Genomic DNA, 57,671 nt, shown 5'->3' on the forward strand with positions numbered 1-57,671 from the left:
TCGTGGCCAAGGCGACGCTGCTGGCGATGCGACGTACGCCGATCGTCAACTCGTGGTGGGACGAGGCCGCCCAGGAGATCGTCTTCAAGGAGTACGTCAACCTCGGCATCGCTGCGGCCACCCCGAGGGGTCTCCAGGTGCCGAACGTGAAGGGCGCCGACCGGATGTCCCTGGTCGAGCTCGGCACCGCGATCAACGAGCTCACCGCCACCGCTCGCACCGGCAAGACTCCGCCGGCCGACCAGACCGGCGGGACGTTCACGATCACCAACATCGGTCCGTTCGGCATCGACGGCGGCGCCCCGATCATCAACCCGGGCGAGTCCGCGATCCTCTCCGTCGGCGCGATCAAGCGTCAGCCGTGGGTCGTCGGCACCGGTGACGAGGAGCGCATCGAGCCCCGCGACGTCTGCACCCTCGCGCTCAGCTTCGACCACCGCCACATCGACGGCGAGGCCGGTTCCCGCTTCCTCGCCGACGTGGCCAGGATCGTCGAAGATCCGAGCACGGCCCTCCTGTTCTGATCCCGCCGAGACGTCAGCAACGCCGGTCGAGTGGGCACCTAGGTGCCCACTCGACCGGCGTATGTGACGCCTCGGCCCCGGCCTGGGTCAGGCGGGGATGTTTCTGCGGCGGAAGCCGACGAAGGCGACCAGCAGCAGCACGAGCGCGACGGCGCTGAGGCCGATCATGTGCGAGGCCTCGATGGGCTCCTGCGGGTAGCGGCCGACCCACCAGAAGGGGGAGATGCCGGCGACCGAGTCCGGGAGGTCGAACAGCGGACCGAACATCCCGGTGATGCACGTGAACGCGAAGAGCGCCCAGATGACCGGCGTGATCTTCGGGACCCAGGCGTACAGCGCCGCGGTGAGGGTCATGAAGACCGCGATGGCCGGCAGGAACGCCGCGCCGCCCTTCAGGAAGGTCCCGAGCTCGACCTCACCGTTGACCAGCGCGCCTGCCCACAGCGCGAGGGCACCCGAGATCATGGTCAGGACGAACGCGCCGACCGCCACGACCGCGAGGTGTGAGCCGAACCAGCGACCGCGTGAGACCGGCTTGGCGAGCGTGATCTCGAGGCGGCCTTCGGTCTCCTCCGTCTTGGCCCGCAGGGTGGTGGCGATCGCGTACCCGGCGGCGGCCAGTGCCGCGTACAGGATCATGATCGCCAGGAACCCGGTGAGCGGGTCGTCGCCGAACATCTCGGTCCCGCCGGGCACGTCCTTCATCATCTCCTCGACACCCTCGCCGAGGTAGGTGCCGGTCGCCCCGAACATCACGAACGTGCCGAGAAACCACCAGAACAGGGCCGTACGCTGCTGGCGCCACGCCATCGCGATCGGGGACGAGAGCGTCCCGGTCGCCTCGGCCCGGCCGGAGCCGCCGGCGAGCAGCGCGCCGTCGAAGTCGCGCTTCGAGGCCAGGAATGCCCCGAGGGCGAGGAGCACCAGGACGGCCACAACGCTCAGCGCCAACGGCCACCAGCGCAGGTCGACGTACGCCCTCATCTGCTGTGTCCACGCGATCGGCGAGAGCCACGAGAGCCAGGTGCCGTGCTCGCCGGGCTCGGCCTGCAGGTCGCCGATGCCGCGCACCAGCACCGCGACGCCGAGCACCGCGAGCGCGAGGCCGGTCGCGCCGCGCCCGTGGGTGGTCAGCTGCGAGGTGACCAGCGCGACGGCGGCGAAGACCAGGCCGCTGACGGCGATCGACGTAGACAGGGCGAAGGTGTCCTCGACCGCCAGGCCGCCAGCGGAGATCAGCAGCGCGCTTCCGAGGACCGCGAAGACGACGTTGGCGATGACCACCGTCAGGAGCGAGGCGGCGACCGCCGCGTGCCGGCCGACCACGCGGGAACGGACCAGCTCTGCCCGCCCGCTCTCCTCCTCGGCGCGGGTGTTGCGGACGACCTCGAACATGTTCATGACCCCGAGCAGAGCGATCATCCACAGGGTCATCTCGTTGGCGAACATGGCGCCGATCGTGTAGTCGTCGAGCCCGTAGTTGGGCCCGCCGAGGAACACCGACGCGGGCTGCTGCATCAGGTCGGCGCGTACCTGCCGGTCTTCGGCTGTCGGGTAGACGGCGCTGAGCGCGGTGACGAAGTAGGCGTACAACGCGAGCAGCGAGACGGTCCAGACGGTCAGTCGCACCCGGTCGCGCCGCAGCATGAACCGGGTCAGGTGCCAGGTGCCGGCGAATGAGGTCAGTGGCGTACGCCGGGGGAGGGCCGGTGCGAGCGTGCTCATCGCGCCTGCTCCGTCTCGATGACGTCGCCGTAGTGCCGCATGAAGAGCTCCTCGAGCGACGGCGGCGTGATGGTCAGGCCGCGTACGTCTAGCTCGGTGAGCGTCTTGAGTACGTCGCCGACGGCGTGGTTGTCCACGTCGAAGGCGACCCGGGTCCCGGCGCCGTTCTGGCTGGTCACCAGGTCGTTGACGGCCTGCAGCCCGCTCAGCGCCGACGGGTCGCCGCCGACGGTGGCGACGACGGAGGAACGGGTCAGGTGGCGCAGCTCGTCGAGCGTGCCGGACTCGACGGCGACCCCGGAACGGATGATCGTGACGGTGTCGCAGACCTTCTCGACCTCGCTGAGGATGTGGCTGGAGAGCAGCACCGAGGAGCCCGCGGCCTTGGCCTCCCGGGCGTACTCGGTGAAGACGGCCTCCATCAACGGGTCGAGACCGGAGGTCGGCTCGTCGAAGATGTACAGGTCGGACTCGTCGAGGAACGCCGCAACCAGGGCGACCTTCTGGCGGTTGCCCTTGGAGTAGGTACGCGCCTTCTTGGTCGGGTCGAGCTGGAACCGCTCCAGCAGGTCGGCCCGACGTGCCTTGCGCTTGGCCCTGTCGCCGCCCGGCTTGAGACGGGTGAGGTAGTCGATGCACTCGCCACCGGTGAGGTTGGGCCACAGCGACACGTCGCCGGGGACGTACGAGATCCGCTTGTGCAGCTCGACCGCGTCGCTCCAGACGTCACCGCCGAACAGCTTTGCGGTGCCGGCGTCGGCGCGCAGCAGCCCGAGCAGGACTTTGATGGTGGTGGACTTGCCGGCGCCGTTGGGGCCGAGGAAGCCGGCCACCTGGCCGTGCTGGACGGTCAGGTCGAGGCCGTCGAGGGCCTTGAAGGAACCGAAGGACTTGTGCAGGCCCGCGATCTCGACCGCGGGAATGTTGTCGGACATGGGAACTCGCTTCCGCGTTGGGAGGATAGGAGGACGTACGCCGACGCGCCTGGCGTCATTCAGACGGGGGCTCCGTGGCGGCGTCCTGCGGCGGGTCCGGTACGTAGAGCAGGTATTCGTCGAGCATCCGGCGGGTGGTGAAGACGCCCTGGGTGTAGAGCTCGATCATCGGCAGGTAGCTCGTGGACAGGAAGCCACGCACCATGCCGCTGATGTCGCTCGGGTCCTCGGGCGGGTTGAGAGTGAGCTCGAGCATGAGCGTGCCGAGGGCGGAGAGGACCAGATAACGGGCCCTGGCTGTCTCGTCGCGGCTGGGTTTGATCAGCCCGGCCTCGATGCCGTGCTTGGTGTAGCCGACCGCGTCCTCGACCATCTGCTCGATGAAGGTGCGGCCGACCGGCCCGCCGTCCTGCAGCGAGCGGAGGACGTAGCCGAGCATCGGTGCGTACTCGTCCGCGGCGGCGAACCTGTGCAGGATGCCCTGGCCCGAGGCCAGCTCGTCGATCGTCTCGTTCTTCGCCGCGCGGATCTCGGCGAGAACCCGCTCGTCACACTCCGCGTGGAGCTCGTCCTTGGAGCCGAAGTGGTGGATCACCAGGGCCGGGCTGACCCCGGCGTCGGTCGCGATCGAGCGGACCGAGGCACCGAAACCGTCACGCGCGAACCGCACCACCGCCGCGTCGCGGATTCGCTCGCGGGTGGTCGGGTCAGGGGCTGAACGCATGTTCAATGCTAAACACGTGTTCAGTCGGAGCGCAAGGGGTAACACGGTGTCCGCTCGGGTAAGAGCGTGCTGCAACCCGCTGCTACCCGAGCGGACACCGTGTTACCCCGCGTGCGCGGCGCCGCCTCAGCCCGCGTAGCGAGCGGCCCGGGCCGTCGGCTCGCTCGGCCCGGAGGCGAGCAGCGCGAGCAGTTCGTCCTCGAGGACCTCTCCGACCCGGCGGCAGAACGTCTCCGGTTCGTCGGCGGCGTCGGGGGACTCCGCGACGATCCGGTCGACCACGCCGATCTGCTGGAGGTCGACGGCGAGGACGCGCTGGGCCTCGGCCATCTCGGCGGCGTGGTCGGAGTCGCCGTACACGATCGCGCTCGCGCCCTCCGGCGGGAGCGGGGAGAGCCAGGCGTGCTGGGCGGCGACCACCCGGTCGGCGGGGAGGAACGCGAGCGCGCCACCGCCGTTGCCCTCGCCCAGCATCAGGCTCAGCGTGGGGGTCTCGACGTTGACGAGCGTGCCCAACGTACGTGCGATCTCGCCGGCGATGCCGCCGTTCTCCGCCTCCGCCGACAGCGCGGCGCCGGGGGTGTCGATGACGGTGACGACGGGGAGCCCGAGCCCAGCGGCGAGCTTCATCCCGCGCTGTGCCTCGCGCAGTCCCTCCGGTCCGAGCGGCTGGTGTGCCTGCTCGCGTCGATCCTGGGCCAGCACCAGGCACGGCGCCGAACCGAACCGCGCCAGCGCGATGATCAGGCCCGGGTCACGCTCGCCCTGCCCGGTGCCGTTGAGCGGTACGACGTCCGAGGCCGCGATCCGAAGCAGCGCCCGTGCACCCGGCCGGTCCGCGCGTCGGGACCGCGTGATCGCATCCCAGGTGTCGACCGCCGAGAAGTCGGCCCCGTCGGCCGAAGCGTCGCCGGCTGACCTCTCGGCCGACGCGAGCGACGTCTCGGCCGACGTGGGTGACTTCTCGGGCCGGAGGTCGAGGATGGTGAGGACACGGTCGACGAGTCCGGCGAGCTCGTCGGGAGGTACGACGCCGTCGACGAGGCCGTGAGCGAAGAGGTTCTCCGCGACCTGGACGCCGGAGGGGAAGGGGCGGCCGTTGAGCACCTCATAGACCTTCGGGCCGAGGAACCCGAGGAGTGCCGCGGGCTCGGCGACGGTGACGTGTCCCAGGGATCCCCACGAGGCCATCACGCCGCCGGTGGTGGGGTGGCGCAGGTAGACGAGGTAGGGGAGACCGGCGGCCTTGTGGCGGGTGACCGCCTCGGCGATACGCACCATCTGCACGAACGCCGGCGTACCCTCCTGCATCCGGGTCCCGCCCGAGGCCGGGCCGGCCAGCAGGGGCAGCCCCTCGCGGGTCGCCCGCTCCACGGCCGCGATCAGCCGCTCGGCCGACGCGCGTCCGATCGACCCGGCCAGGAACCGGAACTCGGAGAGCACCACGGCCACCCGGCGCCCGGCGATCCGGGCCTCGCCGGTGACCACCGACTCGTCGGTCCCGGACCGCTCCCGAGCGCGCACCAGGTCGGCGGCGTACGCCTCGGGGACCTCGCCGGCTTGATTGCCTCGGGCTCCGCTTCGGCCGTGGACGGGCGGGGTGTCCCAGGACGTCCAGGTGCCGGGGTCGAGGACGAGGTCGATCAGCTCAGCGGAGGTCAGGCCCATGGATCGGACGATACCCAGGAATTGGCTCAGTGGCTGAGCCTGTCCCGAGGAGCGACACCAAGTGCGTTAGTCTATTAACTCAATCGACAATTTGAAGGAGTCTGGAATGAGCGCCCCCACCAACCCCGAGCTCCTCTGGTATCTGCCCAACTTCGTCGAGACCGGCCACCGTGGCGACACCGCGGCGCCGGAGGACGGCTACGGCACCCTCGACTACCAGGTCGGCCTCGCCGAGGCGGTCGAGAAGGCCGGCTGGACCGGCGCCCTGCTCGGCACCAGCTGGGGGAGGCCCGACACCTTCACCGTCGCGACGGCCCTGGCCGCGCGCACCACGACCTTCGAGCCGCTCATCGCGATCCGCCCGGGCTACTGGCGCCCGGCCAACTTCGCCACCTCGGCCGCCACCCTCGACCGGCTCAGCCGCGGCCGCGTGCGGGTCAACATCGTCTCCGGCCAGGACGACCTGGCCGCCTACGGCGACCGCGAGGACTCACGCGCGGCCCGCTACGCGCGGACCAAGGAGTTCATGCGACTGGTGCGGCGGCTGTGGACCGAGGAGAACGTCACCTTCGACGGCGACCACTTCCAGGTCGCCGGCTCCACGATCACCCCGCGTCCGTACGCCACTGAGGGCCGCCCGCACCCCAGGCTCTACTTCGGCGGCGCGTCCCCGGAGGCCGAGGCGGTGGCCGCCGCCGAGGCCGACGTACAGCTCTTCTGGGGCGAGCCGCTGGACGGCATCGCCGAACGGGTCGAGCGCCTACGTGGCCTGCAAGGGTCGCTGGACCGCGACCTCGCGCCGCTCGAGTTCGGGCTGAGGATCACCACGCTGATCCGCGACACCCGCGAGGAGGCTTGGCGCGACGCGGAGGAGAAGGTACGCCGGATGGCCGACTCCGTCGGAGACCGCGAGTTCCGCCGCGGTCGGTCAGCGGTCGGGCAGAGCCGGCTCCTCGACCTCGCCGACCGTGGCGACGTGCTCGACGAGTGCCTCTACACCGCTCCTGGGAAGTACGGCGGCGGTGGCGCCGGAACCACCTGGCTGGTCGGCTCCGCGGACGACGTCGCCGCCGCGCTGGGCCGCTACCAGGAGCTCGGCGTGACCCACTTCGTCCTCTCGGACACGCCCTATCGGACCGAGGTCGCTCGGGTCGGCGAGGCGCTGATCCCGAGGCTCCGAGAGGCGGACCGGGTCGCGCTAACGGGCCCAAACGGTGTACGTCGGGCGTAGTTAACCGGAAAGACACGGTCCTGACCTGCGAAAACCGTTGGTAGGTGGAGGGTGTTCGCTCTATTCTGGTAGCACCCGGTTTCGCCGCCGGGTGCCAACACTTGACCTTTTGAAGGGCCCACCATGAGCACGCAGCACTCGACCACCGCCCCGGCGGCCTGGTCGCTGACCGCTGCGCACGAGCGCGACCCTCATGCCCGCGGGAGCCGACAGTGACCTGGGTGCATAGCTGCACCGGATCACTCCGGGCCGCTCCTGCGAGACATGTCTGTCTCGTCGGGGCGGCCCCCTTTTTGTTTCAGCCCAGTGTTTCCACCCGATCTGCACGCGATCTCTATCCGACTCTCCTGGGAGGTAACCGAGTATGACCACGACCATGGGCGCCGTGACCCTGTATAACGCCTCCTTCGAGCCGCTCGGGAGGGTCTCGTTCAAGCACGCCGTGCGGATGCTGTTCCGTGAGGTGGCGGTGGTTCACGAGCAACAGGGCGACAAGATGATCGGGCCACATCCATGGCCCAAGGCGGTGCGGCTGGTCCGCTATATCGCCATGCATTGGATGTACCGGCCGGCCGGCTACTCCCGCGAGGGAGTGCTCAAGCGCGACCAGCATCGTTGTGCCTACTGCGGCGGCCACGCCCGCACCATCGACCACCTGCTGCCACAGTCACGCGGCGGCAGATGGACGTGGATGAACACCGTGGCGGCGTGCGGCAAGTGCAACGGCCGCAAGGGCAACCGCACCCCCGAGGAGGCCCACATGGTCCTCCGCATCGAGCCGTACGTCCCGACCCGTGCCCAGCTTGCAGCCATCATCTGATCGCCGATGTGCCGTTTTCTGCCCGCGAGGCGGGCCAAATCGCCGTGTCGACTTGACGCAGCATTAATAAGTACGATGGACTAACAAACATGTCCAAGGCGAGACGTCGTACGTTGCGGCCGATCGGTAAGTTGCTGCAGGAGGATGCGCGGCGGCATCACCGATCCCTGGTGCTCCAGCACCTCTTCGCGGTGGGTCCGGCGAGTCGTGCCGACCTGGCTCGATCCTCGGGTCTGACCCGGGCGACGGTCTCCGATCTGGTGGGCAGCCTGCTCGAGGACGGGCTCGTCGAAGAGCTCGGCGCGCCGGTGGAGAGCAGGGTCGGGAAGCCGCCGATGCTGGTCGGTCTCGCCGCCGACGCCACCCACATCGTGACCATCGACGTCTCCGGTGACGATCAGGTCGCCGGGGCCGTGCTCAACCTGACCGGCGATGTCGTCCACCGCACCACCAGGTGCCGGGAGGGCCGCACCGGAAGCGAGGCCGTACGCCTCGTGAAGGAGCTGGTCACCGAGCTGATCGCGAGCACCGACCGGCCGATCCTCGGCATCGGGATCGGCAGTCCAGGTGTCGTCGCGGCCGACGGCACCGTCGTCGCCGCGCCCAACCTGGGCTGGACCGATGTCGCTCTGGCCGATCAGGTGCGTCGTGAGACCGGCCGACCGACGTACGTCGCCAACGACGCCAACACCGCAGTGCTGGGGGAGTACACCTTCGGCCAGTCCGGCGACGGCGGGCTGATGCTCGTGCGGGTCGGCACCGGTGTCGGTGCGGGGCTGGTGCTCGAAGGGGCGCTGCTGCACGGGTTCGTCGACGCCGCCGGCGAGGTCGGGCACGTGACCGTCGACCCCGAGGGCCCGCTGTGCGCATGCGGCCGCCAGGGCTGCCTGGAGACCTTCCTCGCGGTGCCGCGCCTGCGGGAGCGCCTCGAGACAGCCCACGACGATGCGCTCGTGGAAGCCGGCGAACATCTTGGAAAGGCATTGGCCCCTGTGGTCGGAACCCTGAATCTTCACGAGCTGGTCCTCTCCGGGCCGGCCGACCTCCTGGACGGACCGCTGCGCGAGACCGCCGACCGGATCATCCGCGAGCGGACGATGCCGGTCAGCGGCGAGCCGCTGGAGTTCCGTACGTCGACGCTCGGCGAGGACGTCGTCATCGTCGGCGCCGCGGTGCTGGTCCTCGCCGGAGAACTGGGGGTGTCGTGATGCCTTCCCCGACCACCGTCGAGACCCTGGCGCTGCGCGTCCAGGTCTCCGCCTTCGCCGGACCCACCCTGCCGCCCGGCTACGCCGAGCTGCTCCGCGACGGCTTGGGCGGAATCTGCCTCTTCGGCCCCAACACCGAGGCCGGTGAGGATTCCGTACGCAGCCTGGCGGCCGAGATCCGGGCCGCATCCGAAGAGGGTGGCTGGTCGCCGGTGATCACCATCGACGAGGAGGGCGGGGACGTGACCCGCCTGGAGGCGCTCACCGGTTCCTCGGTGCTCGGCGCCGCCGCCCTCGGCGCGGCCGACGACCTGGCGTTGACCGAGGAGACCGGCCGGGCGGTGGGGTTGCGGCTGGCGCGAGCCGGCATCAACCTCAACCTGGCACCCGTCGCCGACGTGAACTCCAACCCCGACAACCCGGTGATCGCGACCCGGTCGTTCTCCCACGACGCCGGCGTGGCCGCCAAGCACGTGGCTGCATGGGTGAAGGGCCTGGAGTCGACCGGCGTCGCCGCCTGCGTCAAGCACTTCCCTGGCCACGGCGACACCGGCCAGGACAGCCACGTCGCACTCCCCGTCCTCGACGCGTCCCTGGACACGTTGCGTGACCGTGAGCTGGTCCCGTTCCTGGCGGCCGCCGAGGCCGGTGCCGCCTCGGTGATGACCTCCCACATCATGGTGCCGGCGCTGGACCCCGAGCTGCCCGGCACGCTCTCCGCGCCGGTGCTGGGACTGCTGCGCGAGCTGGGCTACGACGGGCCGATCGTCTCCGACGCCCTCGACATGGCCGGTGCGTCGGCGAGCCGGGGGATCCCCGCCGCTGCGGTGCTCTCGCTCAAGGCAGGCGCCGATCTGCTCCTCCTCGGCCCCGACAAGCCCATCTCGCTGGTCCACGACACGACCGCCGCGATCGTGGCGGCGGTCGACTCCGGTGAGCTGCCGCTGGAGCGGCTCCAGGACGCGGTCGCGCGCATCGACCGGCTGCTCGCCGACCTCACCGACGCGCAGCAGCGACCGGACGGCGCACTCGACCCTCGGTTCGAGGAACGCTCGGTCGAGGGCGCTCGCCGGGCGCTCGCAACGGCCAGCGACGACCTCGCCGCGATCGCCGACCTCGCCGGTGCCCGGGTCGTGACCGTCGACACCGAGGCCAACATCGCTGTGGGCGATGTGCCCTGGGGGCTGCCGCCGGACATCGTCATCCGCCCCGGCGACCCGCTCCCGGATCTCCCCGACGCACCCCTCATCGTGCAGGTGCGTGACGCGCACCGCCGTCCCGAGGTCGGCCGGACCGTCGCCGAGCTCCCGGGCGCCGTGGTGCTGGTGGAGTGGGGGTGGCCCGGGGCGTACGACGGACCGGGGCTGCCGCGGCTGTGTCCGCAGGGGTTCTCCCTGCCGGGCGTGGCCGCCGTGACCGAGGTGCTGCGACGATCGGGCTGGAACCGGTGAACGGCGCACGGGTGGGCCTCGACATCGGCGGCACCAAGATCCACGGCATCGCGATCGGTGCCGACGGGGCGGTGCTGGCCGAGGACCGTGCCGCCACCACCCCCGGCGGTGAGGGCGTCGTGAAGAGTGCGGCCGCGGTGGTCGCGAGCCTGCGTGACGCGCTCGACGGCGGCGAGATCCGCTCGATCGGCGTCGGCATCCCCGGCATCGTCGACACCCGCGCCGGCACCGTGAAGCATGCGGTCAACCTGGGCCTGGACGGCGACGCCTTCCCGCTCGCGGAGCTGCTCGGCGCCCGCACCGGAGCGGTCGTCACCCTCGAGAACGACACCAACGCGGCGACCCTCGGCGCGCACGCGGTCGAGGACGTCGATGACCTGGTCTACCTCTCGCTCGGCACCGGTCTGGCGGCCGGTCTCTACCTCAGCGGTGCGCTCCGCCGAGGCTTCCACGGCGCAGCCGGGGAGGTCGGACACCTCCCGGTCGACCCGGAGGGCCCGGTGTGCGGGTGCGGCCAGCGCGGCTGCCTCGAGCTGGTCGCCTCGGGTGCCGCGCTCGCGGCGGCTTGGCCGACTGCCACCGGCCACCCAGCCGCGGCGCTCTTCGCCGCAGCCGCCTCGGGCGACCCGGCGGCCGTGATCGTGCGGGACCGGTTCGCCGACGGCGTCGCCGCGGCCGTACGCTCCCTCGCTCTCGCCGTCGACCCCGAACGCGTCGTCATCGGCGGGGGTGTCGCGACCGTCGGCGAGCCGCTGCGGGAGGCGATCGCGCTCGCGCTGGTCCGGCAGACCGAGACGTCGCCCTTCCTCGCCTCCCTCGAGCTGGCCTCGCGCCTGCGGGTGGTCTCGGCCGCCCCGGTTGCCGCCATCGGCGCCGCTCTGATCACCCCGACGAAGGACTGACATGGAAGTAGTTGTCCTCGACACCCCCGCCGAGGTGGCATCCCTCGCCGCGGACACGATCGAAGACGTCGTACGCCGCCGGGCGGCCGCCGGCACCCCCGCGGTGCTCGGGCTGGCCACCGGCTCGACGCCGCTGGCGACGTACGAGGAGCTCATCCGGCGCGCCCGGGACGGTCGCGGGCCGTCCTATGACGGTGTGGAGACGTTCAACCTGGACGAGTACGTCGGCCTCGCCGACGGGCACGAGCAGTCCTATCTGGCGACCATCCGGCGCGAGTTCACCGACGCGATCGGCATCCCGCCCGAGCGGGTCCACGGACCCGATCCGACCGAGGAGACGCTGCCGACGGCAGGGGAGCGCTACGAGGCGGCGATCGTGGCCGCGGGCGGGATCGAGGTGCAGATCCTCGGCATCGGCTCCGACGGCCACCTGGCCTTCAACGAGCCCGGCTCGTCGCTGGCCTCGCTGACCCGGATCAAGACGCTCACCGCCACGACGCGCAAGGACAACGCGCGCTTCTTCGGTTCACCCGACGCGGTGCCGCACCACGTGCTCACCCAGGGCCTCGGCACCATCACCCGAGCCGGCCACCTGCTCCTCCTCGCCACCGGCGAGGGCAAGGCCGAGGCGGTCGCCGCCGCGGTCGAGGGCCCGGTCTCGGCGACCTGCCCGGCGTCGGTCCTGCAGCTCCACGGCCACGTCTCGGTCCTCCTGGACGAGGCCGCCGCCTCCCGGCTCGTACGCCGCGACTACTACCGCGAGGTCTACGCCGGGAAGCCGGACTGGCAGGGGCTCTAGAGCCCGGCCTCAGAACGCAGTGCGGAGCCGCTCGGCAGCGGTCTCCGGCGGGATGTCGTTGACCCAGAGCGCGACGCCGGACTCGATGCCGGCCAGGTACTTCAGCCGTCCCGGCGCCCGCCGGATGGTGAAGATCTCGGCGGCCAGGTGCCAGGTGTCCTCGCGGCCGGTCGGAGCCTGCTGCCAGCCGGCGATGTAGGGAACCGGGCCGGCGTCGTCGAGCCCGTCCATCCGCCGCAGGCACTCCTGGTAGAGCGCGGCGAGGTCGTCCATCTCGTCGGCGGTCAGTCCGGGCAGCGAGCCCACGTGGCGCCGCGGCACCACGCGGATCTCGTAGGGCCAGCGGCCGGCGTAGGGGACGTACGCAACGAACGTCCCGTTCTCGGTCACCACCCGCGACCCGTCGGCGATCTCGTCGGCGAGCACCGCACACTGCAGGCACTCGCCGGTCTCGTCGCGATGGGCGTCGGCGGCGTTCACCAGGGACTCGATCCGCGGCGGCAGCACCGGCATGGCGTAGATCTGCCCGTGCGGGTGCTGCAGCGTCACCCCGATCTCCTCGCCGCGGTTCTCGAAGCAGAAGACGTACGCCACCTCCGGCATCGCCGTCAGCTGCTCGGTGCGATGGGCGAGTGCCGCGAGCACCGTCCGCACCCGCTCGGGAGGGAGATCGACGAAGCTCTGCTCGTGGTCGCTGGTGAAGCAGACGACCTCGCACCGGCCGCGCCCCGGCTGGGAGACGAACGGCTCCCCGGTCGCCTCACCGACCGCGACCGTCGAGAGCGCCGGGAACCGGTTCTCGAAGGCCACCACGTCGTAGCTCTCGGCCGGGATCTCGGTCAGCCGCCCGTCCACCGACGGGCACAGCGGGCACTCGTCCGAGGGCGGCTTGAACGTACGCGTCTGCCGGTGCCCCGCCACCGCCGTCCAGGTCGCGGTCAGCCGGTCCCAGCGCAGCTGCGACCCGCCCGCCCGCGGCTCCAGCGGCCGCTCGTCGTGCACCGACCGAAGCGTCGGCTGCTCGTCGAAGAACCAGATCTCGCGTCCGTCCGCCAGCTTCGCTGACGTCGCCACCGGGTTGGTCGGCGCAGGGGTGTTCGGCATGCGCCCAGTATCGCCTGCGCCGGGCTACTTGCTGACGCAGGCCTGGGCTGCGCCCTGGGAGACGTTGCCGTTCTCGCCGAGGGAGCGGACCTGGATGCAGACCTTGGTGGCGCCGTCGAGGCGTACGACCGCCTTGGGACGGTCCACGTTGCCGCTGGTTGAGTTGTCGCCGACCCACTTGTAGCCGGTCGCTCCGGGCACGCCGGACCAGGTGAAGACGGCGCGGTTTCCCTTGAGGGTGCCCTTGACCTTGCCCGGGGCGGCTGGGCCGGTGACACCGGGGAGGTCGGTCTCGACGGGCGGGGGCGGGACCTCGTCGGGCTTCTCGTCCTCGCCGCCGCGGGAGAGCACGATGCCGATGGCGGCTGCGATGAGGAAGAGGACGACGACGCCGATGATCGCCGGGGTCTTGCTGCGGCTCTCCGACGGGCGCGCGCCGGTGAGGACGGACGGGCCCTCCTCCGTCCGCGGGTAGCTGAACCGGGTGCGGTCGGCCGAGGCCGAGCCGGCATCCGCCACCGGCGCCGACGCGAGCGAGGCCGGCGGCTGGGTGATCGGCGCCTGCGCGATCACCTGGGACGGCGGCTTGAGCTCGGTGGCCTTCTCCATCTCCGGGTCGGAGGGCGGAGAGGGGAGACGTGAACGTCCCGAGCCCGTGGTCGGGCCCTCACCCCGCGCCGCCGGAATGTCGGGAACGACCGGGATCGACCCGCTGCCACCGGCATCGCGGTCGAGGACCTGCACCTCGGTGCGTCCCAGCCGCAGCTCCTGCTCGATCCGCTGGAAGTGGCGGGCCAGGTCGAGGACCGTCCGCGGCCGGTAGGTCGGGTCCTTCGCCATCGCCTGCTGCAGCACCCGGTCCAGCGACGGAGGTACGTCGGCCCGGCCCGTGGCCGGCGGAGCGGTGTGCAGGATGCGGGAGAAGACGGCGCGGTCGGAGTTGTTGCCCCGCTCCGCGAACGGCGAGCGGCCCACGAGCAGGTGCCAGACGGTCGCGGCCAGCGAGTAGACGTCGGAGGCGACCGAACCGTTGGAGGCCGAGGTGAGGACCTCGGGCGGCGACCACGGCAGCGAGACCCCGATGTCACCCTCGTCGTCGCGCGGGCGGCCGGCGATGCCGAAGTCGGCCAGGCCGGGCACGTCGTAGCGGGAGAGCAGGATGTTGGACGGCTTGATGTCGCGGTGGATGATCCCGGCGCGGTGCGCGGTCTCGACTGCAGACGCCATCTGGATCCCGAAGCGCAGCGCGTCCTGCACCTTCATCGGGTTGTTGCGTACGCGGGCACCGAGGTCGGCGTTGGGGTAGTAGCCCATCACCAGGTAGGGGCGGCCGTCCGGCGTCTCGCCGGCGCTGTGCACCGGCACGATGAACGGGTGCTCGGCCAGCTCGGCCATGACCGCCGCCTCCGCCGCGAACTGCGCCCGCTGCGTCTCGGCGAGGTCGGAGGACCGCATCAGCTTCACCGCGACCCGGACCTTCGGGTGGTGGCGCTCGTAGAGGTAGACGTCGGCGAAGCCGCCCGAGCCGAGCCGGCCCAGGCAGGTCATCCCCGGCAGCTCGGGACCGAGCTCGGGGTGTGGCGTCTGCGTCACCCGAGGACCTCGTAGTTCAGGTTGATCGATCCGGCGAGACTCACCACGGCGCCCGGCTCCAGGGCGTACTCCTCCATCGGCCGCATCTGCTGCGGACGTCCGCCGGGCAGGGTCAGGTAGGACCCGTTGGCGGAGCCGAGGTCGCGGACGAGCACCTGCCACTCCTCCAGGCGCACCTCGGTGTGCAGCCGGCTGATGTCGGGCAGCATCACCTTCACCAGATGCGGAGGTACGCCACCAGCCCCCGTGTTGCCACTGGCATCAGCGCGCGGCGACCGCCCGAAGACGGCACCCCGGTCCAGGATGACGACTCGGCCGTCGCCCAGCTTGAGCTGGCCCAGCGCGGGGCGCGGGACCGAGACCGGCTGCTGGTGAGGCGGCAGCGCCATCCGGCAGATGCGGCAGGTCGGGGAGTAGGGCGGCGAGGCGTGGCCCTGCGGGCAGTAGACCGCCCACACCGTCGGCCCGCCCGCCGGCGGCACCGGGGTCGGCGTCGCGACGTCGCGGACCCGGGTCGCCATGTCGTTGGGCGGGGTCGGCGCGGGCGCGGGCATCGGGGGAGGCGGCGGGGAGGGCCGCGACGCGGGCGGCGACACGGGCGGGGGTGAGGGCTGCCGGTCCGGCGGACCCCATGCGTTCGGGTCGGGCTTCTTGGCACCCTTCTTGCGCCACGGAAGCCCGTCGATGATGCCCTTCTTGGACTCGGGCGCGGGCTGGGAGGGTGCCACCGGTGGCGGCGGCACCGGCGCCGGGGGAGGACTCTGGAACGACGGGACGCCCGGCATCCCGGGAGGGGGCGAGGCCGGCGGCGGAGAGGCCGCCAGGTCCGAGCGCCGGATGGTGTGGTCCAGCGGCGCCATGGTCGAGTCGACCGGCGCCTGCGCGGAGAAGTCGGGGTCGAAGACGACGTCCAGCGAGCGCGCGTGGGCGGTGTCGACCAGCGGCTGGTCCTCCTCCATCCCGCCCCAGGCCCCGTTGGCGAGCTCGGCCCGCTCGGGGACGGCGGCGAAGTGGCCGTCGGCCCACTTGCCGGAGACGTCGATGCCGTCGATGAAGACCGGCACCTCGTTGACGACGGCGGTCACCTTGGCAGGGGAGCGCACGGCGTACCGCACCCGCGGACCCTCGCGCCCGATCAGCGCGAAGCCGGGGGCTCGCGGCCCGTCGGCGGAGAGCAGCCCGGCGATCGCGTCGACCGGCCGGGGGTCGGCAAGGGCGGCCTGGACGCCGCCGACCCGGGGGTCACCGGGCCCGAGCTGCACCAGCGCCCAGCACCGGTCGCCCTTCAACGCGAGCCAGTGCCCAGCACAGTAGGTAGCGGTATCACTCATGGGACGACGAGACGTCCCCTGCGGATCGTGAGGAGCCTGATGTCGAGACGTCAGTCTCCGCGGGGGCGGCGAAGAGCGAGGGAGGGGGTGTCACGAGTACCACAGTGACATTGTCGCGCCCGCCCGATGCAACCGCAGCGTCCACCAGCCTCTGGGCGAGGTTGTCGATGCTTCCGCCGACACCGAGCGTCTTGGACGCGATCTCATGGATCTCGTGGTCCTCGAGCTCGCCGGTGAGGCCGTCGGAGCAGAGCAGGAAGATGTCGTCGGGCGCCACGGCCATCAGCCAGGTGTCGGCCTCGGGAGACGGGTAGGTGCCGAGCGACCGGGTGATGACGTTGCGCAGCGGGTGGACGCGGGCCTCCGCGGCGGTGATCATCCCCGCCTTGACCATGACGGCGACCTCGGAATGGTCGATGGTCACCTGTGTGACGCCGGCCGGCGAGAGCCGGTAGACGCGCGAGTCGCCGACGTTGAACACCAGCCAGTGGGGAGCGCCCTCGAACTCGACGAGCGCCACGCCGGTCAGGGTCGTACCCATGCCCTGCTTCTCGGAGTTGCGAGCCGCCTCCGAGGTGATCGCGGAGTTGGCGGCGTGGACGGCGTCCTGGATGTCCTCGGGAACCGGGCAGATGGTCGCGAAGCGGCTCTGGAAGGTCTCCACCGCGAGGGCACTGGCGACATCGCCGCTGGCATGACCGCCCATCCCGTCGGCGACGACGGCCACCGCGGGCAGCATGACGAACGAGTCCTCGTTCACTTCGCGGACCCGGCCGACATCAGTCGCCCCCGCGGCACGCAGGGCTGGGTAAGCGGTCATGCTGTTCCTTTGCGGTGCCAATTATCTGGGGCATCCCGGGCAGGATGCGAAAATAGTGGTGCTGGAAGCGGACACTTTAGAACATCCCGTACGGTATCGGTGAGCGTGTTCACTGAGCCGTGTGCCACGTTTGGCTAGTTCGTGTGGCTTCTACCCTGAGGCGCGCCTAGAGTAAGCCAGACTTTTTGTGTCGGCTGGCCATTTGGCATGGAAGGACTTGGGGAGAGTCTTGGTGGCACGTTTCGGGATGGCGCCCGGGTGGATGCGGCGTCATCGGACCTCCATCGCGTCCTGGGCAGCTCTTGCCGTCGTTGCGAGCGGTTTGACCGTCTACGCGATCCAGTCGACGGGCTACCCCGTGCACAAGGCCGACCTCGACGACGGCGGCATCTGGGTGACCAACCAGTCCTGGGGCACCCTGGGCCGCCAGAACCGCCCCGTCGCCCAGCTCGACGGTGTCGTCTGGGCGGGCAACGAGACCGGGTCCAGGTCCGAGCGCGCCGGCCTCGACGTGGTGCAGAACGGCATCGCGGTGGCCTCCGTCGACCGCGACGCCCGCACCATCACGCCGGTCAACACCAAGCTCGCCGAGGGCGTCGACGACGACGCGGTGACCGTGAAGGACAGCCGCGTGGTGATGGGCGGCAACACCATCGGCGTCGCCGAGCAGAAGACCGGCAAGGTCTGGCTCACCTCTGTCGATCCGACGGCCGGCGTCGGCGACCTCTCCGACCTCTCCGGCTCCACGAAGCCCACCGAGACGGTCGGCGCCGACGCGGTGCTCACGATCGGCACCGACGGGACCGCGTACGCCGTCTCCGCCGCAAAGCGGACGCTGACCGCCTTCGCCCCGGACGGTGAGCGGTTCGCCGGTCCCGAGGAGACCAAGCTCCCGAAGGCTCCGGAGTACGCGGAGACCCCGACCTCGGCGACCGTCGTCGGCAACGACGTCATCACCCTCGATCAGGCCGGCTGGTTGCTCGGCGCCTCCAAGGGCTCCGACATCGCCGTGGACTTCGGTGACACCGCGGAGAGCGCGGTTCTCCAGCAGCCCTCCGTCAAGGCCAAGGAGGTGCTCGTCGGCGACGCGACGGGCCTCAAGGCCGTCGCCCTGAGCAACGGCGAGATCCGCCACGTCGCCGAGTCCGCCGGTGACCCGGCCGCCCCGGTCCGGCTCGGCGACTGCGTCTTCGGTGCCTGGGCCAACGGCTCGACCGGCTCGGTGGTGACCCAGTGCGGCGAGGGCGAGCCGATCCTGGGCGAGATCCCGACCCTCGGCCCGGCCGCCGAGCTGGAGTTCCGGATCAACCGTGGCCAGCTGGTGCTCAACGACCTGCGCAACGGTGATGTCTGGGAGATCGATGGAGCCGACATCAAGAAGATCTCCAACTGGGAGGCGTTCCAGCCGCAGACCCAGAAGCAGAACCAGAAGAAGGACAAGCAGCAGCAGCAGACCAAGGCCGCCCAGGCGCCGAAGGCCAAGGACGACCAGCTCGGTGCCCGCGCCGGACGCACCACGGTCCTGCACGTTCTCGACAACGACTCCTCGGCCAAGGACTCGATCCTGAGCGTGGTCTCGGTCGGCGAGGCCTCCGTCAAGGGCGTCGAGGCCACCATCGCCCCCGACCGGCAGTCGGTCCTGGTGACCGCCCCCGAGTCGGCGCAGGGGAAGAAGACCAGCTTCAAATACACCGTCGACGACGGGATGAAGGGCAAGGCCGGCCAGGACGACGCCAGCGTCGAGCTCAGCATCGAGGGCTCGGGCGGCACCGGCAAGCCGACGCTGCGCGAGCACTACACACCGACCGACTACACCGTTGCGGCCGGCGGCACCGTGGAGATCCCGGTGGTCGGCGACTGGCGCGACGAGCGCTACGGCGACCCGGTCACCGCTCAGTCCCCGACCGCGTCCAAGGGCAAGGCGAGCGTGACCCCTGACGGGCTGCTGCGCTACACCGCCGCGACGGACGCCTCGGGCAGCGAGAACCTCGGCTATCAGGTCAGCACCGGCGGCAAGCCGTCGAAGGACAAGGTGCGGGTCAACATCGTCGCCGGAGCGACCACCGCCTCCCCGGAGCCGAAGGACGACGTCGCCGAGGGCACCCAGGGCTCCTGGGTGACGATCCGCCCGCTCGACAACGACATCCCCGGCGCCGACCCGTCCAACCTCGACGCGAGTCTCACCCTCGCCGGCGACGTCCCGCCCAAGGGCGGCCTCGAGGTGAGCACCGACCGGGAGACCGGCGTCGTGCGCGCCCGCGGGAGCTCGCCGGGCACCTACCAGCTGAGCTACAACGCCGGGTTCGGAGCCGCGAAGCCCGCCGCGGCGAAGATCCGCGTCGACGTCAAACCGGCCTCCCAGGCGGCGGACGAGCCGATCGCGACGCCGGACACGACCGCCGTCCTCGGCACCTCGACCCGCACCCTCGACGTCCTCGCCAACGACTACGACTCCCGGGGCCGGCTGCTCGCCGTGACCCATGCCGAGCCGGTCGGCGACAGCGACCTGACGGTCGCGGTGCTCGACGGGCGCTGGCTGCGGATCCAGGCGTCCAAGCCCGACATGGACCCGTCCACCCAGGCGATCCGCTACACGATCAGCAACGGCGCGGCCGAGGCCGAGGGATCGGTGACGGTGAGCCAGCGACCGGCGCTGCGCGGCGCCGAGAACGCCCCCGAGGCGGTCGACGACGAGGCCACGGTCAGGGCCGCCGACTCCGTCTCGATCCCGGTCCTCGACAACGACTCGACGCCCTCGGGTGACCCGGTCGGCCTGGTCGTCGACCAGACCATCGAGACCAAGGGCCAGCTGCAGGTGCTGGGCCAGCCGACGGTCGGTGAGGCCTACATCGACGGCAACCGGGTCCGCTACGTCGCCCCCGAAGACGTGAAGGGGCCGGTCGACGTCGACGTCCGCTACGTCGTGCAGAACACCGGCGACCCGTCCGCGGAGCACTCCTCGGGCAACATCCGCATCCATGTCAAGCCGCTGCCGAAGAAGAAGGCCGACAACTCCGCGCCCGCGCCGAAGGCGCTGGAGTCGCGGGTGGTCCAGGGCGACGAGGTCACGCTGCGGCTGCCCACGGTCGGCACCGACCCCGACGGCGACTCGGTCTCGGTGACCAGGATCAACAGCGCGCCCGCCTACGGCCGCGTCCTGGCCCACGGCGCCAACACGATCACCTACCAGGCCTTCCCCAACGCCGCGGGCACCGACGAGTTCACCTACGAGGTCAGCGACCCGTTCGGTGCCGTCGCGACCGGCACGGTCCGGATCGCCGTCGTCGCGCCCGGCGCGCCCCAGCGCCCGGTCGCCGTCGACGACCTGGTCACGCTCGACCCCGCCAAGAAGCTGACCTACGACGTGCTCGCCAACGACCTGCGTACGCCGGGGACCGAGCTGCACCTGGCCTCGACCGACGCGACCGAGGGCTCCAACGTCAAGCAGCGCTCCGACGGCATCGTCACCGTCCAGGGTGGCTCCGGCGAGCCGTTCCAGCACGTCCCCTACCGAGCCACCACGGGTCTCCACGAGGACACCGGCGAGCTCGCGATCCGCTATCAGGAGGGTTACGACAACCCGCCGATGGCGGGGATCGTGGTCGCCCACCCCGAGGGTGACTCGTCGACCACCACCGTCGACGTGATGACCAAGGTGACCGACATCGACGACTCGCTCGAGGACCTCACCGTCGACGCGGTCAAGGGTCCCTCGGTCGGCGAGGACGAGTCCAAGCCGAAGATCGAGGACGGCAAGGTCACCCTGCCGGTCGGCGACAACACCCGGGTGTGGACCTACCGGGTCACCGACCCCGACGGCGCCCAGGCGGTCGGCTCGATCTACGTCCCCGCCCGCCCCAAGGACGCCCCCTACCTGAAGCCGGGCTCCGAGCTCCAGCTCAACCCGGGCGAGACCAAGAACGTCGACATCACCGACTACGTCGAGGACCCCGAGGGCGACCCGGTCGTGCTGACCACGACCGACAAGATCGTGGCCGCTCCCGAGGGCATGCTCAACACCGGCGACACCACCGCGACGACCGTCAAGGTCACCGCCGGTGAGACCAAGGGTCCGGCGACCCTGACCTTCGAGGTCGCCGACCGCGAGAAGATCACCTCCGCCGACGCTCACCTCTCGGTGATCTCGCTGCCGGTCCAGATCGGCAAGGAGGAGCCGGAGATCAACTGTCCGAGCACCCCGGTCGAGGTCCCGGAGAGCGGCAACGGTGCGCTGGTCGACATCGCCGCCATCTGCCACGTGTGGACCGCCGACCCGGGCGACGCCGACGACCTCGACTTCACCGCCGAGGTCGGCGACGGGCTCGACGGGGTCGAGGTCAAGCCCGAGGACGGCGGTCTACGGCTCACCGCCGAGCACGCCGACGCCGGCGCCCAGGGCGCCCTGGAGATCGGCGTCGAGGGCACGGACGCGACCGGACAGCTCCTGGTCACCGTCATCGCGTTGCCAGCCCCGTCGCTCTCGCCGATCAAGCCGCTGCAGACCGAGGCCGGAAAGACGGTCGCGATCGACATCGCCGACTATCTGCAGACACCGGTGCCGTCGGAGTCTCAGGAGGTGGTGATCACCAAGCTCGACCCGGTCGATGGCGACTCGCCCGACATGGGCAAGGCCAGCGGCTCGAAGATCACCTTCAACACGCCCGAGGAGGGTCACGGCCACTACCGCTACGCGATCGAGGTCAGCGACTCCGGCAAGGACTCCAAGCGCGTCAAGGCCACCGGCGTCATCGAGGTGGACGTCATCGACGTCCCCGGCGCGCCGACGGGGCTGCGTACGACCTCCGACTTCCTCTCCAACGTCGTCGCACTGTCGTGGAACGCGCCGAAGGACAACGGCGACGACCCGATCCAGCGCTACGAGGTCGAGGCCAACGGCGACCACGTCCAGGACTGTCCGTCGACCTCGTGCCGGATCACCGGGCTGAAGAACGGTGTCGTCTACGACTTCCGCGTGCGCGCGGTGAACTCCGTGGGCCCGAGCCGTGAGTGGAGCAACTCGGCCGAGGGCGAGCCCGACGCCTACACCGGTCCGGTGCAGAACCTGCGGGTCACCCGTCAGCGCGACCACAAGGTCGAGCTGAGCTGGAGCAAGCCGGCCCCGTGCGACTGCTCGGATGTGCAGAAATACCGGATCAGCTGGCCGGGCGGCGGCATCAAGGACATCTCCGCAGGTCAGACGAGCTATCCGGCGGCGGTCAGCTCCAACGGCGACCCGGTGCAGTTCACCGTCGTCCCGCTCAACGACAAGGGCGTCAAGACCAACAAGGGTCCGACGGCGACGGTCGAGGGGATGGGTGCCGGCAAGCCGGACACCCCGGCGACCCCGACCTTCGAGTGGGCCAACACGGCCAACAACTCCGGCAAGGCGGTGACCGTCTCGTGGAGCCCGGTCGCGGCCAACGGCCCGGCACCGGTCACCTATGAGGTACGCCGCACCGGCGGCACCGGCGAGAAGATCGTCTGCTCCTGGGTGGCCGAGACCAGCTGTCGCGACGACGTCGCCAACGACGGCACGATCTACACGTACGCCGTCAGGGCACGGAACGCGGAGGCGACCTCGCCGCGCGAGACGGGGTCCGGCGGCTCGCCGGAGGCGCACATCTCCAGCTACTCCGCGGGCGGCAAGGTCGAGGCGGCAGCGACGCCCGAGGCGGTCTCGTTCGCGAGCGCGACCCCGACCGGGGCAAACGGCACGGCCGAGATCGTCTTCACCCCGCAGGCCTCGCACGGCAAGACCAACCGGGTCGAGTGCCTGCGCAACGGCTCCTCCTGCGGGAGCTGGACCTATCCGCCCGACGGCGCCGGCCAGCAGACCAAGACGATCACCGGCTTCACCAACGGCACCTCGACGGCCGTCCAGCTGCGTGCGTGCAACGACTCCTCCGGTGGCACCGGGGCCGGGGCGTCCTGCGGCGCCTGGTCGTCGAAGAACGTGACCACCTACGGCCCGCTGGGCACGCCGTCGATCTCGGCGAGCGTCGACGGCAACAAGGTCAACTGGAACGTCAACTACAACCCCAACGGCAAGGCTGCGACCGTCACCGTCAAGCGTGGTGGCACCGAGGTCGCCCAGTTCGGCACGGGCACCGGCGCGGGCAGCCGCTCGGGCACGGACACCGCGCCCGAATGGAACACGTCCTACACCTACACCGTGACCATCAGTGACTCCCCGCGGGCGAGCAAGTCCGACTCGGTCACGGTGCGGACCGACCCGCCGCCGGACCCGATCCTCGAGGTGAACAAGGCCGGCGAGTGCTCGGGCGCATCCTGCCCCGAGCCGGACGTGGCGTGTGGCGGCACCTGTTGGTACGTCGGCTCGACCATCACCGACCTCGCCTTCCCCGGCAAGACCTGGGAGTGCAGCACCAACTCCACCACCTCGCGTTGGAATGTGAACATCGGGAGCAACGGCAAGGGCACGGGCAGCGGTCGCGGCTGGGTCGGCGCCAACACCCCGTTCCGAGTGACCTGCACGACCTCCGGTCGACCCAATCTTTCGAAGAACGTTACGTGGTAGGAGAGAAGAAATGACCGTCACGACCGAGCAGGCTCGTTGGTTCCACGAGACCTTCGAGAAGCTTGCTGACAACGTCGAGAAGGCGGTGCTGGGCAAGCGCAACGTGATCCGCCTGGTGCTGACCGCGCTGCTCTCCGAGGGCCACCTGCTCCTCGAGGACTACCCCGGCACGGGCAAGACCCAGCTCGCCCGCGCACTGGCCAACACGGTCCAGGGCTCGCACGCCCGCATCCAGTTCACGCCGGACCTGCTCCCGTCCGACGTCACCGGTGTGACCGTCTACGACCAGGGCAAGGGCGCCTTCGAGTTCCACCCGGGCCCGATCTTCCACTCGATCGTGCTTGCGGACGAGATCAACCGCGCCTCCCCGAAGACCCAGTCGGCGCTCCTGGAGGTCATGGAGGAGGGCCGGGTCACCGTCGACGGCGCCACCCGCGACGTCGGCCGCCCGTTCATGGTGATCGCGACCCAGAACCCGATCGAGCAGGCCGGGACCTACCGGCTGCCCGAGGCGCAGCTGGACCGCTTCCTGATGAAGACGTCAGTCGGCTACCCCGACCAGAACGCCACCGTCGAGCTGCTGATGAACTCCTCGGTCCGCGACCGCGCCACCCTGGTCACCCCGATCATCACCGCCCCGACGGTCACCCAGATGGCCGAGATGGCCGACCAGGTCTACATCGACCCCGCGATCGTCGCCTACGTCTCCGCGCTGGTCGACGAGTCGCGTCGCCACAAGCACGTACGCCTCGGGGCCTCCATGCGTGGCTGCCTCGCCCTGGTGCGCACCGCCAAGGTGTGGGCGCTCGCCGAGGGCCGCTCCCAGGTGCTGCCCGACGACGTCAAGTCGCTCGCCGAGCCGGTGCTCTGCCACCGCCTGATCCTCGATCCAGAGGCGATGTTCAACGGCGTCACGGTCGAGGACGTCATCGGCGACCTGCTCACCTCGGTCCCGGCTCCCACTGAGCGTGTCGCCTGAGATGAGCAGGCTCAGTGTCCGCAACATCGTTGCTGACCTGCGGAAACGACTCGCACCGGTAGCGTCCGGGGCGGGTTCGGTCTACTCGTTCGTCGCCGACCGGGTCCGTCCGTGGTTCGGCACGGTGACCTCGATCGGCTGGGGTGTGCTGCTTCTCGGCGCGCTGGCCTGGGTCGCCGCGACCGCGCTCGGCTGGATCGAGGCGTCCGTGGTGGCGATGGCGGCGCTGTTCCTCGTGATCGGTGCGGCCTTCTTCATGATCGGGCGCACCCGGCTCGCGGTGGCGACCGTGGTCGAGCCGCCGCGCGTCGCCGTCGGCCAGGCCCTGACCGGCGAGCTGCGGGCCCGCAACGAGGCGCGCGGTCCGCTCGTCTCGACGAGCCTGGAGTTCCCCATCGGAGCGGGTGGAGTGACGTACGACCTGCCGATGCTGCTTCCCGGCGCCGAGCACACCGAGCTGTTCGTGGTGCCGACCCAGCGCCGCGGCGTGATCGACGTCGGTCCCGTCCGGACCGTGCGTGGCGACCCGCTCGGGCTCTTCCGGCGGGTGCAGGAGTGGACCGACCGCACCGAGGTGTTCGTCCACCCGCGCACCACCCACCTGGAGCCCTTCGGGGTCGGTCTGGTCCGTGACCTCGAGGGGTCCACGGCACAGAACACCTCGATGAGCGACCTCGCCTTCCACGCGCTGCGTGAGTACGTCCCCGGCGACGACCTGCGTCACATCCACTGGCGCTCCTCGGCACGCCACGGGCAGCTGCTGGTGCGCCAGTTCCTCGACACCCGCCGCTCCCACATCGTCGTCATCGTCGACTCCTCGCCGATGTCCTACGACAGCGAGGACGAGTACGAGACCGCGATGTCGATCGCGGGCTCCCTGCTGCGCCGCGGGATCCTGGACGAGTTCGACGTCTCGTTCGCGACCGGCGACGTGCTGATGGTGCGGGCCACCGCGGCGAGCGGGGGAGGGCGTACGGCTCTCGACGCCTGCTCCCGGGCGACCCCGCAGCCGACCAACCTGATCGAGGTCACCGCCGAGGCCGCCCGGCAGGCGCCGGACGCGTCGCTGGTGATGCTGGTGACCGGGCGCTACCCGGAGTTCGTCGCGCTCCAGCGCGCGGCCGGCCAGTTCTCGGTCGATGCCACCACCGTCGCCGTCCGGGTCGACTCCTCGCAGCGCGCCGGCTTCAAGGCCGTCGCCGACCTGCCGATGATCACCCTGCCCGACCTGGACCAGCTGCCGATCGTGCTGTCGAAGGGGTTGTCCGGATGAAGAAGCACCACGCCGTCGACGCCCTCCTCCTGTTCCTTCTGGGCACCATCGCGTTCCTCGGCTTCGACGACACCTATGCCGGCTGGACCTACCTGATCGCCGGCGTGGCCGGGCTGCTGCTCGGCATCCTCATCGCGTTCGTCGGCCGCGGCCAGCCGGTGGTCGTGCTGGCCGTCGGGCTCCTGGCCGCCTTCTTCGTGCTCGGCGGCGCGGTCGCGCTGCACGGGATCGGCGACCTCTCGTTCCTCCCGGTCCCCGACACCATCGGCACCCTCGCCGACAACTCCGTGCACGGCTGGAAGCGACTGCTGACCACGCTGCCACCGGTCGACGGCGGGGCGCTGCTGACGATCCCCTACATCCTCGGCCTGCTCGCCGGCTGCCTCGGCTTCGCGCTGGCGGTGCGGATGAAGGCGGCGCTGCCGCCGGTGCTCGTCGCGTTCGCGCTGATGGCCGGGGTGATCCTGCTCGGCGTACAGGACCCGTCCAAGACCGCTCTGCTCGGCGCGCTCTTCGGAGCGATCGCGATCACCTGGCTGTGCATCCGTGGCATGCGGGCCCGTGCCCTCGCCGCCGGCGGCCGCCGCCTCTCGCGGACCGCCATCGGTGCCGGCCTGTGCCTGGGTGCGGCCGGGCTGGCGTTCCTCGGCGGGCCGCTGCTCCCGGGTCTCGCACCCGAGCGCACCGTGCTGCGCGGCGAGATCGAGCCGCCCTTCAACGTCGGGCAGTACCCGTCGCCCCTGGCCGGCTACCGGGTCTACACCAAGGGCTACCAGACGCCGGAGGACGACCGCCGGCTCTACGAGAAGGACCTTTTCACCGTCTCGGGCCTGCCCGAGGGCACCCGCGTCCGGGTCGCCGCGATGGACTCGTACGACGGCACCGTCTGGCGCGCGGCCAACGACTCCGGCGAGACCGAAGGTCCCGACGACACCTTCCAGAAGATCAGCTCGACGCTGCGCAACCCGCTCGCCGACGGCAAGCAGGTGCGCGGCACGATCACGATCGGGGAGGACTTCGGCGGCGTCTGGGTGCCGCTGCCGACCGCACTCACCCACATCTCGTTCGACGGTCCAGACTCCGACTCGTTCCGCTACAACCTGGCGACGTCCACCGGTGTCCTGCCGTCGGCGCTGAAGCCCGGCGACTCCTACTCCTTCACCGCCTCGGCCGCCGACGAGAAGGTCGGGGAGAAGAGCGAGACCTGGTCGGGCGGGTCGCCGATCGGCGACGAGGCCGCCCAGTTCCAGGCGCTCGCCGCCGAGTACGCCGGCGGTGGTGACTCACCGATCACCAATGCGCTGGCGGTGGCGGAGAAGCTCAAGGAGGAGGGCACCTACACGGACGGGGAGCCGCCCAACCAGCAGTACCCGGCCGGCCACTCCCTGCGTCGTCTCGCCGACTTCACCGCCAAGGGCGGCCAGCTCGCCGGCAACGACGAGCAGTACGCCGCGTTGATGGCGATCCTGGCCAACCAGGTCGGCGTCCCGGCCCGAGTGGTCCTGGGTGCCGTCGTCGGCTCCGACGGCGTCGTCCAGGGCAAGGACATGCACGCGTGGGTCGAGCTGCGGATGTCGGACGGGTCCTGGGCCACCCTGGACTGGTCCGAGTTCATGAACACCGAGAAGCCGCCCGAGCAGAACGCCCCTCAGCCCGAGGAGCTCGTGACCGGCAAGGTCGTCCCGCCGCCCGCGCCCGTACGCCCGCCCGCGACCTCCGGCGACCCGCTGGACGAGTCGGTCAACCAGAAGGCCAACTCCCGGCCCGACGGGTTCACGCTGCCCGGCTGGCTGATCGCCGTCTTCACGTACGTCGGCATCCCGCTGCTGCTCATCGCAGCCGTGTGCGGGGCGATCATCGGCGCCAAGATCTGGCGGCGACATCGCCGGCGGACGCGCGGGACCCCCGTCGCCCGTCTCTCCGGTGGCTGGCGCGAGACGCTCGACCACGCCCGTGACTTCGGGGTCGGGGTGCCCGTGGGCGCCACCCGCCGCGAACAGGCCTCCGCGCTGTCCGAGTCCCCGGGCATGGACGGTGCGGCGGGGCTGGCGCTGCTCACCGACACCACCATGTTCGGCGAGTCCGGGCCGCAGGACGACGAGGTCGCAGCCTTCTGGGAGCGGGTCGGAACGCTTCGCTCGTCGATCTCCGACTCACGCACGAGGTGGCAGCGCATCCGGGCGGCGATCAACCCGCTCTCGCTGGTGCCGGCCCGGCTGTTCCGGAAGCGCTGACTCAGTCGCCGAGGCCGTAGTCCCTGATCGATTCCGCCGTGATCCGGAGGACCTCGCGTGAGGTCCCCGGCATCGGCGGGTCCACGTCCGTGAGCGCCTCGGCGGTGCCGCGGATCTCGACCATTCGCGGCTTCCAGGGGTTGGTGGACTCGAGATCATCGACCACGAAGGCCACCTGGGCATGCTTCTGGGCGTTCCGGAACTTCCGTGACCTGCCCATCTGGTGGCCGCCGATGACGATCCGGTGCTCCTCATCGATCTTGAACCCCACGGGGTTGTTCTGCAGGCCGCCGTCGGGAGCGAGGGTCGCGAGCCTTCCCAGCGGCTGGGTGCGGAGGTAGCGGAGCTGCGTGTCGGTGAACTTCATGGCATCAGCCTCGGTGCTCATGTCGGCTTGAGGTCAAGCCGGATCCGGATCGTCGGCGCCGGGTCGTGCGAGCGGTCTGACGGCGGGCCCGTCCAGGACGGAGCCGTCGGGGGAGAACCGGGAGCCGTGGCAGGTGCAGTCCCAGCTGGTCTCGGCCTGGTTCCAGTGCAGGGGGCAGCCGAGATGGCTGCACCTGGCGCTCACCGTGTGGAAGGCGCCCGCCGGGTCGCGATAGCCGCCGACAGTGTCGCCGTCGAGGTCGACCAGGCCGCCTTGGCCCGGTTGCAGCTCGGAGACGGGACGGGCGTCGGGGTCCTGGCGACGGCCCGCGACGAGCTCCTCGCCGACCTTCAGGTTGTCCTTGATGAGCCGGCCGACGGTCCGTACGTCGCCGATCCGGGTGGCGTCGAACACCGGGAGCCACGGGTTGTCGGTGCCGGCGAGAAGATCGGCGAGCATCATCGCGGCCGCGGTCCCGCTGCTCAGGCCCCACTTCTGGAACCCGGTGGCCACCAGCACCGACTCGCTCATCGGCGAGTGGCCGACGTAGGGCAACCGGTCCGGGGTGAGGTAGTCCTGCGATGACCAGCGGTAGTCGATCGCCTCGACGTCGAAGGTGGTGCGGGTCCAGTCCTCGAGGTCCGCGTACACCGCCTCGGTGTCGGGCTCGGCGCCGGTCTCGTGGCCGTTGCCGACCACGATCAGCCCGTTCGGGCCGGGGTCCAGCCACGGCCGGGTCGAGCGGGTGGGCGAATCGATGCCGATCGCCATGCTGGTCGGCGCCGGGCCGCGCAGGCGGACCGCCAACCCGTAGGAGCGGGACGGCCTGGTTCGCGCGAAGTAGCCGCCGAGCAGGCCGGGCGGGAGCAGCGAAGCGACGACCACCTGGTCGGCCACCACGGTCCCGGCGGGCGTGGTGAGCTGGACGGTTCGGTCGCTCTGCTCGTCGATGGCGATGACCCGCGTGCCCTCGCGTACCTGCCCTCCGGCCGCGGTGAACGCGTCGGCGAGGCCCACCAGGTATCTGCCGGGGTGGAAGTGGATCTGGTCGTCGAACGCAACCGCGGCCTCGACGTCGAAGGGCAGATCGGTGCGTTCGGTCACCCGGGCTGGGAGCCCGAGCCGAGCGGCGGCCCTGGCCTCGTCCTCGATCCGGGACCGCTGCTCCGGCTGTCGGGTATAGGCCAGCGCCGGCGCTCGGGTCAGGTCGCAGCTGATCTCCAGCTCCGAGGCGAGGTCGGCGACCTGCTCGACCCCTGCGCGCATCGCGCTGGCGTACAGCCGGGCTTTGTCCTCTCCGTGCCGCTCGACCAGCTCGGCGTAGATCAGACCGTGCTGCGCGGTCACCTTCCCGGTGCTGTACCCCGTGGTGCCTCCACCCACGGTCGCCGCCTCCAGCACGGCGACCTGGAGGCCGCGCCGCTGTGCGAGGAGGGCAGTCGTCAACCCGACGATGCCTCCACCCACCATGGCCACATCGACCGCGAGATCAGCCTTCCGACCGGTTTCCGGGGTGGCGGACCGCGGCCTTTCGGCCGTGGCCAGCCACACGCTCGTGCGCTCCATTCAGAGTGCGCCGGGTCGATCCGCTGCGCCCGGGGTCCGTCCCAGTGCCAGGCCGAGTGCCAGCATCCCGACGCCCAGCACCAGATGAAGCCAGTTGTCGGCGCCGTTGACCGGCACGAAGTTCGCGCTGCTGCCGTGGTCGACAGCCAGGCCGTAGATCAACAGGACCATGTAGATCGCCCCGCCGGCGATCAGGTAGGCACGGGCTCCGGCCCAGCTGGTGGCCAGGACGAGGCCGGCGATCCCGAACAGGAGGTGCACGATGTTGTGCAGTATCGACACCTGGAAGATGCCGAGGAGCTGGGCGTTGGACTCGTGGCCGGCGAAGGTCATCGAGTCATAGTCGGTGGTGACGCCCGGGATGAACCCGAGGACACCGACGAGCAGGAACGTTCCGGCCACGACCGTCGCTGCGGTCTGCAGCGTCGTTGCTGTCATGGACCGATAGGCGGTGGCGTCAGTCATGGCTGGCTCGGTACCCAGGTCGCCGGGCCCGCATGCCGCTCCACGGCTGCGTAGCCCCGTTAATCGGAAGGCTTGCGTCCGGAATCAGGCCTAGCGTGAGCGGCATGACGATCGAGATGACCCCGGTCATGGACGAGAGCGGGACGCTGCTCAGCACGCTCGACCGGATCCGGCGTACGTTCGCCTGGAAGTGCGGCGGGCTGAGCGATGAACAGCTGCGCCAGCGGCTGGAGCCGTCCAGGATCACGCTCGGCTGGCTCCTCAAGCACCTCGCGTTCTGCGAGGACCACTACTTCACCGCGATCCTCGCCGGCAACGGCTACCCGGACGTCTGGGCGTCCTACGGTCCCGATGAGGAGGGCTGGGACTGGAAGACCGAGGCCGAGGACACCGCCGATGGGCTGATGGAGCTCTGGGAGGGTGCGGTCGCCAGGTCCCGCCGGTCGATCGCCGAAGCCCTCGGCCGGAACGGGATGGACACGCTGGCGACCAATCCCGAGTGGCAGGTCGAGACCAACGCCCGCCGCTACATCGCCGACATGATCGAGGAGTACGCCCGCCACACCGGCCACGCCGACCTGATCCGCGAGTCCATCGACGGCCTCGTCGGCGAGGACCCGCGGGACGGTTGATGTCAACCCAGAGCGACGGTGAGGGCGAGGAGCATCGCGGGGTCGTCCAACCGGTCCCCGTACACATCGCGCAGCTGCCCCATCCGGTAGCGGACGGTCTGGGGGTGGATGAAGAGGTCGGCGGCGACCTCGTCGCGCCGGCCCTGGTGGAGGAGCCAGGAGCGGAGGGTCTCGGTGAGCTTCTCAGCGGTCGCGGGGCGCATGTCGGCCAAGGGGGCGAGGACCTGGGCGCGCAGGTCCTCGCGGGCGTCGGTGTCGGCGGAGAGGACCAGCTCGACCAGGTGCTGCTCGGTGTCGGAGCCGAGGCCCGCGTCCTGGGCGCGGCGGGCGCGCTCGTACGAGACCCGAGCCTCGCGCCAGGGTTTGGCCGGACCGGCGACCGACCGGCGACCCTCCAGCGCCTTCATCAGCGCTCGGCGCCGGCGGCCGTGTGCGTCGGGGACCAGCAGCAGCGTGTGGTCGTCGAGGTCGCGCAGGTCGTCGTGCTCCAGGGTGCCCTGGTTGACCTTGGCGAGGATGGTGCCGACCTGGGAGTTGGGGACGAGCACGGCGGTCAGCGTGCTCGGTGGTGTCCACTCGGCCCGTACGGCTGCGTCGTCGAGCTCCTCCGGGGTCGCCTCGGCCAGCAGCTTGCGGGCCAGTCGCTCGCGCAGCTGCCGGCGTACGCGTCCGGTCGTGGCGCGCTCGTCGGCATGCCCGGCCGCCGAGGCCTCCGAGATCTCGTCGATCCAGGCGAAGACCAGCGCGGAGAACTCGACCAGCATCGCCGGTTCCATGCCGCCCTCGACGGCCTTGCCCGCGAGCTCTCGCCAGGCCACGCGGGCGCCGATGCGGTATGCGGCGAGCAGGGCCTCCATCGTGCGCCCGCTCCTGGCCTCGCCTCGCCCCAGGTCATAGGCGCCCTGGACCGCGGGCGGCGTCGCGGCCGACACGTCGGAGGCCAGGCCCGCCCCAGAGGCGAGCGACAGGAAGCCGCCCAGTGCCACGCCCACCGCGTTCCGGATGGTCTCGCCCATGTGTCCCGAGAGCGCGTCCTGATACGGCGGTACCTCGGCGATGATCGCCGCGACCACGTCATCGCCGACCTGGGGGAGGACGGCACGGATCGAGGCGACGACCTCGGGCGTCAGGTGGACGTCATAGGACGAAAGATCGGGCACATCTCGGGAACTTTTGTTCGTCACGTATAAATCCGCCTATCAGATTCACGTCGCTAACACAGGAGTTTACCTCGCATAAGTAGCACTATGGATACATGGCTGAGATCTCTACATCCACCGCCTTGTTCGCCCCGGGCGAGGCCAGGCGACCCGCGCTGCGGGAGAGGCTCTCCCGCAAGGTGTGGGGAGTCGCCGAGAAGATCGCCACGCCCCTGGCGCCGGCCGACTACCTGGACATGTTCAACCCCCTCCGACCCGGCGCTGACCTGCGAGGACGCGTCGTCAAGGTCACTCCGGAGACCGCCGACGCGGCCACCATCGAGATCAAGCCGGGCGCCGACTGGAACGGTCACACCCCGGGTCAGTACGTCCGCGTGGGTGTCGACGTCAACGGCGTACGCCACTGGCGCGCCTACTCCCTGACCCACGGTCCCCGCAAGGACGGCCTCATCTCGATCACCGTCAAGGCCGTGCCCGGCGGCAAGGTCTCCAGCCACCTGGTGCGCCGCCTGCGCCCCGGCAAGATCGTCCACCTCGAGCAGGCAGCCGGCGACTTCGTCCTGCCCAGCGACCTGCGCGGCCACAAGTTCCTGATGGTCACCGCCGGCTCCGGCGTGACCCCGGTCATCGGGATGCTGCGCAACCTCTTCCCGGTCACCGACGAGGGCGTCGTCGAGCACCAGCGGCTCGACGTCACCGTCGTCCACGTCGCCCCGAGCCGCCCCGACTCGATCTTCATCCGCAACCTCGAGTCCCTCGCCGAGGCCGGCGCGATCCGCCTCGTCACCCGCTACACCGGCTCCGAGGGCCGCATCGACATCGACACCCTCACCGAGCTGGTCCCTGACCTGAGGGAGCGCAAGGCGTACGCCTGCGGTCCCGCCGGTCTCCTCGACAACCTCCAGGCCTGGTACGACGAGGCGGGCCTGCCCCTCCAGACCGAGCAGTTCCGACTGGCCACCGTGGTGACCAGCGAGGGCGGCACCGTCGCCTTCACCGGCAAGACCGTCGACGCACCTGGTGACAGGCCGATCCTCGACGCCGCCGAAGAGGCCGGCGTCCTCATGCCGAGCGGCTGCCGTATGGGCATCTGCTTCGGCTGTGTGCTCCCGATGAAGGAGGGCGCTGTCCGCGACCTCCGCAACGGCGAGCTCACCGTCGCCCGCCCGGGTGAGACCGGCCCCGAAGGGGTACCGATCCAGACCTGCATCTCCGCCGCCGCCGGCGAGTGCGTCATCGACCACCCTGCCTCCTGAAGCATCCCCCACAAGACGAGAGCGAGACAGCCATGACCATCGCACCTGATGCCCCGGCCTACACCGGCCCGATCGCCCACCTGACCCGCGACGACATCGAGCAGCTCGGCCGCGAGCTCGACGCCATCCGCCAAGAGGTCATCGACACCCGCGGTGAGCGGGACGCGGCCTACATCCACAAGGTCATCAAGGTCCAGCGCTCGCTGGAGCTCGGCTCCCGTGCCGTCCTGCTCGCGAGCATCTTCCCGCCGGCGTTCGTCGTCGGCACCGTCGGTCTCTCGATCGCCAAGATCCTGGACAACATGGAGATCGGCCACAACATCATGCACGGCCAGTGGGACTGGATGCGTGACCCCAAGATCCACTCCACCGTGTGGGAGTGGGACAACGCCTCGACGAGCGAGGGCTGGAAGCACTCCCACAACGAGCTGCACCACACCTACACGAACATCGTCGGCAAGGACAACGACCTCGGCTGGGGCATCATGCGCGTCGATGAGGAGCAGCGCTGGACGCCGTCGAGCCTGTTCCAGCCCGCGATGAACTTCATCAACATGTGCATCTTCGAGTATGGCATCGCGATGTACGACCTCGAGCTCGGCCGAGTGATCCGGCAGAAGAAGAAGGGTCGCCGCCCGTCCGCCGAGTGGCAGATGTCGGCGAAGCGTACGCTCGCCAAGATCCGCCGCCAGGCGTTCAAGGACTACGTCGCCCACCCGCTCGTCTCGATGGTGACCCTCTCCGGTCCGACCACGCTGCTGGCCAACGTGATCGCCAACTTCACGCGCAACGTCTGGACCCACTCGGTGATCATGTGCGGCCACTTCCCCGAGGGCGTCGAGACCTTCGAGCTCAAGGACATCCCGGAGAACGAGACCCGCGGTGAGTGGTACGTCCGGCAGATGCTCGGCTCGGCCAACATCTCCGGCTCGAAGTTCCTGCACGTCATGTCCGGCAACCTGTCCCACCAGATCGAGCACCACATCTTCCCGGACCTGCCCTCGAACCGCTACGCCGAGATCGCGCCGAAGGTCCGCGCGCTCTTCGAGAAGTACGACCTCAACTACCACTCCGCGCCGATGCCGCAGCAGGTCGCTTCCGCCTGGCACAAGGTCCTGCGACTCTCGCTGCCCAACGGCTTCCTCGAGTCCACCAACGTGCGCAACGCCCCCTCGCAGGTCGTCAAGCTCGTCAAGGCGGTCCGCGGCGACACCCGCACCCGCCGCCGCCTGCTCAAGGAGTTCGAGGCTGCTGGCGCGGCCTCGGTCGGCAAGGCCATCTGATCGGCTGATACGACGGGACGTTCCCGTCGGTCACCTGCGGGTAGACCGGCGGGGACGTCGCGTCGTTTCTGTCAGGCGTCGTACGCGCCGACCGCGATGTCCTCCATCAGTGTTGGGCCTGTCGGGTCCCATCCCAGCGTCTTCCGGGTGATCTCGGACGAGGTCGCGCCGTCCAGGCCGAACATCATCGCCATCCAGCCGAAGTGGGCCGGTGCGTCGTCCGGGCTGATCGACCGCACTGGCAGGTCCAGGCGCTTGCCGAGGGCCTCGGCGATCTCCCGGGTCGGGATGCCCTCCTCGGCGACCGCGTGCGCGCGGAAGCCTGCCGGGGCCTTCTCCAGGGCGAGGCGTACTGCGCGCGCGGCGTCGGGGCGGTCGACGGACGCCCAGCGGTTGCTGCCGTCGCCGATGTAGCCGGACACACCCTGCTTCCTGGCGACCTGGGCCAGGTAGGTGACGAAGCCGGGGTCGCCGTCGCGGCCGTGGACGATCGGGAAGCGCAGGGCCACAGGGCGTACGCCCTTGTCGGCATGGCTCAGCGCGAGGTTCTCGCTGCCACCACGCATCGAGTCGGGTCCGTGGAAGGGGCTGGGGTCCTCCTCGGTGGCGGTGCGGCCCGGTGCGGCTCCTGCGGCGCCGCTGGCGAACAGGAACGCCTTGCCGCTGCCCTCGAGGGCCTCGAGCATGGCGTTCACCGCAGCGCGCTCGGTCCGTCCGGCGGCGTCGTAGTGGTCGAAGTCGTGGTTGAAGGCCAGGTGGATGACGGCATCCGCCGCCTTGGCGGCGACGGCGAGCGATCCGGGGTCGTCGATCGAGCCGCGCTGGGCGGTCACGCCCTTGGCCTCCAGGGCCGCAGCGCTGGTGTCGGAGCGGGCCAGACCTGTGACGGCGTATCCGTTCGCGAGCAGCTCGTCGGTCACGGCGGAGCCGATCCAGCCGGAGGCTCCGGTGACGAAGATGTTCATCTCATTCCCTCTCATGTCAGTGACTGACATCGACGGTAGCAGACGATGTCAGGAACTGTCATCACGCTAGGATGGACGCCATGTCGAGATGGGAGCCGGACGCGCGCGGTCGGATGCTGGGCGCTGCCCTCGAGCTCTTCGCCGAGCAGGGGTACGACAAGACGACTGCGGGGGACATCGCGGCCCGTGCAGGCGTCACCGAGCGCACCTTCTTCCGGCACTTCGCCGACAAGCGGGAAGTGCTCTTCGCCGGCCCCGGCGCACTCGACGAGATGGTCGCCAAGGCGATCGCGGCCGCCGAGGAGGGCGCGACTCCGCTGCAGATGGTGATCACCGGCGTACGCCAGGCGGCGGTCGAGCTCGTCGAGGTGCGCAGCCGGGAACAGGCCGCGCAGCGCGCCCGGATCGTCGAGGCAACCCCCGCTCTCCGCGAGCGCGAGCTGCTCAAGATGGCGACGATGACGACCGCTGCGCAGGCCGCACTCGCCGACCGGGGGGTGGGTGAGCCGACCGCCGGACTGGCTGCCTACAGCGCTGCCGCGGTGTTCCAGACGGCTTTCACCCGGTGGGTATCCGGAGAGACCGACCTCAGCCTTCCGGAGTGTGTCGACGAGGCCGCGGCCAGTCTGCGAGATCTCCACTGAGTCACGGTGACGAATCTCGTATGGACATCGTCCGCCAGGACCGGTAGACAACTAGCCACTATGGAGAACGAGTTGATTCCCGGAACCGGGTCGCCGACCGCGGTGCGCAGCTATGTGACCGCCAACAAGCCGAACCCGTCGGCGCTCGCCGAGGGTCTGTGGGTGCTTCCTCCCGACGTCCTCTCCAGCGGCGACCGCGCGATCCTCTTCGACCAGTACAAGCTCTATGTCGCGGAGGCCGAGCGGCTCAGCGTGCGGCGTACGCTGACCAGCGCGTTCCTGCTGGTCCTCAACGTCGGGATCCTGGTCGCCGGCACGGCGCTCGTGGCCAGCGCTCCCGAACGGCCTTGGATCTTCACGGTCGCCCTGATCGCCGCCCTCGGCTCGTGCCTCGGCTGGTTCTGGATCATCCGCTCCTACCGGCAGATGGCGAGCGGGAAGTACTCGGTGATCTCCCACCTCGAGAAGCAGCTCCCCGCGGCGCCCGGTGTCGCGGAGTGGTCGGCCGTCGGCCTCGGTCGCGATAGCTCGCGCTACCTGCCGATGAGCAACATCGAGGTGTGGGCGCCCGCGCTCTTCGGCTTCTGCCACCTCGCGACGTACGCCCTGCTCTACCTGCCTTAGAGCACCCTCACCTCGAGCGGGGTCTCCCCGTCCGGCCCGACGGCGTAGGCGACTCCGTCGGGCCGTTCGCTGATCGCCTCGACGAGCTCGCCGTCGCGCCACAGCAGGGCGACGCCGTCGTCGGCCGCGTAGCCGGCGGGCAGCGCCCCTGAGCCGACGAACCGGACGTACGTCTCCCGCCGGTCCTCCTCGCCGAGGTAGTGCGGGCAGAACGAACCGAGGAGGAAGCCCAAGCCGTCGGGGAGCGGCGCGGTGGGGCCGAAGGAGTCGGTCGAGGAGGCCTCGTACCAACAGTTGGCCCCGGCCGAGATCCCGGCCAGGATCGTCCCGCCGGCGGCCGCCTTCTCCAGCAGCGCGGGCAGCCCGTGCAGCCGCCACACCGCGAGCAGGTTGGCGGTGGACCCGCCGCCGACGTAGACGATGTCCTGGTCGAGCAGCTGCTCGAGGTCGTTGATCGGGAGCTCGTGCCCCTCGGGCGCCTTGTTGAACAGTGACAGCACCTTCGCCTCGGAACGGCCGGCGTACGCGGCGAGGAACTTGTCGTGGTAGCTGTCCGCGTCCCCGCTCGCGGTGCCGATGAAGCAGACCTTCGGCCGCGTGTTCCCGCTCAGCCGGTCCAGCTCCGCATCGAGGGGTGAGACGTCCCGTCCGTGCACCTCCGGCATGGAGAAGCCGCCACCGCCCATGGTCAGGATCGTTCCGCGCATGGGGTGAGTGTAGGGACACAGAGGGCCCCGCCGAACTGGATTGTCCGGCGGGGCCCTGTGAAGGTGTACGGCTACTTGACCCTGACGGTCACCGTCTCGGTGATCGCCTCGTTGTTCCGGTCACCCGAGTAGACCACCTTGTAGGTGTGGGTGCCTCGGAACGCCCGGAAGGTCGCCTCCTCCTTCTTGAGGGTGAAGCGGCCGACGCGGATGCCGTTCTCGCTGACCACGATCTGGCCGGAGGCGCGCTCGCCGTCGACGGTGATCTCGACCTTGCCGCGCTTCGGCGAGGTGGCGGAGATCTCCGGGACCGCCTTCTCGGTGCAGTAGCTCACCGAGATGTTGTCGACGGCCCAGCCCTCGACGCCGTTGCAGCCGTCGCGACCGAGGTCGAAGCGGAACTGCACGGTGTCACCGGCGTTGGCGATCGCATCGAGGTCGACGATCGTCGTGCCCCACTGACCGGTGAACTTGCCACCGTCGGTGCCCGTCCAGGCGGGTTCGCTGGCGAGGTAGCCGCTGTCGGGGTCCATCGTCGCGCCCGGTGCGTTGAACAGGTACGCAGCCTGGTCGACGAGCGCGAAGTCGCCACCGTTGACCGACACCTTGACGTTGCCGCCGTCCCAGCCGGACTCGGTGCGCACCGAGTGGTCGAACGTGAGGCGAGGTGTCATACCCGCGGGAACGGTGATCTCCGGGGAGATCAGCCCGTTGCGGCTGGTGATGTCACCGGTCGCGTCACCGCACTGGCCCTCGACGGGGTCCGGGCCCCAGGCGAGACCGGTCTCGTTGCCCTCGACGCCGGTACCGGCCTCCCAGGGGTAGTCGTTGCCGGGGACCAGGGACTCGGCGTCCTGGGTCCAACCGGTCAGACCGTCCTCGAAGTCCTCGGTGTAGGTGGTGACCTCGTTGGTGCCCTCGCCACACAGGGCGGGGGTGTTCGGGTCGAGCATCGGGCCGAAGTTGCACTGGACCGGCTCGTCTGTCAGCTCGGTGGCCGTGTTGGCCGCCGCGACCGCCGCACAGTCAGCGGCCGTGATCGGCTCCAGAGCCGGAGCCTCGGCTGCGCCACCCGGAGTCTCGCCGCCGCCGGACTGCGGTGTCGAGGTGCCCAGGGTGAGCTTCTTGAGCGTGGTCACGCCGGTCAGGTCGGCGCACGAGGAGACCATTGCCTGGGCGTACTCGGGGAACCCCGAGGTCGGCGTCAGGTAGTTGGTCTGCGCGTGCCAGATCAGGTTGGCCGCCTTGTCCAGGCCGATGCCCGCGACGTCGACGTCGTTGTAGGCGCCGCCGTCCACGAGCAGGGCGTAGTGATGGTTGATGACGCCGGAGTTGGTGTGGACGCCGCCGGAGTCGGTGGCACCGTCGCAGTGGTACTCCTCGTCGGAGACCTTGCCCGGGTCGCCGTAGCAGGTCGGGTTCCACATGTCGCGGATCGCGCCGCCGAAGGCGGTCGAGTCCTCACCCATCAGCCAGCGTACGGACTCGTCCTTGGTGTCGGCCGAGGCGTCCTTGATGGTGATGTTGACCGGGCCGGTGGCGTTCTTGATCTTCTGACCGGTGGCGAAGTCGGTGGTCGCACCGTAGATGTCGGCGTTGCCGGAGATCGAGCCGATCGGCTGGCCTTCCAGGAAGCCGATCACGATGCCCTCGGCGCCGGCCGCGGACGCGTTGGCGACCTTCTGGGTGAAGGCGCAGACGCCGCGGTCGACGAAGACGAACTTGCCGGCGATGTCGGCGGCGTTGGTGAAGGCTCCACAGCCGTTGGTCGGGCTGCCGTCTGCCGGGTCGTCCTGACCCACGACGATGTCGGAGGTCACGCCCGCGGTCGGGTAGACCGGGCCGAAGTTGGCCGCGGCTGCCGGGCAGGCGCCGGCGACGTCGGCGGGGGAGTTGATCGTCAGCTCGATCGCCCCGCGCGTGGACGACGAGCAGTGGCCGTCGGTGCGGCGTACGTCGTCGGTGGTGTTCTCACGGGCGTTGAGGAAGTCGACCGTGTTGCCCCACATGTCGGAGTAGGCCTCGTTGAGCGCACCCGGCTGCCACTGGTAGATCAGGCCGGAGGTGTACTCGGTGTAGGCGTGGCCCCACTCGTGCGCCACCACGTCGTCGGAGGTGACCCCGGAGCAGTAGTTGGTGGTCGCGCCGTTCCAGTTGGCGTTCGGGCACGAGATCGCCGGGTCGTTGTTGACCGTGACCATCTTCGCGCCGGCGCCGTCGTAGGAGTCGCGGCCGAAGGTGTTCTTGTAGAGCCAGTAGGACTCGCCGGTGGTGGCGACCTCGTTTGCCTGGTCCTGGTCGAGCGTGCCCGGGAAGGCGTCGTTCTCGTTCCAGACGGTCGCGTCGTCGCCGGTGTCGGGCGTGTTGTGCTTCTCGATCAGCTCCCGCTCGTTGGCCGAGTGGATCATCGAGTAGCGGTTGACCGGCTTGCCGCTGGCGGCGTCGAGCACGACCGTCTCGCGCACGGTGGACCGGTTGGACACCTCGACGACCCAGGCGAGCAGGCTCTTGCCGCTCACGCCCTGGGCCGCGCCCATGCGGTAGATGTTGAGGTCGGCCTTGACGACCTCGACGCCGGTGGTGTCGACCTTGCTGTCGGTGTGAGCCTCGGCCGGCTTGGACTTCACCAGCTCGAGCGCCTTGGCGCTGGCCTTCTCCTTGGACCACTTCGGGGTGGTGCTGAGATCGAGGTTCGGGGCGGCGAAACCGTTGACCGAGGTCAGGTCGCCGGCCTTGTCGACGTGGGCCTTCAGGACGCCGCCGAAGACCGGCACGTCCTTGTAGGCCTGCTCGAACTCGACCGTCCAGCCGGCCGGGGTGGTGCTGACCTTCGACTGGTCGAGCTGGCCGGCCTCGGCACCGAAGACCGGGGCGTACTTGTCGAGATATTCGCGTGCCTTCGCGGCCGCCTCCGACTTGCTGTCAGCGGCGACGCCGGGCAGCAGGTCGCCCTTGGTGGACGCGTAGCCGATCAGGCCGGTGGCGCCCTCCTTCTTGAGCGTGACGGTCTGATCGGCCGCGGCCTTCAGTTGGTCGATGCCGCTGGGATCCGGTTCCGCGGCGAAGGCGGCGATCGGTGTGGCCACCAGGCCTGCCGCGACGAGCGCAAGGCTGATTCCTTGCTTTCCGAGCTTCACGGGTTGCTCCTCTCGGGGTTCCGCCGCGTCGAGTCGCGGCGATTTCGCATCGTAGAGAGATTTGCGATGAAGAAGGGTGCAAACGCGAAACACGAGTCCGAAACGATTCGCCCTCGGGAGATTCTCAGTGGAAGCTCCTCAGGGGAGATCTAAGGTAGTTTCCCGATGTGCGGGCCTACCTCAGGCGCAGATTCTCGAGGGGTGCCCTTGGAGATCATCCCGCCTTTGTACGCCGCCGGCCTTCCGTGCCACGGAGACGACTCTGCGTTGTGGTTCTCAGAGTCCCCCGCCGCCCTCGAGGTGGCCAAAGATCGCTGCCTCGACTGCCCGGTGATGCGTGAGTGTCTCTCCGGTGCTCTGGCCCGCTCCGAACCCTGGGGCGTCTGGGGCGGCGAGATCGTCGAACGCGGCCAGGTGGTCACCCACAAGCGTGGCCGCGGCCGACCCCGCCGCCAGGCCGCCTAGGCCTGGTCGTGCGCTGACTCCAGCCCCAGGCTCGCGGCGAGCTTCGCGACCTGGGCGGGGGCGGCGTACGCCTCGATCTCGGTGATCCGCCCGTCGACCACGGTGAACGCCATGACGCTGTAGAGCTTCCCGTGGAAGGTGATCGCGACGCCGGCGGAGCCGTTGACGAGGGCGGAGTGGGTGACGCGGTCGGCGTGGGCGTACATGACGGCGTTGCCCGCCACCTTCGCCGCGCCGCGGTAGGTGGTGATCCCGGAGCCGAGATCGGCGTGCAGGACGACGTCGGGGTGGAGCGCACCGATCAGCCGGTCCAGGTCGCCGTCCTGGGCGGCGGCGAAGAAGGCGTCGACGACCTCGCGCTGCGCGGCGACGTCGTTCTCGGGCGTACGTCCTCGGACTCGTCGCCGCGCGCGGCTCGCGAGCTGGCGGGTCGAGTCGGACGAGCGGTCGAGCATCGTCGCGATCTCGTCGAAGGGCACGGCGAAGAGATCATGGAGTACGAAGGCCAGCCGCTCGTCGGGGGAGAGCTGGTCGAGCACGACGAGGAGAGCGACGCTGACCGAGTCGGCGAGCATCGCGCGCTCGGCCGGATCCTGGGTGGTGCCGTCGTCGAGGACGATCGTGGGTTCCGGCAGTCGATCTTCGAGAGGCAGCTCGCCGCGGGTCTTGCGCGAGCGGAGCATGTTGAGCGAGACGCGTGCCACCACGGTCGTCAGCCAGCCACCGATGTTGTCGATCTCGTCGGCGTCGCTCCGGCTCAGCCGGAGCCAGGCGTCCTGGACGGCATCCTCGGCCTCGGAAGTCGATCCGAGCATCCGGTAGGCCACCCCGAACAGGTGCCGCCGCTCCTCCTCGAAACGCTCGGCCAGCCACTCCTGCTGCATCGTCGGTCCTCTCGATCGTCGGCCCGTACAGTCCAGGCCCTTATGGACCCGACCCGCGAAGCAGACCAGATGTGACCGCTTCGGTGAAAGAAATTTTTCTTTCACCGGTCTGTCACATCGGTGTGCCGGGGCGGGTCAGGGATGGCATGAGCAACCGAATGAAGAACCCCGCAGAAGTCATCCCGCAGGCATTCAAGGGCATCGGCAACCTCCTGGCTGCCGTGGCCGAGGGTGGCCTGCCCGAGACCACGACCGAGCTCGTCGCCATCCGGGTGAGCCAGCTCAACGGCTGCGCCGCCTGCCTCCAGGGCCATGCCGTACGTCTCGCCGAGGTCGGCCTGCCGATCGAGAAGGTCGTCGGCCTGGCCGCCTTCCGTGAGTCGCCCTTCTTCGACGAGGCCGAGAAGGCGGCCCTCGCCCTGGCTGACGCCGTCACCCGCCTCGCCGACTCCGAGGACGCCGTGCCGGACGAGCTCTGGCGTGAGGTCACCAAGCACTACGACGAGAAGCAGACCGCTGCCCTGGTCCTCTGCATCGCCACCCACAACCTCTTCAACCGGGTCAACGTGACGGTGCGGGAGGACGCCGAGCACCCGTTCTGGATGCGCTGATCTCGGGGCTGGGGCGAACGGGAGGTCAGGCCAGGGCGGCGGAGACGACCGCCTTGGCCTCCTCCTGGACCTTCGCCAGGTGGTCAGGCCCTCGGAACGACTCGGCGTAGATCTTGTAGACGTCCTCGGTCCCCGACGGCCGGGCCGCGAACCAGGCCGACTCGGTGGTCACCTTCAGGCCGCCGATGGCCGCGCCGTTGCCGGGCGCCTCGGTGAGCTTGGCGGTGATCTCCTCACCGGCCAGGGTCGTCGCGGTCACCGCCTCGGGGGAGAGCCCGGCGAGCTTCGCCTTCTCCTCGCGAGAGGCGGGGGCGTCGATCCGGGCGTACGCCGGCTCGCCGTGCTGCCCTGGATTGAGTTGGGCGACCAGCTCCGCGTAACGCTGCGACGGCGTCTTCCCGGTGCGCGCCAGGATCTCGGAGGCGAGCAGGGCGAGGATGATGCCGTCCTTGTCGGTGGTCCACACGGTGCCGTCGAAGCGCAGGAACGAGGCGCCCGCCGACTCCTCGCCGCCGAAGCCGAACGAGCCGTCGATCAGCCCCGGCACGAACCACTTGAACCCGACCGGCACCTCGACCAGCGGCTTGTCGAGCGCACCCGCGACCCGGTCGATCATCGATGACGAGACCAGCGTCTTGCCGATGCGCGCGGTCGCCGGCCAGTGGGGACGCGCGCCGCCGAAGAGGTGGTCGATCGCGACCGCGAGGAAGTGGTTGGGGTTCATCAGCCCGGCGTCGCGGGTGACGATCCCGTGCCGGTCGGAGTCGGCGTCGTTGCCGGTGGCGATGTCGAACTCCGGGGTGCTCTCCACGAAGCGCACCAGCTCGGCCATCGCGCTGGGGGAGGAGCAGTCCATCCGGATCTTGCCGTCCCAGTCCAGCGGCATGAACCGCCAGGTCGGGTCGACCAGCTCGTTGACCACGTTGAGGTCGATCTTGTGGCGCTCGGCGATCTCGCCCCAGTAGGCGACCGAGGCCCCACCCAGGGGGTCGGCGGCGATCCGCACCCCGGCATCGCGGATTGCGGCCAGGTCGACCACGTTGGGCAGGTCGTCGACGTAGGAGCCCAGGAAGTCGTACGCCTCGGCCTTCCGCCGCGCGGCAGCGAACGGCACCCGCTTGACGCCGGAGAGCCCGGCGCGGATCAGCTCGTTGGCACGGGCGGCGATGACCTTGGTGGCGTCGGAGTCCGCGGGACCGCCGTGGGGCGGGTTGTACTTGAAGCCGCCGTCGGAGGGCGGGTTGTGGGACGGCGTCACGACGATCCCGTCGGCGAGGCCGGCGCCCGACAGCCGCCCGGCGTTGGCCCGGAGGATCGCGTGCGAGATCGCCGGCGTCGGCGTGTAGCCGTCGCGGTCGTCCACCAGGACGCGTACGTCATTGGCGACCAGCACCTCCAGCGCGCTCGCCCACGCGGGCTCGGAGAGGCCGTGGGTGTCGCGTCCGATGAACAGCGGCCCATCGATTCCCTGCGAGGTCCGGTAGTCGACGATCGCCTGGGTCGTGGCCAGGATGTGCGTCTCGTTGAACGCTGACCTGAGCGAGGACCCGCGATGGCCCGAGGTGCCGAAGACGACCTGCTGGGCTGGATCGTCCGGGTCCGGCTGCAGGTTGTAGTAGGAGGCGACCAGGTGAGGTACGTCGACCAGGTCGGCGGGCGTAGCGAGCGTTCCAGCGCGTGGGTCAGCCATGTGCCCCATCATGCCTACTGCCCCGTAATGTTCTCCCCATGCCCCTCGTCACCACCGAAATCAACGACGGCATCGCCCAGGTGCGTCTCAACCGCCCGGACAAGCTCAACGCGCTGACCCTCGAGCTGCTCCAGGAGCTGGTCGACACCGCCAAGGTGCTCGGCAAGAACCACGACCTGCGCGCCGTGGTCATCGCCGGTGAGGGGGACGCGTTCACCGCCGGTCTCGACTTCGCCTCGGTCCTGCGTGACCCGAAGAAGATCGTCGGCGCCTTCCTGCCCCGGCCCTTCCGCGGGACCAACCTCTTCCAGGAGTCGGTGTGGGCCTGGCGCCGGCTGCCGGTACCGGTGATCGCGGCCGTCCACGGTCACTGCCTCGGCGGTGGCGTACAGATCGCGCTCGGCGCCGACTTCCGCATCGCCGAGCCCGACTCGCAGTGGTCGATCCTCGAGGGCAAGTGGGGCATCATCCCCGACATGACCGGCATCCGGTCGCTCTCCGAGGTCGTCGGCATCGACACCGCCAAGAAGCTCACCATGACTGCCGAGCAGTTCTCCGGCGAGCGTGCCTACGAGCTGGGCCTGGTCACCGAGCTCTCCGCCGACCCGGTGGCCACCGCGACCGCCTTCGCCCGCAAGCTCTCCGAGCGTTCCCCCGACCAGCTCGCCGCCGCCAAGCGCCTCTTCAACGACACCTGGTACGCCCCGATCAAGCGCACCTTCTCCCGCGAGCGCATCGAGCAGCTCCGCCTCCTCTTCGGCGAGAACACCAAGATCGCCCGCGAGGCCGCCTTCAAGCGCGAGAAGCCGACCTACAAGCCCCGCCGCTGACCCGGTTCAGCCGAGTCCGCACCTTTGGTGGCCGAGTCCTCAGTTGTGGCGGTCGAATCTGTAGTCGTGGGTGACGAAAGTCGAGTTTCGTCGCCCATTTCTGCAGTTTCGGCCGCTGCTTGCTTGCGGCGGCGCTTGATCTCGCCCTGGGCTAGGACGAAGGCGAGGACGATGGGCCAGACGTACTTCAGGTGGTTGGCGACCCATTTGACCCACTCGGGGACCTGTACGTTCGGCAGGTCCGGCCACGGGATCGACGGCCACGGGATGCTGGGTAGGTCGGGGAGCGGCAGGTCGGGGAGATCCGGCAGGTTCGGGAGCGGGAGGTCGATGTCTGGGAGCGAGACCCGGGCGAGGATCCATGCGACGACCATCGCGGCGACGATGCCGCCGACCACGCCCGCGGCACCGCCGAGGGTCTCGATGAGCGCATAGCGTTTGGGGTGGTCGATCACCCGCTGTTCGTACGCAGCGGCCCGCGACCCAGGCTCCGGGGTGAGGTCGACGCCGCCGATGCCGGCCATCCCGGCCAGGTCCTCACCGGGCGCGAAGTAGGTCGCGCGACGCGGTGTGCCGAGCCCGGAGTGGATCACGAGCAGGCTCCCGTGCGCCTTGCTCTCCAGCCGGGCCCGGTCGTCGGAGGTCTTCCGGGTGAGGACCTCCTCGCCGTCGACGGTCCACACGAACGTACGGATGATCTCCCCGGTCACCTCGAGATGGTGGGCGCGCCCGGAGATCGTCCGCGACCAGATCTGGACCTTCTTGCTCACCCTTATGAATCTAGGATCCGGGGCGCCGTCGAGGCATCGGCCAGAGGTAGCGACCGGGCTCAGACTTTGGTCTGGGCCCGGTCAGGGATAGGCGATGCCGGTGGTCTGCTCGGAGAGCTCCCACAGCGCCCGCGCCGCCTCGGGATCGCGTGCGAGGCGCGAGGCGTTGACCGGCTTCGGCACACCGCGACCCTCGAAGGCGTCGCTCGGCCCGACGTACGTCCCGGGCTCCAGCCCCGGCAAGGTCGCCGCCATCAGGGCCGGCCAGGCGCCGGCCTCCGGGGTCTGCGCCATGGCCCGGACGGCGGCCTCGCCGATGCTCGCGATCGGCGCGATCATGGTCCGGGAAGCACCGTTGGCCATCAGACGGGTCGAGGCGAGCCCCGGGTGAGCGGCGTAGGCACCGACCGGAAGCCTCGCCTTCTCCAGGCGCCGCTGGAGCTCGAAGGTGAAGAGCAGGTTGGCGAGCTTCGACTGGGAGTAGACGCCCCACGGCGAATAGCGCCCGACCTGCACCGTCGGGAACCCGAGCGGCGCCTTGCGCGCCACCTTGTGCGCCACGCTCGCCATGGTCACGATCCGCCCCTCGCCGCTCTCGGCCAGCGGCTCGAGCAGCAGGCCGGTCAGCAGGAACGGCCCGAAGTGGTTGGTCGCCATCTGCAGGTCGAGGTCGTCCACGGTCCGCGACTGCGGCGTCGCCATCACGCCCGCGTTGTTGACCAGCAGGTGCAGCGGCCCGCCGCCGTCGAAGGTCGCCGCCGCGATCGCCTCGGCCCCTGCCCGCACCGCCTGGAGCGAGGAGAGATCGAGCGCGACCCGGTCGAGGCTGGCGCCCGGAACCTCCTCGGTCAATGCCTCCGCGGCCGCGTCGAGCTTCTCCCAGGACCGCCCCGCTAGGATCACCCGTGCCCCCGCAGCGGCGAGGCCGCGCGCGACGAAGTAGCCGATCCCGCCCAGCGTCGGTCCGGTCACCACGGCGTTCTTGCCGGTCAGGTCAGGAATATCGGAGGTCGTCCACGGCATGCGGCCACACTAGGCGGCTGGTCAACACATTGGCCGGATTTGAAAGTCGGCCCGCCCGGTCAGCCCAGTCCGCCCAGCGCGAGCCCGCCCGCGATCGCGAGCATCATGCACCCGATGAGACTGTCGAGCACCTGCCAGGCACGTCGGCTGGCGAGCAGCGGCGCGAGGAGCCGAGCGCCGTACCCGAGACCGGCGAACCAGATGATGCTGGCCAGGCAGCCGCCGACGGCGAACCCCCATCGCGCCGAGCCGTAGGTCGCCGCGATCGACCCGTGGAGCACAAGCGTGTCGATGTAGACATGCGGGTTGAGCCAGGTGAAGGCGGCCGCCTTGGCGATCACGCGGGGGAGTGTGTCGCGGGGCGCGTCGGCGGCATCCAGCCCCGAGGGCCGCAGCGCCCGCCGGAACGACCCGATGCCGTACCAGCCGAGGAACACCACCCCGAACCAGCGCAGCACCTCCACCGCCCACCCGGCGCTCTCGACGACCGCCCCCATGCCGGCGACCCCGGCACAGATGAGCAGGAGGTCGGAGACCGCACACACGGCGACCACGGCGAACACGTGCGAGCGCAGGATGCCCTGCCGCAGGACGTACGCGTTCTGGGACCCGATGGCGATGATGAGGCTGAGCCCGGTGAGGAGCCCGGCGAGGCTGGCGTTGATCACATCAGCGACGCTAAGCCGTGCCGCGTCTACAGACCAGCGAAAGAATCTAACCGAAGATGAGCCACACTTAAGGCATGCCCGCCCTCGACCCGACCCAGCTCGAGACCCTCGTCGTGATCGCCGAGGAAGGCACCTTCGACGCCGCGGCGAGACGCCTCCACATCACCCCGAGCGCCGTCAGCCAGCGGATCCGGGCGCTCGAGCGCGCGGCCGGGCAGGTGCTGGTGCGGCGTACGACTCCCTGCACCCCCACCGAGGCCGGTGAGCCCCTGATCAGGCACGGCCGACAGCTCCGCCTGCTGCTGGACGAGGCCGCCGCGACCCTGAGCTCCGGCGACAGCAGCGACGACACCGTCGTCGACCTCTCGGTCGTGGTCAACGCGGACACCCTCGCGACCTGGTTCCGTCCGGTGCTCGACGAGGTGGCGACCTGGGATCGGACGGCGCTGCGGATCACCGTGGAGGACCAGGGCTACTCGGCCGACGCGCTGCGCCGCGGCGAGGTCCTCGCCGCGGTCACCAGCGAGCCGAAGCCGGTCCAGGGCTGCACGGTCGAGCCGCTCGGCCGGCTCCGCTACACCCCGGGCGCCGCCCCGGCGCTCATCGAGCGGCACCGAAAGGGCAGAGGCATCGACTGGGGCGCGATCCCGATGATCGTCTTCAACGAGAAGGACCATCTCCAGGACGAGGTGCTGGCGGCGCACGGCGCGACCCGGCCACCGGTCGTCCACCGGGTCCCGAGCAGCCACGACTTCCACGAGGCCATCAGGCGCGGCCTCGGCTGGGGGATGCTCCTCGACGCCCAGGCAGAGGCCGACCTCGAGTCAGGCGCGACGGTCCCGCTCCCGGGCGCGAAGCCGATCGACATCCAGCTCTTCTGGCAGCGCTGGCGCCTCGACTCGATCGCACTCGACGACCTGAGCGAAGCCGTACGCCGCGCCGCCCGCGACCAGCTACGCCCGACGCGCCGTCGCTGAACGGGTCAGGCGCGGCCGCCGGGGTGACCGGCGCCGAAGTGCTGAGCGTGCGGGGCGCCCTGCATGGGCTGCCCGGCCGGCGGGTAGTTCCCCTGCGGCTGCGACGGAGGGCCGGGAGGGTAGGGACCCTGAGGGCCGCCGTAAGGGCCGGGCTCGTACTGGCGGTGCTCGACGGCGGTGGTGTGCTGGGACCGGTTCACCGACAGCAGCACGCCGATCACGATCGCGAGGCCGCCGGCGATCACGAAGATCCAGCCCAGCGGCTCGCTGGCGATCGCGTTGGCGACCTCGTCGGGCAGATCCACGGCGCTGGTGAGCAGGATGAGTCCGAGGACCAGCAGGATGATCCCTAGGCCGATGGTCATGGCAGAACTCCAGAGGTTGGGGGCTGGCGCGACACGCTACCCAGCCGGTTCAGGCCCCCATACCGTCCCCCGCATCACGGCCTGTCGCAGGTCAGGCCGTACGCCGCGCCCCCGCCACCCCACGAGCCGCGACCCCTAGCAGCACCAGCAGCAGCGCGCCGAAGGCGAGCATCGCCGGCTCGGTCGCGACGAACTGCACCAGGATCCCCAGCAGCACCACCGGCACCGTGATCCCGAGATAGGCCATCAGAAAGAGCCCGGCCAGCGCCTCGCCACGGCTGTTCGCCGGCGCCACCGAGATCACGGTGGCGACCGCCGCCTTGAACGACATCCCCGACCCCGCCCCGGTGACGACGGCCCCGACGACCAGCACCCAGAACGTGCCGGACAGCAGGGCGCCGACGACCAGGAGCAGCCCGGCGGTCAGCGCGACCAGCCCGACGACGTACAGCCTCCGGCGCGGCCAGCGCCCGGCCAGCACCTGGAAGAGCGCCGCAGCTCCGAAGATGGAGAACCCGACCGCGCCCGCGACGGCATGCGAGTACATGCCCAGATCCTCGGCGAGGAACGACGGCACCAGCGAGGTGAAGAAGCCGAACATCGCGAACGCCACGAAGCTCGCCATTCCGGCGGCGAAGTAGGCGCCGCGCGCGTCGGCCGGCACCCGCACCCGCTGCGGCCGGTAGGTCCACCCCGGCTGGTCGGTGTCGACCGTCTCCGGCGCGGCCACGACCGCGAGCAGCCCGAGCACCATGAGGAACGCGAAGACCGCGTACGGCGTGTAGAGCGGTCGCGGCGCCCACTCGGCCAGCGCGCCCGCGACCAGCGGGCCCAGCCCCAATCCGCCGATGTTGGCCGCGGTCGCGACCACCTCGGCCCGGGTCGCCGGAGCCTCCGGCCGGCTGCGCCGGTGCAGCTCGGCGAGATGGGCCGTCGCGGTCGCGGTCAGCATTCCGACGCCCAGTCCGGACAGCAGCCGCGCCAGCAGCAGCCAGCCCAGCTCATGGGTCGAGAGGAAGATCAACGCGGAGAGCACGTTGAGCAGCACCGCCGGCGCCACCACCCGCCGCCGCCCGAACCGGTCCGAGAGGTGGCCGGCGAGGAAGAGCGAGATCGCCACCCCCGCGCCGTACGTCGCGAACACCACCGTGATCACGAACGAGCTCCAGCCCTGCTCGTCGACGTAGAAGACGTAGAGGGGCGCCGGCGCGGCCGCGAAGCCCATCGTCACCGCGAACAGGAACGCCACCGACCAGAACCCGCGAGTGTGATGCGCGGAGTTCGTACGGATCCGGGGCTCGGTCACAGAGGTCACGTGACTTCTCAACCACGGAGCGTGCCCGAGGAATTCCGCCGGACGCACCGCGGCCCGCCCGGAGAACCGGGCGGGCCGCAGCGTACGAGCGGATCAGAGTCAGAAAGCGGACTCGGGCAGATCCATGATCGAGTTGTCGATCGCCTCGGCGATCGCCCGCTCAGCGGTCAGCTTGGGCAGGTTGTAGGAGGCGAAGAACTTCGCGGCGGCGACCTTGCCGGTGTAGAAGTCCGTGTCCTTGCCGGCGTCACCGGCGAGGGCGGCGAGGGCGATCTCGGCCTGGCGGAGCAGCAGCCACGCGACCACGACGTCGCCGACGGCGAGCAGCAGGCGCGAGGTGTTCTGGGCGACCTTGTAGATGTTGGTGATCTCCTCCTGGGAGGCCATCAGGTCGTTGAACATGTGCCCGACGATCGCGTTGACGTCCTCGAGAGCGGTCCCGAGCAGGGCACGCGACTCCTTGAGCTCGGCGGAGCCCTCGGCGTCGAGGAAGGCCTGGATCTCGCCGGCGATCTGGCCGAGCGCGGCGCCCTGGTTCTTCACGATCTTGCGGAAGAAGAAGTCCTGGCCCTGGATCGCGGTGGTGCCCTCGTAGATCGAGTCGATCTTGGCGTCGCGGACGTACTGCTCGATCGGGTACTCCTGCAGGAAGCCCGACCCACCGAAGGTCTGCAGCGACTCGGTGCCGAGCAGCACCCAGGCGCGCTCGGAGCCGTAGCCCTTGACGATCGGCAGCAGCAGGTCGTTGACCGCGGCGGCCAGCTTGTTCTCGTCGGAGCCGTCCTCGGTGAGGACGACCTTCTCCTGCCACGAGGTCGTGTAGTAGACCAGCGCGCGCATGCCCTCGGCGAACGACTTCTGCACCAGCAGCGAGCGGCGTACGTCGGGGTGGTGGGTGATCGTGACGCGCGGGTCCGTCTTGCCGGCGGCGACGAGGTCGGCGCCCTGGACGCGGGTCTTGGCGTACTCGAGAGCGTTGAGGTAGCCGGTCGAGAGGGTCGCGATCGCCTTGGTGCCGACCATCATCCGAGCGTTCTCGATGACGTCGAACATCTGGCGGATGCCGTCGTGCACCTCGCCGAGCAGCCAGCCCTTGGCGGCCTCGCCGCCGCCGACCTGCGGGTCGCCGAAGGTGAGCTCGCAGGTGTTGGACACCTTGATGCCCATCTTGTGCTCGACGTTGGTGACGTACGCACCGTTGCGCTCGCCGGTGAGCTCACCGGTCTCGTGGTCGAAGTGGTACTTCGGCACGAGGAAGAGGGAGAGACCCTTCGTGCCCGGGCCGCCGACGCCCTCGACGCCCTTCGGGCGGGCGAGGACGAGGTGCATGATGTTCTCCTGCAGGTCCGACTCGGCGCTGGTGATGAAGCGCTTGACGCCGGTGATGTTCCAGGAGCCGTCCTCGTTGGGCGTGGCGAAGGTCTTGCCGGCGCCGACGTCGGAGCCCGCGTCGGGCTCGGTCAGCACCATGGTGGAGCCCCACAGCTTCTCGACCATGAACTTGGCGATGCGCTTGTCGCGCTCGTTGCCGTTCTCGAAGACGACCTTCGAGAAGAACGGGCCCGCGGCGTACATCCAGATCGCCGGGTTGGCCCCGAGCAGCATCTCGGCGGTCGCCCACACGAGCGAGTTCGGGGCCACCTGGCCGCCGATCTCCTCGGGAGTGTGCAGGCTCCAGAAGCCCGACTCCATCCACGCGTCGTACGACTTCTTGAACGCGGCCGGGACCGGCGCGGTGTTGGTCTTGGGGTCGAAGACCGGCGGGTTGCGGTCGGCCTCGACGAACGACTCGGCGAGATCCTCGCGCGAGAGACGCTCGACCTCGGCGAGGATCTCCTTCGCGGTGTCGACGTCCAGGTCCGCGAAGGGACCGGTGCCGAGGACCTTGTCGGTGCCGAAGACCTCGAACAGGTTGAACTCGATGTCGCGGAGATTGCTCTTGTAGTGGCTCACTGATCCACCTTCATAACCTTTGTCGGATTTACCAGTTGCGGGAGCGCCGGTCGGCACGCACTACTGGCGGGTAACATTAAGAATAGGCTTGCCCTCCAGGGGTGGCAAGCCCGGGGCTACTCACAGGTAGGGTTCTTCGTCACAGCGGTGCGCCAGGGAAGCAGCCCGGAGGAGAGCAGAAGTACGCCTCCGGCCACCGCGATCGCGGTCCGAGGGCTCGTTGCCGCGGCCAGTGCGCCCGCCGCCAGGACGCCGACGGGCTGGGCGACCTTCATGGTGATCGACCACGCCGCCTGCACCCGCGCCATGTGATCGTCGGCGGTCTCGCGCATCCGGTAGGTGGCGAAGGTCGGGTTGAAGACGCCGGCGCAGAGGATCAGCCCGAAGTTGGCCGCGGTGAACCACGCGAAGCCGACCGGGCCGCTCGGGGTGAAGGCGATCGGGATGGTCCAGAGGGTCCGCGCGACCCCGGACCCGAGCAGCACCGCCCGCTCGCCGAGCCGGTTCGTGAGGCGAGGTGCGCACACGGCGCCGAGGATGCCGCCGAGGCAGGGCAGACCCATGGCGACGCCGTACATCCACGGCTCCATACCGAGAACCCGCAGCGTCAGCACGGTCTGCAGCGGGCTGGTCGCGATCACGCACGAGCCGAAGAGGGCCGCGTTCAGGAAGAGCGCGCGCAGGTCACGACGGGCGAGGATGTAGCGCCAGCCGGCGGTCACCTCGGCCACCCAGTGCTGCGGCTTCCTCGTCGGTGGTTGCGGTTCCGGCGTACGGATCGAGCGGATGCCGAGCGCGGAGAGCAGGTACGTCACCGCATCGACGAGCACGGTCAGTGTCGGCCCGAACGCCGAGACGAGCGCGCCGCCGACCGGCGGGCCGGTGGTGAAGGTGGTCCAGAACGTCGTCTCCAGCCGGCTGGTCGCGGCCAGCCTGGCCTCGGGGGTGACCAGCGCCTTCAGGTGTGCGCCGGAGGCCGCGGTGAAGGCGAGCTCGCAGGTCGCGGCGAGGACGCCGACGACGCACAGATGGGCGTAGGTGAGCACGTCGAAGACGCCTGCGGCGGGAATGCTGAGCATCGCCGCGAACCGGATCAGATCGGCGCCGATCATCGTCGGTCGCTTGAACCGGTACTCGATCCACGGCCCGAGCCGGACTCCCGCCGCCGCGGCCGCGAACCCGGACAGCGCCGCCAGCAGCGACACCTGGAACGTGGAGGAGCCGAGCAGCAGCACCGCGACCAGCGGCAGGGCGCCGTATGCGATGGTCGACCCGGCCTGGCTCGTCGCCGTCGCCAGCCAGAGCCGGTCGAAGTCCCGTCCCGGTGTCGCGGTCCCGCGAGCGGTCTCCGAGACGGTCACCCGGTGACCCTATCCGGGCGGGGCTCGGCGATCAGGTAGAACACGTTCCAGTTTCGGCGTACGATCTGCCGCATGATCTCCTCCGACGCCATCACCTGGAACGCCCCCGACGACGAACACCCCGCACGTACGGCCGGGCAGCGCTCCTATGCCGCCGTCGCCAAGGGTGACCTCGACGAGTGGCTGACGATCTACGCCGAGGACTGCGTGCTCGAGGACCCTGTCGGGCCGTCGATGTTCGACCCCGAGGGCAAGGGCCACCACGGCCACGAGGGCCTCAAGGCCTTCTGGGAGAAGGCCATCGCCTCGGTCCACAAGTTCGAGTTCCAGATCAACGACTCCTTCGCCAACCCCGCCGGCAACACCTGCGCCAACATCGGCAAGATCAAGACGTCGTTCCCCGACGGCAGCTACACCACCACCGAGCTGATCATGGTCTACACCGTCAACGACGAGGGCCGCATCGCCTCCATGAAGGCCTTCTGGGAGCCCGAGCGCACCATGGCGAGCTTCACCAAGCCCTGATCGGTCGCGGCACTTTCCCGCCATGGCGGGAAAATGCGCACCGGATAGAGCTTTCCTGGTCGCACAACGGCGCCATGGCGGGAATGTGCCCAGCCCTCAGGCCACCGCGTGCTCGGCGATCCACTCGACCAGGGGACGTACGGCCCGCCAGTCCTTCTTCACCTCACCGACGAGGTCGGGGGTGTGGATGATCGGCTCGAAGCCGATGGTGCGGCCGAGGTGGATCGACTTGTGGCGGAGGAGCTCGATCTTGGGGTGGTCCTTGTCGAAGCCGCGCGGGGCGGTCTTGAGGCGGTCACCGGTGACCTCGTAGCCCTTCTTCTCCGCGACCGCGAGGCGTTTCTCCAGGTCAGCGCCGTAGTGTTCGTGGACGATGGCGCCGCGGAAGGCCGCCAGCCGGGGCGGCTCGAACCAGTAGCAGCCGCCACCGGTGCGGATGCCGCGGGGCGAGACCTCGACGTAGTAGCCGGTCTGCGGCGCCACGGCCACGAAGGCTCCCTGGTGGGTCTTGTAGGGGAGCTTGTCCTTCGAGAAACGTACGTCGCGGTAGGGCCGGAAGATCTTGGCGCTGCCGAACTCCTCGGCGAGCTCGTCGGTGAGCGCCTTCATCGGCGCGTGGACCGACTCCTTGTAGATGTGCTTGTGGGCTTCCCAGAACGACTTGGTGTTGTCGACCTCGAGGTCGTCATAGAAGTCGAGCGCCGCAACGGGAAAACCTTCGAAAGACACGTACGCAGCCTATCGACGTCCGTGGAACGCCAGCCTCAGACGGCGGGAATCTGGATGGTGTCGGCCACCCGGCGGGCGTGCTCGGCCATGGCGCGGGCGATGTTTGCGGACTCGCCGAGGTGGCGGCACGGGTCGAGCAGGTCGGCGATCTCGCTGCGGGTGAAGTGTTCGGAGACCGCGGGCGAATCGGCGAGGAGCGAGGCGAAGTCGATGTCGTCGACCGCGGAGCGCTGGGCGAGCTCGAAGACGACGTCGTGGGCGACCTGGCGACCGATGCGCTCGCCGAGCTCGAGCATCAGCGACTCGGAGCCGATCAGGCCGCCGGAGAGAGCCAGGTTGGCGCGCATCCGGTCCTCGTCGAAGGTCAGGCCGGTGAAGATGACCACGAGCCTGGCGAGTACGTCACCGGCCAGGCGAGAGGCCTGCGCGACCGCGTCCTCGAGAATGCCGGTCATCGCGCCGTTGGCCTCGTGGTCGTGGAGCATCGACTCCATCGCAGGGGCGACGAGCCCGCGCAGCTGGGTGGCGGCGGTGATGACGTCGAGGGTGAGCTGCGGGTTGCGCTTGTGGGGCATCGTCGAGGAGCCGATGGTGCCCTCGGGGATCGGCTCGAAGGCCTCCCCGAACTCGGGCTGCATCATCGAGTAGACGTCCTTGCCGATCTTGCCGGCGGTGCCACCGAGCATCCCCAGGATCGAGACCCACTCGACCATGCCGTCGTTGATCGCACGCGAGGGGACCGGCATCGAGCCCATGTCGAGCCGGGAGGCCGTCTCGGTCTCGATGGCGCGGGCGTGGGAGCCGAAGGAGGCCATGGTGCCGGCAGCGCCGCCCATGAGCAGCCGGAAGACGCGGTCCTCGACCGAGCGGAGCCGGTCGACGTGGGCGGCGATCTCGTCGATCCAGATGGCGACCTTGAAGCCGAAGGTGATCGGGACCGCGTGCTGGGAGTGTGTGCGGCCCGGCATCGGCACCTCGGCGCCGGCCTCGGCGACCTTCGACAGCGAGCGCAGCAGGTCGCCGAGCAGGTCGAGGATCTTGTCGTGTGCCTGGCGCAGCAGGATCAGGTCGGCGGTCTGGGTGATGTTCTGCGTGGTGGCGCCCCAGTGGACCCAGCCACCGTGCTTCGCGCCGACGACCCGGCAGAGCTCCTCGACCAGCGGCGTCAGCGGGTGGCTGTGCTCAGCGGTGGCCTTCTCGATCCGGTCCAGGTCGAGCTTGTCCAGATCGGCGGCCTCGGCGATCGCCTCGCCGGCCTCCGCGGGGATCACCTTCACAGCCGCTTCGGCGCCGGCGAGGGCCGCTTCGACGTCGAGTCGAGCCTGCAGGCGCGCCTCGTAGGTGAAGAGATCTCCGATGCCGTGGTCGGGGACTCGTCCGTCGGTGAATCGGCTGCTCGAGCCCGCGGGCATGTCGAGTGATCCTTTACGTGTCGTTCACACAATGATTGGAAAACAGAAACCCAATCTTAATGGACGCAAGCCGCAAACACCCGCGATCGTGTGCTGCGTCACTTGGATCGTGCAAGTGAACGGAAACGGACCGTGCCACACGGCACGGCCCAGATCGTTGGAGCGGACGACGAGATTCGAACTCGCGTCATCAACCTTGGGAATCAAGGTACCCGACCCCATACCCACTTGCTTGCGCTTACGTGGACCGGGCTTGGTGCTGGTTCTTCATGGCAACGATGCGCCTGGTCAAGCGTATCGGGGGCATCCTGGGGGCACGTGCGAGTGTCCGTATCGCGGGAGCGGAGCGTCATCGTGGAATGGCTCCCGATCTGGGGCCTCATCGCCGGGGTCTTCCTGATCGCGTGCGCTAGCTGCTTGTTCGACCCTGCGGCACTTGCCAAGGCCAACGGGCATCTCTGGACGCAAGACACTCTCGGCTTTCATGCGTTCCTGCCCGCGGCTCTCGCTCGCCGCGTCTGAGCCTCCTTAGACATCGTGGCCCCGCCGGATCGACGGGGCCACGAGCAGTATCAAAAGATCAGAATGTGCGTCGCACCGTGACCGTGGTGGTCTTGCCGCTTCGGATGTTCTTTGCGATCAGTACGGCCTTGGTGAACTTGTTGGTCCGCTTGAAGCCGGTGAAGCGGTGCCGGAACTCGCCGATGTTCGTGTCAACGCCCACGTTGACTACCGTCGACTTCTCCTGGAAGCCGGCCGGAGTCCACAGGCGTACGGTGAGGCGGTACTTGCCGATCCGGTTCGCCTCGCCCTCGACCCGGACAACGCCGGAGTCGCGGCGTACGGTGATCTGGGAGGACGGGCCCATGCCGATGACTCGGTATGGGTTCTGGTCGACACTTCCGACGCAGAAGACCGAGTAGTCACCCGAGAAGTACACGCCCGTGACCGGCTTCGGCCAGGCGCGGGTGGACTTCGTGGTGTCGCGTACGACGCCGTCGACCGGGTGGAGCATCGCTGACTCAGGGAACGGACCGGATGGCTCGCCGTTGCCGACCATCGTGAATCCGGACCAGTTGGGCCTCTTCACGTCACGAATCACGGTCGTTCCGATGGTGCCACCGGTGGGCGAGCGCCGGGCGCCGACGGTGATGACACCAGCGCCGCCCTGGCAGGCGCTTGTGACATTGACAGATGGGGTGGTCGCAGCCTGCGCGGAACCACCGAGTGACAGGGTCGCTGCGCCGAGCGCGAGGGCGGCAGCAGCAAGCGTGAACTTGCGGAGCATGGTGGTCTCTTTCGAAGTCGAGGCGCTGCGACATGCGGCGCGCCTGCATTGAAACACCCCTGCAGGCATCCGTCAGTGAATTCGGCACACAGAACCCCAACAGCGCTCGTAGAGCAGGTTCGGCGGAAGTTCTTGACTCT

48 protein-coding genes (1 of these 48 only partly in view) are annotated in these 57,671 nt (G+C 69.9%); 21 read left to right on the forward strand and 27 right to left on the reverse strand.

Annotated elements, in window-relative coordinates:
• Positions 1-524, forward strand: partial view of a dihydrolipoamide acetyltransferase family protein gene (locus OH802_RS06895; RefSeq protein ID WP_406026377.1) — the final stretch only. The gene continues 763 nt to the left of window position 1, outside the view; only the last 524 of its 1,287 coding nucleotides appear in the window; the start codon falls outside the window, past its left edge; it ends in the stop codon at positions 522-524.
• Positions 525-611: 87 nt separating this feature from the next.
• Here OH802_RS06895 and OH802_RS06900 read toward each other — a convergent pair whose 3' ends face one another.
• The 4 genes from OH802_RS06900 to OH802_RS06915 all read right to left on the reverse strand — a co-directional run bounded on the left by OH802_RS06900 (position 612) and on the right by OH802_RS06915 (position 5,576).
• Complete coding sequence (locus OH802_RS06900; protein ID WP_406026379.1) at positions 612-2,249, reverse strand: ABC transporter permease; 1,638 nt, start codon at positions 2,247-2,249, stop codon at positions 612-614.
• Positions 2,246-3,184, reverse strand: coding sequence for an ATP-binding cassette domain-containing protein (locus tag OH802_RS06905; protein ID WP_406026381.1), 939 nt, complete (start codon positions 3,182-3,184; stop codon positions 2,246-2,248). The genes OH802_RS06900 and OH802_RS06905 overlap by 4 nt, the downstream gene beginning before the upstream one ends.
• A gap of 55 nt (positions 3,185-3,239) precedes the next feature.
• Entirely contained in the window at positions 3,240-3,908 is a 669-nt protein-coding gene (locus OH802_RS06910; RefSeq protein WP_406026383.1) for a TetR family transcriptional regulator, read from the reverse strand.
• A gap of 126 nt (positions 3,909-4,034) precedes the next feature.
• Positions 4,035-5,576 carry a carboxyl transferase domain-containing protein gene (locus OH802_RS06915; RefSeq protein ID WP_406026385.1) on the reverse strand — a complete coding sequence of 514 codons (1,542 nt, stop codon included), beginning with the start codon at positions 5,574-5,576 and terminating at the stop codon, positions 4,035-4,037.
• 106 nt (positions 5,577-5,682) lie between these two features.
• On the opposite strand from OH802_RS06915, the gene OH802_RS06920 reads away from it, so the two are divergent.
• The 6 genes from OH802_RS06920 (at position 5,683) to nagB (ending at position 11,987) form a co-directional block, all read left to right on the forward strand.
• Positions 5,683-6,807 (forward strand): LLM class flavin-dependent oxidoreductase, encoded by a 1,125-nt coding sequence (locus OH802_RS06920; RefSeq protein ID WP_406026387.1) that lies wholly within the window; start codon positions 5,683-5,685, stop codon positions 6,805-6,807.
• A gap of 364 nt (positions 6,808-7,171) precedes the next feature.
• Positions 7,172-7,627 (forward strand): HNH endonuclease, encoded by a 456-nt coding sequence (locus OH802_RS06925; RefSeq protein ID WP_350718554.1) that lies wholly within the window; start codon positions 7,172-7,174, stop codon positions 7,625-7,627.
• Positions 7,628-7,716: 89 nt separating this feature from the next.
• Positions 7,717-8,835: an ROK family protein gene (locus tag OH802_RS06930; RefSeq protein ID WP_406026390.1), complete on the forward strand. Its 1,119-nt coding sequence runs from the start codon at positions 7,717-7,719 to the stop codon at positions 8,833-8,835.
• Positions 8,835-10,286, forward strand: coding sequence for a glycoside hydrolase family 3 N-terminal domain-containing protein (locus OH802_RS06935; RefSeq protein WP_406026392.1), 1,452 nt, complete (start codon positions 8,835-8,837; stop codon positions 10,284-10,286). Before OH802_RS06930 ends, OH802_RS06935 begins: the two co-directional genes overlap by 1 nt.
• Positions 10,283-11,188 carry an ROK family protein gene (locus OH802_RS06940; protein WP_406026394.1) on the forward strand — a complete coding sequence of 302 codons (906 nt, stop codon included), beginning with the start codon at positions 10,283-10,285 and terminating at the stop codon, positions 11,186-11,188. The genes OH802_RS06935 and OH802_RS06940 overlap by 4 nt, the downstream gene beginning before the upstream one ends.
• A gap of 1 nt (position 11,189) precedes the next feature.
• Entirely contained in the window at positions 11,190-11,987 is a 798-nt protein-coding gene (gene nagB / locus OH802_RS06945; RefSeq protein ID WP_406026396.1) for a glucosamine-6-phosphate deaminase, read from the forward strand.
• A gap of 9 nt (positions 11,988-11,996) precedes the next feature.
• Here the strand turns inward: nagB and galT are convergent, their stop codons facing one another.
• Genes galT through OH802_RS06965 form a run of 4 tightly spaced genes read right to left on the reverse strand, consistent with a single transcriptional unit; the run spans position 11,997 to position 16,835 of the window.
• Positions 11,997-13,091, reverse strand: coding sequence for a galactose-1-phosphate uridylyltransferase (gene galT, locus OH802_RS06950; protein WP_406026398.1), 1,095 nt, complete (start codon positions 13,089-13,091; stop codon positions 11,997-11,999).
• A 24-nt stretch (positions 13,092-13,115) separates the two neighbouring features.
• Positions 13,116-14,684 (reverse strand): protein kinase domain-containing protein, encoded by a 1,569-nt coding sequence (locus OH802_RS06955; protein ID WP_406026400.1) that lies wholly within the window; start codon positions 14,682-14,684, stop codon positions 13,116-13,118.
• Positions 14,681-16,015, reverse strand: a complete 1,335-nt coding sequence (locus OH802_RS06960) for an FHA domain-containing protein (RefSeq protein WP_406026402.1) — start codon at positions 16,013-16,015, stop codon at positions 14,681-14,683. The genes OH802_RS06955 and OH802_RS06960 overlap by 4 nt, the downstream gene beginning before the upstream one ends.
• Entirely contained in the window at positions 16,008-16,835 is an 828-nt protein-coding gene (locus OH802_RS06965) for a PP2C family protein-serine/threonine phosphatase (RefSeq protein ID WP_406026404.1), read from the reverse strand. The genes OH802_RS06960 and OH802_RS06965 overlap by 8 nt, the downstream gene beginning before the upstream one ends.
• A 232-nt stretch (positions 16,836-17,067) precedes the next feature.
• Between OH802_RS06965 and OH802_RS06970 the strand changes: the two genes are divergently transcribed.
• From OH802_RS06970 to OH802_RS06985, 4 genes are read left to right on the forward strand one after another with little or no spacing between them, the layout of a single operon-like run.
• Complete coding sequence (locus OH802_RS06970; RefSeq protein WP_406026406.1) at positions 17,068-23,373, forward strand: Ig-like domain-containing protein; 6,306 nt, start codon at positions 17,068-17,070, stop codon at positions 23,371-23,373.
• Between the two features lie 10 nt (positions 23,374-23,383).
• On the forward strand, positions 23,384-24,352 hold the full coding sequence (locus tag OH802_RS06975) for an AAA family ATPase (protein ID WP_406026408.1): 969 nt from the start codon (positions 23,384-23,386) through the stop codon (positions 24,350-24,352).
• Position 24,353: 1 nt separating this feature from the next.
• Positions 24,354-25,625: a DUF58 domain-containing protein gene (locus OH802_RS06980; protein ID WP_406026410.1), complete on the forward strand. Its 1,272-nt coding sequence runs from the start codon at positions 24,354-24,356 to the stop codon at positions 25,623-25,625.
• Positions 25,622-27,859, forward strand: a complete 2,238-nt coding sequence (locus OH802_RS06985; RefSeq protein ID WP_406026413.1) for a DUF3488 and transglutaminase-like domain-containing protein — start codon at positions 25,622-25,624, stop codon at positions 27,857-27,859. The genes OH802_RS06980 and OH802_RS06985 overlap by 4 nt, the downstream gene beginning before the upstream one ends.
• 1 nt (position 27,860) lies before the next feature.
• Here the strand turns inward: OH802_RS06985 and OH802_RS06990 are convergent, their stop codons facing one another.
• The 3 genes from OH802_RS06990 to OH802_RS07000 all read right to left on the reverse strand — a co-directional run bounded on the left by OH802_RS06990 (position 27,861) and on the right by OH802_RS07000 (position 30,257).
• Positions 27,861-28,226, reverse strand: a complete 366-nt coding sequence (locus OH802_RS06990) for a PPOX class F420-dependent oxidoreductase (protein WP_406026415.1) — start codon at positions 28,224-28,226, stop codon at positions 27,861-27,863.
• 33 nt (positions 28,227-28,259) lie between these two features.
• Positions 28,260-29,672: an FAD-dependent oxidoreductase gene (locus tag OH802_RS06995; protein WP_406026417.1), complete on the reverse strand. Its 1,413-nt coding sequence runs from the start codon at positions 29,670-29,672 to the stop codon at positions 28,260-28,262.
• Between the two features lie 120 nt (positions 29,673-29,792).
• Positions 29,793-30,257 (reverse strand): DUF4383 domain-containing protein, encoded by a 465-nt coding sequence (locus OH802_RS07000; protein ID WP_406026419.1) that lies wholly within the window; start codon positions 30,255-30,257, stop codon positions 29,793-29,795.
• A 104-nt stretch (positions 30,258-30,361) separates the two neighbouring features.
• Between OH802_RS07000 and OH802_RS07005 the strand changes: the two genes are divergently transcribed.
• Positions 30,362-30,889 (forward strand): DinB family protein, encoded by a 528-nt coding sequence (locus OH802_RS07005; RefSeq protein ID WP_406026421.1) that lies wholly within the window; start codon positions 30,362-30,364, stop codon positions 30,887-30,889.
• 2 nt (positions 30,890-30,891) lie between these two features.
• Here the strand turns inward: OH802_RS07005 and OH802_RS07010 are convergent, their stop codons facing one another.
• On the reverse strand, positions 30,892-32,049 hold the full coding sequence (locus OH802_RS07010) for a PucR family transcriptional regulator (RefSeq protein ID WP_406026424.1): 1,158 nt from the start codon (positions 32,047-32,049) through the stop codon (positions 30,892-30,894).
• A 95-nt stretch (positions 32,050-32,144) separates the two neighbouring features.
• Between OH802_RS07010 and OH802_RS07015 the strand changes: the two genes are divergently transcribed.
• The gene (locus tag OH802_RS07015; RefSeq protein WP_406026426.1) at positions 32,145-33,305 is read left to right on the forward strand and encodes a ferredoxin reductase; all 1,161 of its coding nucleotides are present in this window, start codon (positions 32,145-32,147) and stop codon (positions 33,303-33,305) included.
• 32 nt (positions 33,306-33,337) lie between these two features.
• The gene (locus OH802_RS07020; protein ID WP_406026428.1) at positions 33,338-34,588 is read left to right on the forward strand and encodes a fatty acid desaturase family protein; all 1,251 of its coding nucleotides are present in this window, start codon (positions 33,338-33,340) and stop codon (positions 34,586-34,588) included.
• A 71-nt stretch (positions 34,589-34,659) separates the two neighbouring features.
• Here OH802_RS07020 and OH802_RS07025 read toward each other — a convergent pair whose 3' ends face one another.
• Positions 34,660-35,553 carry an SDR family oxidoreductase gene (locus OH802_RS07025; RefSeq protein WP_406026430.1) on the reverse strand — a complete coding sequence of 298 codons (894 nt, stop codon included), beginning with the start codon at positions 35,551-35,553 and terminating at the stop codon, positions 34,660-34,662.
• A gap of 80 nt (positions 35,554-35,633) precedes the next feature.
• Between OH802_RS07025 and OH802_RS07030 the strand changes: the two genes are divergently transcribed.
• Together OH802_RS07030 and OH802_RS07035 are read left to right on the forward strand one after the other, a co-directional pair.
• Positions 35,634-36,197 carry a helix-turn-helix domain-containing protein gene (locus OH802_RS07030; RefSeq protein WP_406026432.1) on the forward strand — a complete coding sequence of 188 codons (564 nt, stop codon included), beginning with the start codon at positions 35,634-35,636 and terminating at the stop codon, positions 36,195-36,197.
• Between the two features lie 72 nt (positions 36,198-36,269).
• On the forward strand, positions 36,270-36,821 hold the full coding sequence (locus OH802_RS07035; RefSeq protein WP_406026434.1) for a hypothetical protein: 552 nt from the start codon (positions 36,270-36,272) through the stop codon (positions 36,819-36,821).
• Here the strand turns inward: OH802_RS07035 and OH802_RS07040 are convergent.
• Both OH802_RS07040 and OH802_RS07045 read right to left on the reverse strand, forming a co-directional pair.
• On the reverse strand, positions 36,818-37,528 hold the full coding sequence (locus OH802_RS07040) for a Type 1 glutamine amidotransferase-like domain-containing protein (RefSeq protein WP_406026436.1): 711 nt from the start codon (positions 37,526-37,528) through the stop codon (positions 36,818-36,820). The genes OH802_RS07035 and OH802_RS07040 overlap by 4 nt on opposite strands.
• A gap of 71 nt (positions 37,529-37,599) precedes the next feature.
• Entirely contained in the window at positions 37,600-40,665 is a 3,066-nt protein-coding gene (locus tag OH802_RS07045; protein ID WP_406026438.1) for a M4 family metallopeptidase, read from the reverse strand.
• A 201-nt stretch (positions 40,666-40,866) separates the two neighbouring features.
• Here OH802_RS07045 and OH802_RS07050 point away from each other — a divergent pair, with 201 nt between their 5' ends.
• A complete protein-coding gene (locus OH802_RS07050) occupies positions 40,867-41,130 on the forward strand; it encodes a WhiB family transcriptional regulator (protein WP_292649912.1) in 264 nt (87 codons plus the stop codon).
• Here the strand turns inward: OH802_RS07050 and OH802_RS07055 are convergent.
• Positions 41,127-42,014, reverse strand: a complete 888-nt coding sequence (locus tag OH802_RS07055; RefSeq protein WP_406026441.1) for a sigma-70 family RNA polymerase sigma factor — start codon at positions 42,012-42,014, stop codon at positions 41,127-41,129. The genes OH802_RS07050 and OH802_RS07055 overlap by 4 nt on opposite strands.
• A 146-nt stretch (positions 42,015-42,160) precedes the next feature.
• On the opposite strand from OH802_RS07055, the gene OH802_RS07060 reads away from it, so the two are divergent.
• Complete coding sequence (locus tag OH802_RS07060; RefSeq protein WP_406026443.1) at positions 42,161-42,625, forward strand: carboxymuconolactone decarboxylase family protein; 465 nt, start codon at positions 42,161-42,163, stop codon at positions 42,623-42,625.
• 25 nt (positions 42,626-42,650) lie between these two features.
• On the opposite strand, the gene pgm is transcribed toward OH802_RS07060, so the two are convergent.
• Positions 42,651-44,315 carry a phosphoglucomutase (alpha-D-glucose-1,6-bisphosphate-dependent) gene (gene pgm / locus OH802_RS07065; RefSeq protein WP_406026445.1) on the reverse strand — a complete coding sequence of 555 codons (1,665 nt, stop codon included), beginning with the start codon at positions 44,313-44,315 and terminating at the stop codon, positions 42,651-42,653.
• 38 nt (positions 44,316-44,353) lie between these two features.
• Between pgm and OH802_RS07070 the strand changes: the two genes are divergently transcribed.
• Complete coding sequence (locus tag OH802_RS07070) at positions 44,354-45,145, forward strand: crotonase/enoyl-CoA hydratase family protein (protein ID WP_355017654.1); 792 nt, start codon at positions 44,354-44,356, stop codon at positions 45,143-45,145.
• On the opposite strand, the gene OH802_RS07075 is transcribed toward OH802_RS07070, so the two are convergent.
• The 3 genes from OH802_RS07075 to OH802_RS07085 form a co-directional block, all read right to left on the reverse strand.
• A complete protein-coding gene (locus tag OH802_RS07075) occupies positions 45,127-45,915 on the reverse strand; it encodes a hypothetical protein (protein WP_406026448.1) in 789 nt (262 codons plus the stop codon). The genes OH802_RS07070 and OH802_RS07075 overlap by 19 nt on opposite strands.
• 81 nt (positions 45,916-45,996) lie before the next feature.
• Positions 45,997-46,938, reverse strand: coding sequence for an oxidoreductase (locus OH802_RS07080; RefSeq protein ID WP_406026450.1), 942 nt, complete (start codon positions 46,936-46,938; stop codon positions 45,997-45,999).
• 59 nt (positions 46,939-46,997) lie between these two features.
• Positions 46,998-47,606: a LysE/ArgO family amino acid transporter gene (locus tag OH802_RS07085; protein ID WP_406026452.1), complete on the reverse strand. Its 609-nt coding sequence runs from the start codon at positions 47,604-47,606 to the stop codon at positions 46,998-47,000.
• A 74-nt stretch (positions 47,607-47,680) separates the two neighbouring features.
• Here OH802_RS07085 and OH802_RS07090 point away from each other — a divergent pair, with 74 nt between their 5' ends.
• Positions 47,681-48,583 carry a LysR family transcriptional regulator ArgP gene (locus OH802_RS07090; protein ID WP_406026454.1) on the forward strand — a complete coding sequence of 301 codons (903 nt, stop codon included), beginning with the start codon at positions 47,681-47,683 and terminating at the stop codon, positions 48,581-48,583.
• Positions 48,584-48,588: 5 nt separating this feature from the next.
• Here the strand turns inward: OH802_RS07090 and OH802_RS07095 are convergent, their stop codons facing one another.
• From OH802_RS07095 to OH802_RS07110, 4 genes are all read right to left on the reverse strand, one after another.
• On the reverse strand, positions 48,589-48,948 hold the full coding sequence (locus OH802_RS07095) for a DUF6458 family protein (protein ID WP_406026457.1): 360 nt from the start codon (positions 48,946-48,948) through the stop codon (positions 48,589-48,591).
• 91 nt (positions 48,949-49,039) lie between these two features.
• Positions 49,040-50,263 (reverse strand): MFS transporter, encoded by a 1,224-nt coding sequence (locus OH802_RS07100; RefSeq protein ID WP_406026459.1) that lies wholly within the window; start codon positions 50,261-50,263, stop codon positions 49,040-49,042.
• A gap of 99 nt (positions 50,264-50,362) precedes the next feature.
• A complete protein-coding gene (locus OH802_RS07105; protein WP_406026461.1) occupies positions 50,363-52,216 on the reverse strand; it encodes an acyl-CoA dehydrogenase in 1,854 nt (617 codons plus the stop codon).
• Positions 52,217-52,332: 116 nt separating this feature from the next.
• Complete coding sequence (locus OH802_RS07110; protein WP_406026463.1) at positions 52,333-53,577, reverse strand: MFS transporter; 1,245 nt, start codon at positions 53,575-53,577, stop codon at positions 52,333-52,335.
• Positions 53,578-53,649: 72 nt separating this feature from the next.
• Between OH802_RS07110 and OH802_RS07115 the strand changes: the two genes are divergently transcribed.
• Positions 53,650-54,102, forward strand: a complete 453-nt coding sequence (locus tag OH802_RS07115; protein ID WP_406026465.1) for a nuclear transport factor 2 family protein — start codon at positions 53,650-53,652, stop codon at positions 54,100-54,102.
• 96 nt (positions 54,103-54,198) lie between these two features.
• On the opposite strand, the gene OH802_RS07120 is transcribed toward OH802_RS07115, so the two are convergent.
• The 3 genes from OH802_RS07120 to OH802_RS07130 all read right to left on the reverse strand — a co-directional run bounded on the left by OH802_RS07120 (position 54,199) and on the right by OH802_RS07130 (position 57,531).
• Complete coding sequence (locus OH802_RS07120; protein WP_406026467.1) at positions 54,199-54,831, reverse strand: DUF2461 domain-containing protein; 633 nt, start codon at positions 54,829-54,831, stop codon at positions 54,199-54,201.
• 35 nt (positions 54,832-54,866) lie between these two features.
• On the reverse strand, positions 54,867-56,243 hold the full coding sequence (locus tag OH802_RS07125; protein WP_406026469.1) for an adenylosuccinate lyase family protein: 1,377 nt from the start codon (positions 56,241-56,243) through the stop codon (positions 54,867-54,869).
• A gap of 580 nt (positions 56,244-56,823) precedes the next feature.
• Entirely contained in the window at positions 56,824-57,531 is a 708-nt protein-coding gene (locus OH802_RS07130) for a hypothetical protein (protein ID WP_406026471.1), read from the reverse strand.
• Positions 57,532-57,671 lie beyond the last annotated feature (140 nt).

The sequence above is a fragment of the Nocardioides sp. NBC_00850 genome, assembly GCF_045207335.1.
Taxonomy (GTDB): Bacteria; Actinomycetota; Actinomycetes; order Propionibacteriales; family Nocardioidaceae; genus Nocardioides.

What these genes read in the sequence shown, in the direction of transcription:
- OH802_RS07055 (WP_406026441.1), bottom strand. Translation starts at nt 42,014, where the DNA reads ATGCAGCAGGAGTGGCTGGCCGAGCGTTTCGAGGAGGAGCGGCGGCAC.
- OH802_RS07095 (WP_406026457.1), bottom strand. Translation starts at nt 48,948, where the DNA reads ATGACCATCGGCCTAGGGATCATCCTGCTGGTCCTCGGACTCATCCTG.
- OH802_RS07000 (WP_406026419.1), bottom strand. Translation starts at nt 30,257, where the DNA reads ATGACTGACGCCACCGCCTATCGGTCCATGACAGCAACGACGCTGCAG.
- OH802_RS06935 (WP_406026392.1), top strand. Translation starts at nt 8,835, where the DNA reads ATGCCTTCCCCGACCACCGTCGAGACCCTGGCGCTGCGCGTCCAGGTC.
- pgm (WP_406026445.1), bottom strand. Translation starts at nt 44,315, where the DNA reads ATGGCTGACCCACGCGCTGGAACGCTCGCTACGCCCGCCGACCTGGTC.
- OH802_RS07060 (WP_406026443.1), top strand. Translation starts at nt 42,161, where the DNA reads ATGAGCAACCGAATGAAGAACCCCGCAGAAGTCATCCCGCAGGCATTC.
- OH802_RS06905 (WP_406026381.1), bottom strand. Translation starts at nt 3,184, where the DNA reads ATGTCCGACAACATTCCCGCGGTCGAGATCGCGGGCCTGCACAAGTCC.
- OH802_RS06985 (WP_406026413.1), top strand. Translation starts at nt 25,622, where the DNA reads ATGAAGAAGCACCACGCCGTCGACGCCCTCCTCCTGTTCCTTCTGGGC.
- OH802_RS07125 (WP_406026469.1), bottom strand. Translation starts at nt 56,243, where the DNA reads ATGCCCGCGGGCTCGAGCAGCCGATTCACCGACGGACGAGTCCCCGAC.
- OH802_RS07115 (WP_406026465.1), top strand. Translation starts at nt 53,650, where the DNA reads ATGATCTCCTCCGACGCCATCACCTGGAACGCCCCCGACGACGAACAC.
- OH802_RS06915 (WP_406026385.1), bottom strand. Translation starts at nt 5,576, where the DNA reads ATGGGCCTGACCTCCGCTGAGCTGATCGACCTCGTCCTCGACCCCGGC.
- OH802_RS06910 (WP_406026383.1), bottom strand. Translation starts at nt 3,908, where the DNA reads ATGCGTTCAGCCCCTGACCCGACCACCCGCGAGCGAATCCGCGACGCG.
- OH802_RS06900 (WP_406026379.1), bottom strand. Translation starts at nt 2,249, where the DNA reads ATGAGCACGCTCGCACCGGCCCTCCCCCGGCGTACGCCACTGACCTCA.
- OH802_RS06930 (WP_406026390.1), top strand. Translation starts at nt 7,717, where the DNA reads ATGTCCAAGGCGAGACGTCGTACGTTGCGGCCGATCGGTAAGTTGCTG.
- OH802_RS06960 (WP_406026402.1), bottom strand. Translation starts at nt 16,015, where the DNA reads ATGAGTGATACCGCTACCTACTGTGCTGGGCACTGGCTCGCGTTGAAG.
- OH802_RS07090 (WP_406026454.1), top strand. Translation starts at nt 47,681, where the DNA reads ATGCCCGCCCTCGACCCGACCCAGCTCGAGACCCTCGTCGTGATCGCC.
- OH802_RS07080 (WP_406026450.1), bottom strand. Translation starts at nt 46,938, where the DNA reads ATGCCGTGGACGACCTCCGATATTCCTGACCTGACCGGCAAGAACGCC.
- OH802_RS06920 (WP_406026387.1), top strand. Translation starts at nt 5,683, where the DNA reads ATGAGCGCCCCCACCAACCCCGAGCTCCTCTGGTATCTGCCCAACTTC.
- OH802_RS07030 (WP_406026432.1), top strand. Translation starts at nt 35,634, where the DNA reads ATGTCGAGATGGGAGCCGGACGCGCGCGGTCGGATGCTGGGCGCTGCC.
- OH802_RS07130 (WP_406026471.1), bottom strand. Translation starts at nt 57,531, where the DNA reads ATGCTCCGCAAGTTCACGCTTGCTGCTGCCGCCCTCGCGCTCGGCGCA.
- nagB (WP_406026396.1), top strand. Translation starts at nt 11,190, where the DNA reads ATGGAAGTAGTTGTCCTCGACACCCCCGCCGAGGTGGCATCCCTCGCC.
- galT (WP_406026398.1), bottom strand. Translation starts at nt 13,091, where the DNA reads ATGCCGAACACCCCTGCGCCGACCAACCCGGTGGCGACGTCAGCGAAG.
- OH802_RS07020 (WP_406026428.1), top strand. Translation starts at nt 33,338, where the DNA reads ATGACCATCGCACCTGATGCCCCGGCCTACACCGGCCCGATCGCCCAC.
- OH802_RS07070 (WP_355017654.1), top strand. Translation starts at nt 44,354, where the DNA reads ATGCCCCTCGTCACCACCGAAATCAACGACGGCATCGCCCAGGTGCGT.
- OH802_RS07025 (WP_406026430.1), bottom strand. Translation starts at nt 35,553, where the DNA reads ATGAACATCTTCGTCACCGGAGCCTCCGGCTGGATCGGCTCCGCCGTG.
- OH802_RS06980 (WP_406026410.1), top strand. Translation starts at nt 24,354, where the DNA reads ATGAGCAGGCTCAGTGTCCGCAACATCGTTGCTGACCTGCGGAAACGA.
- OH802_RS07005 (WP_406026421.1), top strand. Translation starts at nt 30,362, where the DNA reads ATGACGATCGAGATGACCCCGGTCATGGACGAGAGCGGGACGCTGCTC.
- OH802_RS06925 (WP_350718554.1), top strand. Translation starts at nt 7,172, where the DNA reads ATGACCACGACCATGGGCGCCGTGACCCTGTATAACGCCTCCTTCGAG.
- OH802_RS06990 (WP_406026415.1), bottom strand. Translation starts at nt 28,226, where the DNA reads ATGAAGTTCACCGACACGCAGCTCCGCTACCTCCGCACCCAGCCGCTG.
- OH802_RS06965 (WP_406026404.1), bottom strand. Translation starts at nt 16,835, where the DNA reads ATGACCGCTTACCCAGCCCTGCGTGCCGCGGGGGCGACTGATGTCGGC.
- OH802_RS06975 (WP_406026408.1), top strand. Translation starts at nt 23,384, where the DNA reads ATGACCGTCACGACCGAGCAGGCTCGTTGGTTCCACGAGACCTTCGAG.
- OH802_RS07040 (WP_406026436.1), bottom strand. Translation starts at nt 37,528, where the DNA reads ATGCGCGGAACGATCCTGACCATGGGCGGTGGCGGCTTCTCCATGCCG.
- OH802_RS07015 (WP_406026426.1), top strand. Translation starts at nt 32,145, where the DNA reads ATGGCTGAGATCTCTACATCCACCGCCTTGTTCGCCCCGGGCGAGGCC.